We start from the raw sequence: 57,671 nt of genomic DNA on the forward strand, positions 1-57,671 counted from the left end.
AAAGTGTTTGACTTGCTCATTTAGAAGCTAACGTATTAACGTTTGCTTTGTGTTACATTGACGTGATCCATTTGTTCAGTTTTCAAGGAACTTGTTGGCTGCTTTGCCGATCAACTTCAATCAGCAGCGCAGTTTTATATCTTATCAAGTATCTGACTTGATGTCAACACTTTTTTTCGACGCCGTTCGACAAGCTTTAAAAGCTTTCGTCAAAAGCGACATCTAGTAATATACCATGGTACAAATAATATAGCAAGCACTTTTTGAATAAAACATATCGACTTTCTCATAACACTGATTATGTCCATGTTTTTATAACGAACGCCCTTTATCATTGTATAAATATCATCTTGAATTGCAATTGATTTCCTATATAAAAGGATTTAATGTTAGTTCATTACTTTCACGTATCAAGTTCATTCATCAGAAAGGAGCCCGCCTAATGTCAGACAAGAGCTTAGCTCTTCCAAAGCCAAAAACCGCCCCTCAACCTATGGGTGAGGCCAAGCAGCAGGCTACCGTGTACAAAATCTTACTCGCTATCAGTTTTGTGCACTTATTTAATGATTCAATTCAATCCGTGATTCCTGCTATTTTTCCTATATTAAAGGATAATCTTCTTCTTACCTTTACGCAGATTGGCTGGATCTCCTTCGCGATCAACTTTACTTCATCTATTATTCAGCCGGTTATCGGGTATGCCGCCGATCGAAGGCCGACACCGATCCTGCTTCCGATTGGCATGTGCTTCACGTTCGCAGGTGTATTTATTCTGGCCTATGCCCATACCTATATCCTCGTCTTGTTCGCTGTTGTATTGATCGGATTAGGCTCTGCGACCTTCCACCCTGAAGGCATGCGTGTCGCTCATATGGCTGCGGGCATGCGAAAGGGGTTATCCCAATCAATCTTTCAGGTAGGAGGAAATGCCGGTCAGTCACTGGCACCACTTCTGACACGGTACATATTCGTTCCTTTTGGACAGTTCGGTGCGATTGGATTCACCTTCGTTGCTGCGGCAGGCATCATTGTGCAGTCCTATATCGCCCATTGGTACCACAGTATGCTCAAGGCAGGTTACACATTTAAAAAGAGAGCCGCGGGGCGCATGCTTGATCCCGCACGCCGCCAAAGTATACGTAGGGCCACCCTGCTCCTTGTCATCATCGTGTTTGTCCGCTCATGGTATGGTGCAGCAATCAACAGTTATTATGCGTTTTACCTTATGGATGCTTATAAGATCACTATAGATAATGCTCAGATCTACATCTTTCTATTCCTTGCATCAGGAGCGGTCGGCACGTTCTTCGGAGGTCCACTGGCGGATCGCTTCGGTCGACGCAATCTAATCTTGCTCTCTATGATCGGCACGGCACCCATAGCATTGATTCTTCCTTTTGCCTCTCCGTTCTGGGCAGCCGTGTTATTGTTAATCGGCGGATTTGTACTTCTGTCGAGCTTCTCGGTCACAGTCGTATATGCACAAATGCTGTATCCCGGCAATATCGGAACGGTATCGGGACTGATCACTGGTTTCGCCTTTGGCATGGGAGGGATCGGTTCCCTGGTGCTCGGAAATCTCGGGGATGCTTGGGGAATCAGCAATGTCATTATTGCTGTAGGCTTCCTGCCTTTGTTCGGCCTGCTTGCTCTCCTCCTGCCAGGAGATGAGAAGTTGGACGAATGGGCCAAGGATTCCTAAAACAAAAACAGGTCCATTGCAGCATTAAGATACTCATCATCGCAGATACGGTGATGAGTATCTTTTATTTCATTTTTCGAACAAGTTTAATGAACCAGTATAGGAATATCCATGGTAATGCATACTTGGTCAGCCATTCGATGCTCAATCGAATCGTATTAGGTGCCTCCCCCTCCGCTATATTCCCTATCACCGTGACGAGAATAAAGAACAGCAACAAGCCGATACTCCCATAGAACACTTTGTTGGCTTTCATATCTGGCCTCCTTCCCCCTCCGCCTTTTCCATTATCCAATCTATCATATATAAAATGATCACTAATTAAAATAACAGGGAGTACAAACAAAGCAATCAAGAAAAAATTAATATACTTAATAAAAATGAAACCAGAATAAATCACACCTACGACTATCCTTGCGGATTAGGCTTAATTAAAAGAATGATTGAACATAGAGGGACTATTCCGTCCGTTGATCATACATGTCCTCAAAAACGATGATGGTGTTGAAATTCATGCAAATTATTCATTGCATTAAATAACAAAGACCCTGAAAGATCAGGGTCTTTGAGTTCTATTCCAGTCTACCTTCAGCGAACATCATCCAGAAAATATTTAATGATATAAAACTTTAGATTTTGTCTAGAGCACTCAGCAATCGGTATGCAATGATGGATACCTGAGCACGTGTAGATGTCTCTCCCGGTGCGAAGCGGTTGCCGTTTACGCCCTTCACTAATCCTTGGGATACGAAGAAAGATACGGCTGCACGTGCATCCTCCGAGATCAAATTATTGTCCTGGAATGACAACAAGCCTTCTTCGGCAACATCGATATCCATCACCTCTGCCATCATCATGACCATGTCCTCGCGGGTCAGCGGCTTCTTGGCTCCCGCTTCCTTGCTGCGTGTCTCCCAATCGATGCCTGTTTCAAAAATGCGGTCAAGTAGCGTCGCAAATTCGGCACGGGTCACCACATTGTTTGGTGAGAACCGGCCAGCACCTGTTCCATTCGTGACATGCTGTGACGCAGCAACTTCGATTTCATCCTTGGCCCAATGTTTGACGATATCATTGAAGCTTACGTTATTCTCAGCAGCTACATAAGATCCCGGTCCGTTGACACGGAATGTGATCGAGCCTCGTGTAGACGATTTCAGCAATCCTGCGGATTTCAGGTCGCCTGTTTCCGATTGGAGGTAAGCACCCACCTTACGCTTATCCTTCACTTTTGCCGGGTCATAGTTCAATGTCAGCAGCAGCGGATGTTTGAACTTCTCTCCGTGTTTGACTGAAACAACTGATGACACTGCATTTAATGTGCTGCTGGAGCTAGCTTTACTTGCAGCCACGGAAATCACTAAGCTGAATCCACTGCTTGTTGTGAAATCAGCCAAAGCATCGGCAGACACGGTCAAGGTGAAGCCGTTACCCGTAATAACCAGCGGTTTGCCTGACGCTTTCAGTTTTTCAACGGTCGCCTTGTTTAATGTGAATGTGACGTCGCTGTACTTCGTGAAATTCAGCTTCGAAATGTCCAGCTTCACTTCATCGCCCTCACCTGCGATTTCTGCGGTAACCTTCGTTTCTGACAAGGCAGCTGTTGCTGACTCGGAACCATCTGCATTTTTCTTGGTGGTTACTTTGGCGTCACCTATTACTTCAGGAGCTGGAGTGGAAGGGGTTCCGCCTCCCGAGGATGAACCGCCACCACTTCCTCCGCTTGAGCCACCACCCTGATTACCTGGTTCAGGGTTAACAGGATCTGGATTGCCAGATCCCGGTTCACCCGTGAGCTGCAGGGTTACCGAAGCCGTTCCCTGAAGCCCTTGACGGTCTTTGACATTCATCTCAACGGCATAACGGCCTGGAGATAATCCATCTAATGCAATGTTAAATGAACCATCTTGCTCAACCTCGAAACTGCCTTGCTTGGCCACCGATTGGTTCGCTCTTTTAACGACATAACTGGCATTCAGCCATTCGCTAACATCGAATTTAATTCCCCACTCTTCCCACATGGCTGGAGCAGCCGTTACATAGAAATCATCGATTGTACCGGTTAATGCAGGTTTGTTCTTGCTGGACAGTTTGACGTTCTGCTCCGTCTGGATGACAGGAGCTGCTCTCTTCACGAAGAAGGGAATCGCAGCATGGTCCGAGTGCACCTTGTTATTCGTATCCAAGGATAACAGCTGGATGGAATACAGTCCGTCCTGAACCTCTGCAATTTGGCCCGTTTCGTAATCCATATATTTTCCTGTCCAGCCTAACGTATATGGAATATTTGTATTAAAAAGGGCTTCTGCGCCGAATACTTGGCCGATAATACCATCTTCATCTACCCCTGCTTCTGGATTAAGACTGTCATACAAGTCTACAATGACAAGCTTCATCGGGTTGTAGAATTCAAAAGCGAGGTTCAATTCGCCCAATTCACCTGTCTCGGTCAATGGAATATGCGGCAAGTAGGTTTCTGTATCACTATACGCCTTGACATACTTCACGCCCGTAATCTCCAGATTAAAGTATGCTGCGTAAGGAACAGAATAAGATTGACTTCCATTCGTGAAGGTAATATAGCCTTGCTGTTCTGATATACCTTTGATACCTTCAAGTACCTGAAGGGTTACCGTCAGCTCTTCCTGATCTTGAAGTGTAAAGGATGTTTTATCTACTGTGACATGGACGCCCGGCGTGGACTTTGTGTCATTAATGATTACATTAAATGTGCCGCCTGTGCTTCCGATGCGTTCTACCTTTATTTTTTTCTGAACGGTCTTCGCAGATTGTCCAGTGAAATTGCCAAATTTGATGCTGCCAGTAATGTTATCCCGTTGGTTCGCTGATCCATACTCCTGATAAGATGTCTTGTCCAAGACCTTCACCAAAGCCTCTGCCTGGATCGTCTGCAGCGCTTGTACTCGCCCCGCCCCCTGATCCATGACTTCATAAACGTCGGTATTCAGCACTTTGGCGTTATTCATCAAAGCAACTTTTACATCGAATGGAGACCAATCTTTATGCTTCTCCAAAATAAGAGCCGCAAGCCCTGCCACATGTGGAGATGCCATGCTGGTTCCCGTAAGACGATCATAAGACTGGCTGTAATCGGCATTGGGGTCTACCTTTCCATACCTTGGAACGGAGGACAAGATGCTGGTCCCAGGCGCAACGACGTCAGGCTTGATATCCAGCGTCTTCTTAGCCGGTCCGCGTGAACTGGAGCCATACATTTCATCCCCTGCGTTTCGTTCACGTTTAAAGTCGGAGAAGTTCACCTTGAGATCCGGATTGGCAGCCAACTGCGATTGGATATAATCGCCATCTTCCTTGCTCATACTAAAGGTAGGTATGAAAGCAAAGCTGTCCCCAAGCAGAACGTCGATTGGACCCGGGTTCTGGTTGAATACGATAGCTCCCACTGCCCCCGCTGCCTTTGCATTCGCAATTTTATCGACAAAGGCGAGATCGCCACGTTTGATCAATGCGATTTTACCCGTTAGGTCTTTATCCGCGAAATCCTCAGGCTTGCCTAAATCCGCATAGACCAATTCAAAATCTCCGTCCAAAACGACTTCCGGGTCTTCTGCCAAATTCCAAGCCATCAAATCCAGCTCATATGTAGCATTCACTACCGTCACTGGAGCATTATTGATTTTCGATGGACTTTTATCTTCCTCCTTAACAACTTCCGAGGCCTCCTCCTCAAATCCCGGATCATCGATGCTACCTTCTTCTGGCTGATCTGCATTTCCATCTTGCTCTTTATCTGAAGATTCGGTTTCCCCGCCAGGTACCCGTTCTTCCGGATCAACGATTGATGCAATTGCATCATCATGGTCTGGCTGTGCTTCTGTATTTGCCGGTTGTGCTGTGTTTGCTTGAAGGTCCTCTGTGGCAATTTTGTTTACAATCGACTCTCCTGGCGCTTCTGCCGGCGTGAAAAAATGCGAAGTTGCCGTTATTTCATCACTTGGCCCTGTCGAATTCCCCACCGTAATCGCAAAGGCCGCAGCCCCCGGCGATCCGAGCGACCAGCGGTCAGGACCTGAATTGCCGCTAGCGACAACAGGCGTGACACCAGCCAATGCAGCATTATTGAGAGCTACAGAAGTCACATAATCCGGGTCATTACGCGCACTGCCTAGTGAGAGGTTGATGACATCCATTCCATCTTCCACGGAACGATCGATCCCTCCCAGTACCCAGCTGGAATAACCATTCCCATAAGGCCCCAGAACGCGGTATGCGTAAATCTCTGCTTCTGGCGCAATTCCCACTACTCCATATTCGCCAGCATCGCGTGCTCCGATGGTACCCGCTACATGCGTACCGTGATCGGTCCAGTAGGTGCTTCCCTTATCATTGACTTCCGGAGGATCGGAAGGATCATTCTCCCAATCGAGGGGGGTCGTTTCATAAGGATCATCATCATTATCAACGAAGTCATATCCGCCTTTATAAGCATCTATTAAGACAGGATGAGTGTAATCAATCCCCGTATCAATAACACCTACTTTAATACCCTTTCCTGTATATCCAAGCTCCCATACATCTGGTGCACCGATGAACGGCCCTGTATCTTTCATGTAAGGCTTCACCTCATCCTTCGGACCGACGCTTACCTCCACATCGGGATATACGCCCAGTACGCCAGGAATATCCAGCAATGCTTCAACCTGGCTTGCGTCGATTTCCATTGACACCCCATTGAATGCGTAGCGATACTGTTCCGATATTTCATGCGTAATATTCTTCGTATTCAAATCGCGGATAAAAGTCTGCTGTTCCAGCTCTACCTGTGCTTCTGCCTTTGCTTCCGCCGAAGAATTAAAGGATTGACCTTGTAAAAAGGATATACCTTTAGCCAAAGCAACAGGTTCAGCCGACAACTCCACTATGACTCTCGCAGGCCCCGCCGAGGATCTCCTCAGGCTCTGCTCCAACTGGGGAAACTCTGCTAGTTTAGCCCGCTGCTTCAGGATATCCTTAAGCTGCCTTGCCTCATCGGCGCTCAGTGAATTGTCCAGTTCGATCTGTTGCTCTGACGGAGCAGCCCCAGCTGCCGGTACAACTAGTGACAACGTTAATAGAAAACTTAATAGTACGGACCATAACTTTTTACTCAAGGCTTTGCCCCTCCCATAAGGTAGATGTCCCAATCACATTCAGGGTCCGGGATATCTCCATAGTTCCGTGCTGCCAAACTTGGTTATCCACTCCTTTCTGCATCAAAACTGACCCATGGTGAATAATTCTAGAATCCAAAAATAGAATCCTTCGTCTATATATGTATTTTTTTGTTAATTCCAGTCGATTATATAAGAGGTTTTGGCGAATGGTAGATAAGTTGATAGATTTGAAGGAATTTAAGGATATGCATAAGGAGTGAGTGGGGGTATGTGGGAGCGGGGGAAGGATGGTCATTATATTAGTAGTGTTCTTTTCCTTAACATCAAAAAAGAGCTGAACTGCGTCCGTAACGACACAGCTCAGCCCTTTCTTCTATGGTTGAATTGCATGATTTAAGATTTCATTTCTCGTTGTTTCATCATGATCGCTTCGGAACAGTCAGAGGGGTACCCCCAACGATTGTATACCTCATATTACACACTGGCTGGCCTAATAGCCACTGACCTAGCCAGCACTATTCATTCAATAGCCTCACGAACTCTTCCTCGTTGTCCAAAATATCAATGCCTAGCTGCTGGGCTTTGGCCAGCTTGCTGCCGGCTTTTTCCCCTGCGATCAGCAGATCGGTCTTCTTGGATACGCTGCCGGTGACTTTGGCCCCGAGGGCTTCCAGTCGTTCCGTTGCCTCTTCGCGGGTCAGCAGATGGAGCGTGCCTGTCAGCACGACCGTTTTGCCGCTGAAATAAGAATCGCTGCTGACTGGCTTCGGGGCTTCCGGCGCTTTCGCTTGGACGCCCAAAGACAGCATCCTCTCAATGCTCGCTCGCGCAAACGGATCGGCGAAGTATCCGGCGATGCTCTCGGCCACAATGCCGCCTACGTCCGGCAGCTCCACCAGTTCTTCCGGGGTCGCTTCCATCACACGGTGCAGATCACGGTAGTGATCGGCCAACATCTTGGTTGTGGATTTCCCCGTATTCGGGATACCTAAGGCGAAGAGGAATGATGCGAGGTCCCGCTCTTTGCTCTTCTCGATGGCATCCAGCAGATTCTGCGCTTTTCGGTCGCCGAAACGCTCCAGCTTAATCAAGCTGTCAAAGGAGAGCGTGTACAGATCAGCCGGCTCCTTCACGCTCAGCTCCTCATACAGCTGAATGGCGGTTTTGTCGCTGAATGTTTCAATATCCATGGCATCCCTGGAGGCAAAATGCGTAATCCGTGCTACGATCTGCGGCTTGCATCCGGTCTTGTTATTACAGAACAGATGGGCGCCGCGCTGCTCCAGCGGGAATCCGCAGGAAGGACATGCCTCCGGATACAGAATTTCCTCGCCATCCTGCTCCTCCGTTACTTTTCCGAGAATTTCGGGAATGACGTCATTCGAACGGCGAATGAATACCCGGGAGCCGAGGGCGAACTTGAGGTTCTTGCGCTCAATGTCTCCGACATTGTTCAGCGTACAATTCTGTACAGTAACTCCGGCCAGTTCAACAGGCTCTACACGCGCAAGCGGCGTTATTTTTCCGGTCCGGCCCACGTTCCAAGTAACAGCCTCCAGCACAGTCGTGGTCTCTTCCGCTTCGAACTTATAGGCAACTGCCCAGCGCGGGAATTTATCGGTGTATCCAAGCGCTTCGCGGGTGCGGAAATCCGTTACCTTCACAACTGCTCCATCAATAAGATAGTCGAGCTCCGAGCGGCGCTTCTCGATATCGGCCAATTGCTCCATGACATCATCAAACTGCTCAAAGTAGAAAATGTAAGGATTGACCTTAAGCCGGTTCTCACGCAGGAAATCCATCATTTCCTTATGGCTCTCAAAGGTGATTCCATCGGAATAACCTACATTATAGAAGTAAGCATTCAGCTTGCGCTCTGCCGTCACCTTCGGATTAAGATTACGAAGCGCTCCTGCGGCCGCATTACGCGCATTCTTTAGCGGCTCGGCGGCAGTCTGGTTATATTGCTCCAGCACAGACAGGTTCATAATACCTTCACCCTGTACTTCAATTGTCCCTTCCGAGTAGGGAATCGTCATCGGCACCGACTTGATGGTCTTCACCTGAGACAGAATGCCCTCGCCAACTGTACCGTTGCCCCGAGTCGACGCCTGAACCAGCTTACCATCCTGATAGGTCAGATTCAGCGTCAATCCGTCAAACTTCAGTTCCAATGCATAGCAAGGAGTCGGCAGAGGACTGCCGGGATTCTTCGTATTGTAGTCATTGACCAGCCTGACTACGCGATCATGCCAGGTACGGAGCTGCTCGATATTCTGGGCCTTGTCCAAACTCCATAACGGAGCCAAATGGCGGTGCGGGGTAAAACCCTTCAAAATCTCGCCGCCTACCCGCTGGGTCGGAGAATCCGGAAGTGTCACTCCAGTCTCTGTCTCCAACGCTACCAGCTGGTCGTACAGAGCATCATACTCCTTGTCGCTTACAAGCGGCTGATCCAGCGTGTAGTAATGGTAATTGTAATTGTTCAGCTCCGCAACGAGCTTCTCCATCTTATCCTTGAAATCCATGCAAGGGCCATCCTCCTTCAATGATATAAAGGCCATCCTCATTCTCGCTCCCATAACAAGCGTGCGGCCATGGTTAATCCCACTATTATATTATATTGTTGTCAAAACATCCGCTCTTATAAGGCGAGAGGATGCTAGCTCGTTTATTCCACCTTCGTAATCGGCGCAAAACCGGCCAGGAGACGCTTCACGCCTACAGGTGCCGGGAAAGCAATTTGCAGCTCCATGTCGTTTCCGCTGCCTTTTACCGCTACAATCGTACCGGTTCCCCATTTGCCATGGGCGACTTTGTCGCCGGCTTTGAACTCTCCGTCTCCGGAAGCAGCTGGCTTGCGGGAAGGCCCACCGGTGGTCACGGTCACTCGGCTCTTCGGCGCTGATTCTGCAGAAGCCGTTGATCCTCCGAGGGAAAGATCTCTTGCACGCCCGCCGCCAAAGTTGCTGCCTCCGCCTCCGCCGAAGCCGCGTCCTGCATAAGAACCACCCACACTACTTCCACCTCCGCGGCGGTAGCGGTCATGTGCCATCTGAGTATCTTCCTTCAGTTCTTCCGGAATCTCATCCAGGAAGCGCGAAGGCTGGTTCGCTGTCGTGCGGCCAAATAATGTACGCATACGCGCACAGGATAAGAACAGCTGCTTCTCGGCGCGCGTGATACCTACATAAGCAAGTCGGCGCTCTTCCTCCAGTTCTTCATTATCCATGAATGCGCGGCTGTGTGGGAATACCCCTTCCTCCATGCCGATGATGAACACTACCGGGAACTCCAGTCCCTTCGCACTATGCATCGTCATGAGTACCACCGCGTCATCACGGTCTTCCTCGTCGTCGTTCATCGAGTCGATGTCAGCGATCAAGGCAAGATCCGTCAGGAAGGAGACGAGCGACTTATCCTCGTTGTTCTTCTCAAACTCTTGTGTAACCGACAGGAACTCGTCGATATTCTCAAGTCGAGAGCGAGATTCAATCGTATTCTCATTATGCAGCTCGATCCGGTATTCGGACATTTCCAGCATTTTTTCCGTCAGCTCAGTTACCGACAAAAACTCCACCATGCGGCTGAGTGCGGCAATCATATCGTAAAAGCTCACCAGCGCATTGCGCGTACGTCCGGCAAAGCCGAGGTCATCCACGATTTCCAACACCCGGAAAATGGAGATGCCCCGCTCTGCGGCTGCGGCGGCCAGCTTGCCGACGGTGGTGTCACCGATGCTTCTTTTTGGCACATTAATAATGCGGGTTAAACTGATATCATCGTCCGGATTGGAAATCAGGCGAAGATAAGCAAGCATGTCCTTGATCTCTTTGCGATCATAGAACTTGATGCCTCCAACAATCTGGTACGGAATGTCCGATTTAATCAGAATTTCCTCGATTACGCGGGACTGCGCGTTCGTCCGGTACAGGATCGCATGATCCTGATAGCTTTTGCCAGCTTTAACGTTCTTGCTGATCTCCGAGGTAACAAAATACCCTTCATCATGCTCCGAATCCCCGCGGAACACCTTGATCTTCTCGCCCTCACCCTGCTCGGTCCACAGATTCTTCGGCTTGCGGCCGGTATTCAGACCAATCACATTGTTAGCAGCATTCAAGATGTTGGAGGTCGAACGATAATTCTGCTCGAGCAGAATCGTCTTCGCTTCAGGATAATCCTCTTCGAAATTCAGGATATTCGTAATGTCTGCGCCGCGCCAACGGTAGATGGACTGATCGCTGTCGCCCACAACGCAGATGCGGTGATGACTGTCCGCCAGCATGCGGCAGAGCATGTATTGCGCCCGGTTGGTATCCTGATACTCATCCACATGGATGTATTGGAATTTGCGTTGGTAGAAGTCGAGAACCTCGGGTACTTCCTTAAACAGCTGAATCGTGGTCATAATCAGATCGTCGAAATCCAGGGAGTTGTTGCTCTTCAGGCGCTTCTGGTATTCGGTGTATACCTTGGCTACCAGGGATTCAAAATAGTCCCCAGCCTTCTGTTCATACTGCTGCGGGGAGATTAGCTCATTCTTGGCCGCGCTCATTGCGGCTTGAATCGCCTTCGGCTCGAATTTCTTCGGATCGATATTTTGGTGCTTCATCACATTCCGGATCACTGACAGCTGATCTGTTGAATCCAAAATGCTAAAGTTCGACGTAAAGCCAATCCGTTCAATATCTTTGCGCAAAATACGCACACACATCGAGTGGAAGGTCGATACCCAGATGTCCTGGCCTTCCCGGCCGACCAGCTTGGATACCCGCTCCTGCATCTCGCGGGCTGCTTTGTTCGTAAATGTAATGGCCAGAATACTCCACGGTGCTGCCTTACGTGTGGCGATGAGGTATGCGATCCGGTGGGTTAACACCCGCGTTTTGCCTGAACCGGCACCCGCCATAATAAGCAGCGGTCCGTCGGTTGCTTCAACGGCTTGACGCTGCTGGGGATTGAGACGTCTTACGGCCTCTTGTATGTCAATGGAATGCATATTGGTTGCCTCCTAGGGGATGTAGATTGAATACAAGGGGGAACCCTTGTTAGAGATTTAGAGATATTGGAATTAAATGCTAATAGGTTAGATGAAACAAGTAAGAACAATGGTGATACAAATGAATGAAGCAAATAAGTAAAACAAGCGAGTGAAACTAATAAGTAAAACAAGTAAATAAAACAATAAATAATGCTAATGAATGAAGCAAGTGAGTGAAAGCAAGTGAGTGAAAGCAAGAAAAAAAACGGTAAAAGCTTGAGGAGGGGCGATATACATCTATATTATATGTTCAAGCATCAACCCGCCCTACTGCTGAAATGCTCAGCCTTTCACAGCCTTTACCGTCTCCAAGGCCTGCTCCAGTTGATCATAAATAATATTACCGACCACGATCGTATCTGAACTGGCTGCTGCCTCCACCGCCTGCTGGGCGTTCGTAATGCCGCCGCCATAGAATAAACGTGCGTTGTCCAGCGATCTTCGGACGGTTCGCACCGTCTCCATATCTCCAAACACGCCGCTGTATTCCAGATACACAATCGGCAAATTCATGAGCTTGTCCGCGATCTGCGCATAAGCAGCCGCAGCGCTCGCATCGATGGATGTGTCCGCCCCCGTCAACTTGGCAACGGCCGCCTGCTCATTTAATACGATATAGCCTTCGGTTACGACCAGATCCCATGGAATCATATATCCATATCGCTCAATACCCTCATGATGCCTGCCCATAATCCAGGTTGGGTCCTGCGTATTCAGAACCATCGGGACCATGTACAGATCAAATCCGGGTACAACGGCTTCCAGGTCCGACACTTCCTGCACACATGGCAGCTCATAACGTCTAACTCGGGATAGAAGATCCACGGTATTTTCATAAGTGACTCCGGTTGAACCTCCAACCATAATGGCATCGGTTCCTGACATGCATACCGCATCAAGCGCGTCGTCACTGATCTCCTTATCAGGGTCCAGCTTAAACACATGCCTCCAGGATTGTATCATCTCTTTCAAGCGTCATTCCTCCACGTTCACGGGTTACTATCATACTAAAACAAGTCTATGCCAGCACGGGTATCAAGTCAATTTATGTTCGCATAAAATACGAACATTTTTTTGGTAATTGGGTCTCATGACATCAAAAAGCCCGCCATTCTCTTTTGAAAAGGCGGACTTTGGTACAGGACGCTTCCAAGACCAATAAGACAATAAGACAATAAGACAATATAAATAGGTAGTACATAAATTGAAACTATACAAGACACTCTACAAGTCATTCACTTGGTAAGGCTATATCTCAAACTGCTCTTCTCCAGCTCCGGTTCTGTCAGCAAATCTGAGTAAACGCCATACACCCCCCATTTTTCATAGTTGTTGACGGTACGGATGTCATTGATGGTGTGAACATACGTCACGGCACCGGCCTCTCTCAGCTTCGCTACGAAATTCGGGGTGACTTTATATTCCGGCATGGTAACCGCAGCGATATCATGGTTCTTTACAAAAGCCGTGATTTTGTCGGGTGAATCCTGCGTTGCATATAGCGTATATATAATCGACTCAAACGGATAGATGTCCCGGATCATATCAAGCATCGGCTCATTGTATATTTGGACGACGACCCGATCCAGAATCTCCGGATTGCGCTGTTTCGCAGCCTTTACAATCTCGGTGAACAGGTACTCGATATCCAGCTCTTCCTGCTCCTTCGTATCTGTCACGATATAGATATCGGGATGACGCTGCATCATATCCATAATGGCGTCGATGTCCATTGGCTGGTATTGCTCCAAAATCGGCGTGTTTATGAATTCCTCATGGCTCAGCCGTGCTGATTGCTTATCTTCAGGAAGTTTATCTTTCTGGCCAAGCTGCTGTGTCATGCTCTCTGTCCATTCATGCCGCGCAACAACTTTGCGATCCTCGGTCAGCATTAAATCGATCTCAAATACCCGGGTGCCTTGCTCGTAGTTCGCAATCATCGCTTCATATGCATTCGTATAGGGCTGGTCACTGATGCTGCCCATAGCATGAGCAATCAAGCGGTAGGCGGTAAATCCCTCCGGCTGCTTCTCATTCACGTTAAAGGTCAGAAATAAAATCATCATGGCGGTACATAAAAACAGGACTGCTGCGATCCGTTTCATGGTATCCCCACCTTCTGCATCGAGTATCGTTATTGCTAGGTAAATACCCTGTCAGATGACCCGTTAAACCAAAAACCGCCATTTGGCGGCTGCCAAATGACGGTATGTTGGAATATGATTAGTATGCATTCTTGAATCCGTTGCGAATAGTACGCAGGATGATTTTGATATCAAACAGAATGGACCAGTTCTCGATATAGAAAATATCATGCTTGATCCGTTCCTCAATCGAGGTATCGCCGCGCAGTCCATTACTCTGCGCCCAGCCTGTAATACCCGGGCGTACATGGTGCTTCACCATATATTTCGGAATCTCTTCCTTGAACTGCTCCACATAGTAAGGACGCTCCGGCCTAGGACCCACCACGCTCATATGACCGAGCAAGACATTGAAGAACTGCGGCAGCTCATCCAGACTCGTCTGGCGGAGAAAAGAGCCGAACCTGGTACGGCGCGGATCATTCTCAACAGTCCACCCCGTATCGGAGGCCCCTTCCGGCAGCGGCTTCATGGAGCGGAATTTATACATATAAAAGTTTCTGCGATTTAGTCCAACCCGCTCCTGCTTAAAAATAACAGGCCCACGCGAAGTGAATTTGATCCCCAGGTAAATGCCGATCATCACCGGCAAGGTGAGAATGATGGCCACGGATGCAAAAACGATATCAAATGCACGCTTAAACCAGCGATTTGCTGCCAAATCGAGCGGAATATCGCGAACGTTGATCATTGGCATGCCTGCGAAATTATCAAACACCGGCCGAGCCGGTAGATAATCGAAAAAGTCAGGAATGATGAGCGTGCGCACTCCTGCTTTTTCACAAGCAGCAATGATATGCGGATATTTATGATGGGCATCGAGTGGGAGCGCTAGCACGACCTCATCGATAAGCTTATTATTCAACACCTTTTCCAGATCACTGACCGAACCCAAAATAGGTTTCAGATACTTGGCTTCGTTCTCGTCCCACTGCTGGTAATCATCCAGAAAACCGATAACTTCGTAGCCAAGCTCAGGATATTGCTTAAGATTCTTGAAGAATCTCTTGCCCAGCGTACCAGCGCCCACGATAAGTACGAATTGACGATTATAGCCTTTTTCCCGAAAGTGCTTCAGCGATTTCTTCAGAAAGTAACGATACAAGATGATGAAGGCCACGTTCAGAATCATATAGATGGCGAGATACCAACGAGAGATGTTCACTTCTTTTACAAAGAACATGATGCTCAGGAGAATGAACATTCCGATAAAATGCATCTGGAAAATCTTCATGAACTCATCGGCAAAGCGCTTTTTCCGCTTGGGCGAATATATGGAAATCATGATGCCAACCACAACGGCAACCGCACCGTACACCAAGCTCCAAAGTGCATAGGACTCAATGGGCAACGGCTTTTCATACGGAAACCAACCGCTCGCAAATTTCACCCACCAAGCGATTAGAAAGGAAAGCTGGATAAAAGCAAAATCGGTTATCATATACAATTTGGTCAGGAAACCCTGATTCTGGCGGATCATGATTTCACCTCTACTCCACCCGCTGATTGGGTTATGGTTGCGGGGCGAATCGGCTTCAGCCGGTTGGTCAGGAGGGACAGCATCATTTTCAACCCAACGCCGGCATACACGGCTCCATTAACGAATAGGTTGTACTTCTGCCGGTAATGCTTCCGATGAAACAGAATCATTGCCCGATGGAACTCGTAAATGATCTTGAACGGCCTGCGCCGGGCGCTGCCGCCTTTATAATGGATAATCGTCGTCCGGGGATAGTAGTGAATTCCCCAGCCTGCCTTCTTAATTCGATAGCACCAGTCGATATCTTCACCATACATAAAGAACGACTCATCCAGCCCGCCAACCTGCTCGATCGTATCACGGCGTACCAGCATGAATGCTCCTACCAGGCAATCCACCGGATACTCCACATCCGGATCCAGATAACCCAGCTGATACTGGTTGAACTTCGGTTTAGTCGGAAACAGTTTGCTGAGCCCAAACGCATAGTAAAAGGATGCGGAGGGAGTGGGAAAACCTCTTTTGCAAGCTTTATCCAGCGAACCGTCCGGAAGAACGATTTTACAGCCTGAAGCACCGATGATCGGATTATCATCCATAAAGGTTACCATCGTCTCAATCGTATCCTGTCGAATCACCGTGTCGGAATTAAGGAGCAGCATATAGCGCCCTTCCGCAACTTCCATCCCTTGATTGTTTGCCTTGGCGAAGCCGGTGTTAATCGTATTCTCGATTAACTTGACCTGCGGGAATAACTCCCGGATCGTCTGGACCGACTCGTCCTTCGAGTTGTTATCTATCACAATGACTTCATATGTATATTCTGTCTCCGATGCAAACACAGATCGCAAACAGTCCACCGTCAGCTGACAGGTGTTATAGTTCACAATAAGAATGCTTAAATCCATTGCATAACGTCTCCTGACAAATATAGTAATCTATCGACATTATAGCACAGAGATTGGTTGTATGTCGGAATTATAAGGAAATCCTGCTAGTCTCATATAAAGCCGATCAGGATAAAAAATTTAAAAAGCAGGTTCTCAGCATGGGATTGACGGTACAGCTTGCTGCGACTGATATATCGGATACGTTCGCTCAAACTGCGACGCGATGAGAGAAACAGATCCAGCTGCTCCCTTTTTTCACTACTTAATCGAGCTCCATAGATTTCCCGAAACTCTTGTGCTTGCTTTCGCAGTAAGTCCGTTCCGGTATGCCTCTTAAAGCTCGCCCATTTACTCTTCAATTTACCAAACAGCGTATTACTTCCACCCACTACATTATGGCTATGCTGTCGGTATAACATCGAAGGCAAATGGTCATAGATAACCGTCCCAAATGCGGACACCAGTAGGTAGAACCACCAATCGTGCATTAGTATATTGCTACTATTAGGCTTTCTGCTATTCACAAATAAATTACGGGCCGTTGCATTCATCATAATGGTCGCCCCAATGGCGATGTTCTCATAGAGTGCGTTATAGAAGGAAGGCTGCCGAGCAGGAGGCTTCGGCCATACACCCAGACGGTTCAAATGTTCATCCGTTAGGTGAGCAGGCGTAAACAGCATTGCAGGTACTTCCGTATAGATAGCCGACTTTAACCGAGCAACGCCTGACTCTACCTTATGTTCCAGCCACACATCATCTTGGTCACAGAAGCAAATGTATTCCGCTGCCGGGTCTGAATGCTGTAGTAATTCGAAGAAACTCGCCACTACGCCTACATTATTCCCAATCATTACGGTAATCCGATCAGGATATGCAGCCTCTAATCTCTTCAGAAGCTCGGGTGTTTCATCCGAAGAACCGTCATCTCGTATGAGCATTGATATTGGAGGATACTGTTGCTGAAGAATACTATGAATCTGTTCCTCGACATAAGCTGCTCCGTTATATGATGATAGTAGTACTTGTACTTTTACCATACATCTATGTACCTCCAAAAACACTCTGATGGTGACTAAACAAAAGACCTGATCTGTAGATCAGGTCTTTTCAGTCGCCGTACTCTCATATTAAGTATAAATCAGGGCGCTCCTTGATATCTACCATAAACTGCATCAATCCAACTTTCCAGTGAGGTAAATCTTGCATCCCGTTAATCCGAATCGCAAGATGATCCATTACTGAATAGGCTGGTCGTGGAGCAGGTCTTGGAAATTGCTCGGTCGTGCATGGCTCCAGTTTCGCAGTCATACTTAGTCCAAGTTGCTCACTTGCTTGTTCAAAGATAACCTTGGTAAACTCATACCATGTGCAAGATCCACTATTAGAAGCATGATATATTCCGTATTTCTCAGTCGGTAATAATTGCAGTAAGAAACGGGTCAAGTCAACCGTATAGGTCGGAGATCCCTTCTGATCATTGACAACCTGCAGCACAGGTTTATCTTGTCCAAGTTGCATCATTGTTTTCACGAAATTTCTACCGTTAAGCCCGAATATCCAGGAAGTTCTTACAATAAACCACTGGGAGCAGAAATCGCGGACCATCTGCTCCCCCGCAAGCTTGGATTGGCCATATACCGTCTGCGGATCGGCTGAATCATATTCCGAGTACGGCCGCTCTGCATTACCCCTGAATACATAATCCGTGCTGATGTGTACCAGTTTGGCACCTACTCTCTCTGCCGCAAGCGCAACATTTCGTGTTCCTACCGCATTTACGAGATAGGCACCATCGACATCGGATTCAGCAGTATCCACAGCGGTGTATCCAGCACAATGAATAATGGCCTCAGGTTGACTCTTCGATAGGACAGAGAAGCATTGTTCCAAATTCGTGATATCCAGTTCAGCTCGGCCGAATCCCTGTACATCATGACCTACTTGCTGTAAGCCTTGGACAACATCCTGCCCGAGCTGACCATATGCCCCGGTTACCAGAACTCTCATGCCTTATCACCCAGCCGGCCACTGTACTGCTTCGCCATATACTCCCGATAAGCGCCAGACTGGATACGAGTCCACCATTCCTTATTGTTCAGATACCATTGGATCGTTTCCTTGATTCCTGTTTCAAAGTTATGCTTCGGCTTCCATCCAAGCTCGCCCATAATCTTTGTCGGATCAATGCCATAGCGCCGATCATGGCCAAGTCTGTCCTCCACATAGCGAATCAGAGTCTCTGGCTTGCCCAGTTCCTTCAATATAGTTTGAACAATATGAATATTCGTACGCTCATTGTTCCCACCAATATTATAAACTTCGCCAATGCGTCCTTGTCGGATAACAAGATCAATGGCGCTGCAATGATCCTCGACATATAGCCAGTCTCGAATATTCAATCCATCACCATAGATGGGGAGGGGCTCGTCACTTAATGCGCGGGATATCATGAGAGGAATGAGCTTTTCGGGGAATTGATAAGGCCCATAGTTATTAGAGCAACGGGTAATATTCACCGGTAGTCCGAACGTCTCGTGATAAGCTCTGACAAGCAGATCGCCCCCCGCCTTACTGGCCGAATACGGGCTGTTTGGTGCAAGTGACGTCGTCTCGGAGAAAAGTCCTGTCTCCCCCAGAGACCCGTAAACTTCATCAGTAGAAACCTGTACAAACTTCGTTACACCGTATTTCTTCGCAGCATCGAGCAAAACCTGCGTACCCAAAACGTTTGCATTAACAAATACTTCTGGTTCCAGGATGCTCCGATCCACGTGGGATTCAGCTGCGAAGTTGACGACAACATTGATGCCACCGCGGAAAATTTCGTCCACTTTGACTTTGTCTGCAATATCTCCGTGAACAAAGGTATAATTGGGTTCGTTCTCTACTGATTTCAGATTTTCTAAATTCCCTGCATACGTCAAAGCATCCAGATTGACAATCTCATCCTCTGGATATTGCTTCATCATATATAAAATAAAGTTACTGCCAATAAAACCGGCACCGCCGGTAATCAGGATCTTCATAGGTATCTCCCTTACTCAAAATTCATCTCTGCATCTTTCAGCAGCGGATGCCGCTGGTCTTTATCCGATAGAATCGGCTGAGATGTCGGCCAATCGATGCCAAGGGCCGGATCATTCCATAATATGCCGCGGTCATGTTCGGGGGAATAATACTCATCGACTTTGTAAAGGACTTGAGTATTCGGTGCTAAAGTGCAATAACCATGTGCAAAACCTCTTGGCACTAATAATTGGCGTTTATTTTGTTCACTCAAAAGAACCCCAAGCCATTGACCAAAGGTTGGAGAGCTTCTTCTAATATCTAAAATCACATCATAAATTTCTCCAGAAAGAACCCAAACCAACTTCGTTTGAGCTTTAGGATTGAGTTGATAATGCATACCGCGCAGTATACCTATCTCAGAAGATAAAGAATGGTTATCTTGAACAAAAGTACCGCTGCCTATTTCCCTTAAGTAATCCTCTCTATAGCGTTCAATAAAAAAGCCCCGGTGATCCCCATGTACTACTGGTTCCATTAGGTAGGCCCCTTCGAGTTTTAGAGGAGTTAGTTTCATTGTTTTTATTCCTCCCATAAAGTTAATTAATGGTGGGCATACCCAAACTTAGTTACCTTTCCAGTATATGCATTAAAGCCAAGAACTTGATATGAGAAGCTATTTTTCTTCAAGAATAAACTTAGTTAATGCAAATGTAACTGGAATAGAAATAATGATCACAATTAAAGGCGCTAGTTTTATGTGAATACCGAAATAATTAACCGATATCTTCAAAACTATCCAATTAAGGATGAATTGCACGACATAAACCAAAGGATATTTCAAAAACTTCAATATGGATATTCTTGATCTAAACACAAAGGATGTATTAAAGAAAAATGAAATAATAATACCTGATATATACGAAACAGCATAAGCTATCTGGTACGAAAAAAAACCTAAAAACACCAAATACAGGGCATAGGTAATCCCTGTATTTAGCAAACCAATAAATGCAAATCTAATAAATTGCTTTTTTAATATAAATCTCATTATGCCTCATCATATTCAAGTTGACTTTTAACTTTTTCAACTATATCCCCCAAGCTCTCTAAACTGTCGAGCTCCCTTTGTTCTAGGTGAATATTAAATTCATCTTCTAGAAATACGCTAAGTGCTATTTTCGTAAGAGAATCCCATTCATCAATATCATTAAGCTTAGAATCTAATGTAATTGTGCCCGCTTCTAGCGTAAGAATTTCTTCAAACTCTTTTACAAATTCTCCAATTTTCATATTAATTCCTCCAATGATTCTGTTAGTGTATTTATTGCATATTCAATACTACACTTCCTACGCCCCATGAATAGCCGACTCCAAAACCAACTAATAATACCTTATCTCCATTCTTTATTTTACCTGATTTATAGTCTCTAATTAAAGCTATCGGGATAGAAGAAGACACTGTGTTTCCGCAATCAGAAAATTCTATTGAAAATTTATCATTAGGAATTTTCATTTTCCTTCTAAGCGATTCAAGCATATACTGATTAGCTTGATGAAAGACGAAATAATCAAAGTCTTCAATTGTTTCATTGGTTTTCTTTAAAAGACCATTAACTGCATTGGGGACCTGTTTCATTGCAAAATTAAATATTTCTGAACCATTCATATACAAGTTACTCCGTGATCGAATATTTCCGAATTCATCCTCTTCTTCAATTGATGACTCAGATGTAATCCGCTCTCTTAATCCTCCCCCATAAACTATTAAGTTGTTAGCACCTTTCCCATCCGTGCCAAATGTAAAAGGACCAATTTGACCATTTTGCGGATTTTTCGAAGCCGAGATAATCGTTGCTGAAGCTGCATCTCCAAACAATAATTTCACACTGCGATCCTTTGGGTTAATGTATTTACTGTAAGTATCTGAAGTTAGAAACAATACATTTTGGGCCGATCCCGATTCAATCAATCCCTTCGCTAAAGACAATCCATAGACATATCCTGAACAACCAAGATTTATGTCCAAAGCACCACATGTTGTTGAAAGCCCCAAACGATCTTGTATCAAACAAGCCGTTGTAGGCAGATAATAATCTGGGGACTGTGTGCAATAAATTATAAAGTCAATTTCGGTAGGATCTACATTGCTTGAAGCAAAAAGTTTAGTGGCGGCAGCAACCGCTAAATCAGAAGCAAATTCATCAGCACTGGCAATATTTTTTACTTCAATACCTATTTTTTTTGTCATTCTGTCTTCTGGATCATTATATTCTTTATTATTTGGGAAGTAGTATTCGATTGCACGAATATAACTATTAATCATTTGGTCCATCCCCTAATATTAATTTCTTCTCATTGACGATGGTACTTTTGAAACTATCTTAGCAGGGTTTCCTGCAACAATCACATAGTCAGGCACATCTTTTTTTATAACGGAACCAGCCGCAACTATGCTACCTTTTCCAATCCTTACACCTGGCAATATGATTGAACCAACTCCAACAGATACATAATCCTCTATCGTTGCTCCACTTACTTTATCATCATAACCATTCAGTCCGAACAAATTGTCATTTGCCATAGTTACACCTACACTAATAAATACATTGTTACCTATAGAAACCCTTCCAGTTATATGGGAGTTATCCATAATTCTGGTATTATTTCCTATAGTCACTTCAGTATTTATATTGACCCCACGACTTATTAATACTTCTTCACCAATATTAACATTAGGCATAATAGATGAATTATCCCCTATTAGAGATCCCTTACCAATTATTACATCCTCATAAATTATCACATTGCTGCATATAGAGACTCCCTCATGGATAATAGTTTCTTTAATTTTTGATAGTTCTTTCTTCATAACAGAAGTTGGAGTTGCACTTCTGCCAATTACAGAGTGTTCTCCAATAATAACATTATCCTGTATCCTAGCATATTTATAAACTATTGAATAATCCCTTAATTCAACATTGGAACCTATGTGATCTGAATATACTATAGATGAATCAGCCTTCACTTTCCTGCCTCCTCTACAAAACAACCTCATCTATGACATACGGTGGTCTCTTCCTACTCTCATCAAGTATTCTCCAGAGATATTCACCAATAATACCAAGCATCACCATGATTAATCCTAATAGAAATGTTATCAACGCTATAATTGTAGTCCATCCTTGGAGTGGGATATAACCAAAAGTCGAGTTTATAATGACAAAAATACCGTATAAGAAACTTGCTACTGCTGTGAACATACCTATCATTGACATAAAACGGATAGGACTATATGAGAAACTAACAAACGAATCTACAAAAAGTTTTACTTTTTTACTAAGTGTCCACTTAGACTTTCCATGTTCTCTTTTTTGTCTCACATAACCGACGGTGTTCTGAGAATACCCCAGCCAAAAAATTAAGCTCATAATGTTAGTGTTTTTCTCTTTAATCCTATTTAACTCACTTACAACCTGTTTATCAACTAATACAAAATCAAACCCCCCTCTTGGATACCCTTTTAAAGCAAAGCGATCCATCAAAAAATAATAGGAGTTTGAAAATAGCTTTTGGGAAAATGATTCTTCTCTGTCGGAACGGCAAGCCATTACTACTTTATTCCCTTGTTCCCATTTGTTTATCATTTCAACAAACAACTCAGGTGGGTCTTGTAAATCAGCAGAAATAATACCCACACAGTTTCCGCTTGCATATTCTAGCCCCGCTTGTACAGCAGCCATAGAACCAAAATTCTTACTTAATTTAATGACCTTAATTCTCGAGTCTGTCAGTCTAGCCTCTAACAATAATTGGAGCGATTTATCTTTAGAACCATCATCGACAAAAACAAATTCCAACTCATATTCAGGTAGAATCTCCTGAAGCCTTGTTAGACGAGGAATAGTATGTGGTATATTTTCTTCATTGTAATAAATTGGTACAATAATACTAAAGAGCTTCTTTGTATTCATTTAAAGCCTCCGTCACTCTTGCTGCATCTTCCAAACTCATAACAGGACTTATAGGCAAACTAAGCACCTCATTGTGTATCTTTTCCGAGACTGGATAATGTCTATCATTCCATTCGCTATAAGCTTGTTGCTTATGGGGGGGGATCGGATAATGAATTAATGTCTGAATACCCATTTTCAATAAATAATCCTGTAATCTTTCTCTTGAAGCTGTTCTAATAACATATACATGCCAGACATGAGATTCGGGGCTAGAATTCAAGACTTTCGGTAAAAAAATATCCTTGTTATTAATATGTGAAGAGTAATAATCAGCAATAATCCTACGTTTGCGATTTTCGTCCTCTAGATGCTTTAACTTCACTAATAGTATTGCAGCTTGAATCTCATCTAGTCGACTATTGGTCCCCCGATAAATATTTTCATATTTTTTATGCGAGCCGTAATTTCGTAAAGCTCTCAACTTTTTGTAAACTTCTTCATCATTTACTGTGACAGCCCCAGCATCCCCAAGTGCACCTAAATTTTTGCCGGGATAGAAACTAAATGCTGCCGCATGACTCAAGTTGCCCACTCGTTGTCCCATATATTTCGCGCCATGTGCTTGGGCACAATCTTCAAATACCTTTAAATTATATTTCTCAGCAATCTCTTTAATGGGATTCATATCACAGGATTGCCCGTATAAATGCACCACCATTATAGCTTTAGTCCGGCTAGTAATCTTCTCTTCAATCTTTGCAGGGTCGATATTATAGGTCGCTAAATCGGGCTCAACAAGAATCGGGGTAGCCCCAACAGCTGAGATAGACAATATTGTCGCAATGTATGTATTCGACGGAACAATTACTTGATCCCCTTTTCCTATACCGTAAGCTTGTAAAATTAGAATAAGGGCATCAAGGCCATTAGCTACACCTACACAATGTTTAGTGCCGCAGAATGCCGCAAACTGCTCTTCAAATTCCTCTACCTCTTTACCTAGAATATACCAACCCGAATCTAAAAATCGATCAATGCTCTCTGATATCTCCTCACGATATTGTAAATTGATTTTCTTCAAATCTAGAAAGGGAATCATAGCCCAAGCCCCTCCCTATAAATACTGACAAAAGAATCATAGTCACGGATATAGTCCTCAGAATCATAAAAGTGTGAGGCAAGCACTAACAAAACACAATCCGGAGAGAAGTTGTACATTTCATGCCAATCATTAGGCTCCAAGAGAAGTGCCTTATTTGGATCATCTAAAATTACTTCGGTCTTCCTGCTTAAATCATCCAATAAAATAGTGCAACTTCCAGATACAGCAATCAAGACTTGTCGTGTCTTATAGTGAGCATGCATACCACGACTTACACCTTCTTCGGTTCCATAGATATAATATACTCTCTTAATCTCAAAAGGGATTGTAATATTCTCTTCAAGCACTGTTAATAAACCACGTTCGTCCCCTAACTGCTTAAGTGGTATTATCCTACTTTGACTATTACATTGTAACTTCATTAAATCACCTTCATCTTTAATAGTCTTGTAAATTATGAGAAACCATAAGATTTATATATAGACGAATTTTTATTCAATCAGAGCAAGTAAATACTTTCCATAGTCATTATTGTTCATTTGGTTACCAATCTTAATTAATTCATTTTTTGAAATATACCCCATCAAATAAGCTATTTCCTCTAGACAAGCTACTTTAAGTCCCTGTCGTTTCTCAATAGTTTCAATATAGTGAGACGCTTGAAGTAAAGACTCATGAGTTCCGGTATCGAGCCACGCAAAACCCCTTCCTAGTATTTCAACTGTGAGTTTTTTGTTTTTTAGATAAATATTGTTGATATCGGTAATTTCAAGTTCCCCTCGTTCAGAGGGTTTAATTGTTTTGGCTATATTAATAACTTCATTATCATAAAAATAAAGGCCTGTTACTGCAAATGGTGACTTGGGACTCTTTGGCTTTTCTTCAATTGAAAGAACTCGTTGCTGTGTATCAAATTCAACAACCCCAAATCTGTTTGGATCTTTCACCCTATATCCGAATATCGTTGCTCCATTGGAACGGCTAGCTGCTCTTATCAGCATCTCAGTAAAGCCTTGACCATAGAAGATATTATCACCTAATATTAATGCAACTCGGTCTGCCCCAATAAACTCCTCTCCAATTATAAAAGCTTGCGCCAAGCCATCAGGTTTGGGTTGAACCGCATATGAAATTGAAATTCCAAGTTTCGAGCCATCACCCAGTAATTGTTCAAACCTCGGGGTATCTTCAGGTGTAGATATAATCAAGATTTCCCTTATTCCTGAAAGCATAAGGACGGACATGGGATAATATATCATCGGTTTATCATATACAGGTAATAATTGTTTAGAAACAACCTTAGTTAGAGGGTATAACCTTGTACCGCTTCCTCCTGCTAGTATTATTCCTTTCATTACTGGCACCTCCTATCCTTAATCTTGTGGTTCAAGTAATTTTTCTGAAATCATTTAACTAGTAGAAGTCAAGTAATTCTACTTAATATAAAATCCAATCCATAGAATAAGTATAATTTAGTTTTTTATCAGTCCAATTTTACAAAGAAGTATCTTGAATTCTCACTAATAAAGGGGGTTGCTCCTGTGATTGAAATTAACTCTCTTTCTATCCCAGAAGAGTCTTCATATCCGTTCCTGTCTAAAAGTATACCTTTAAATCCTAAGAGTGAAATATTATCGACCAATTCTTTTATTGGCTTTGAAGATATCTCTCTTATGGTAATATCTGCGGTACTTCCTCTCAATGCACCGTAACTCCACTTCACAGAAGCGGTAGTATGCATGTAAGCCTTTAAGGGTTCGTAGCCCCCCATGTTATTTATGTTAGGACTTTCTGGAAATGGCGCGTATGGCAATTGAAATACGCTGCCACTCTTAACCGACCTTTCTATTCTTGCGAAATACAAATGATCATTAATATATTCTGCTTTTAAAGAATCATACTGAGGTACAAATGATTTGCTTGTTTGATCTAACAAACCTAAAACTACTAAAATACAAATCAATAAGGATAATACCGCCCTATAAGGAATTTTTACTTTACTCTTCATAATTTGTAATATGGATATAAACGCAAAAAATGATAGAAATGCAATTATAGGTAACACTCGATTATAGCCTCTAATAGAAGGGGTGACTGCGAAAGCAAATATAGAACCCATCCCACCAATTGTAGAAAGCAATAAAACTGAGATGTTAAATATACTAAAATCTTGAATTGTCCTTAGAGTATGATTTTTTAAATTATTTCTCACAAAAAGAAAGAGTATTAAAACAATAAAACCTAAACTTCCAAGGATGCCTAACGAGACCGTATGATTCTCATTCACTAATGGGGCTGTATTAAAATATGAATGTGCTACCTCGTTTAGCTTATTAATTCTATGCCCCAGAATAGGGAGGAACAATTGTATTATTTTCAAGCCATATATTTCAGCATCTACTGGAGACCGATTTGCTGCTTCAAGATTAGTCGGATGTGTTAATTTAAAATACAAGGTAGGAAAATAGTTAATAATCAATATCCCAACTGTAAAGCATATTAATAGAATTGAATTGTAAAATGATTTAAAAGTCTTTTTATTTATAACTGTATATATCCCAGCAACAAACCATAAAAAGATAGTAAAGAAAGCATAGTATACACCTGTTGATGCTATAATGGCGGAAGAAATCAGTCCCAATATCGTTATCTTCTTTTTTTCTTTGTCGAATTTAAATATTGAGTAATTATATTTATCGTCAACAATAAATTTAGCAATTAAAATTACTAATGGTATTCCATAATAGCATGTCAAAAATAAGTGCCCACCGCTTCCTCTAAAATAATGGTACGGAAGAAACGTAAATAGTAGACTTCCTGCAACTGAGAGCATTGGGGATGTTTGCAATTCTCGGAATACAAAGTAACTAAACAAAAATGCTAAGTAGAAAGTCAACAAGTAAAAGACATTAGATACTACGGCGTAGTCATTTGAAAAAAATGATATTATTTTTATAATAACAAAATTTAAATTATCTCCACCAAGCGGGTAGTCATTCATGTTTAATTCATAAGGAGCTCCTAACGAAGGGTTTTCTATATACCATCCATAATCTACAACTGTTTTTACTATAGCGTTCGTAGAAAGAGAATCTCCAACAAAATTAAAAGGAATTCCTAAATCTGCCCGCCATAATTCCAAGGATACAATCAGGACTACTGAAACTAAGAAGAGCCCGATAATGCATCCCAGAATACTCCCTTTTAATTCCTTGTTCTTTAATTTGATTAATATATCTGACAATACTATTCACCCCATGTATTACTATGATGCACCTATGTTCTCTATTGCAGTATTAAGTTTTTTCATTACAGTTTCCCATATATACTCTCTCTCAACATATTCATGTCCATTATGACCTAGCTTTGACTGAAAATCCCTGTTTAACAAAAGGTTGAGACATTGAACAAACTCATCATAAGCTTCATAGTAAAGACCGCCATTACTTCTTATACAATGACCTTTTAGTACTTCTGAATGTGCATTCACTAAAATGGGCCTATTCAAATAAAACGCCTCAAGTACGACCATTGACAAACTTTCATATTTTGAAGGCATTACTAGGACTTCAGCATTCTTCATTATGGAGAATTTCTCACTATCAGAGACGAAGCCTAGATTAATAATATCTTCATGATTAGGAATATCCATTACAGCCTTTCCAACGAGTACTAGTTTTAATTCCGATTTTTTTTCCTTCTTATATTTAATAAAATACTCAAACATCTCTTTACAACCTTTGGACTCATCAATCCTCCCGACATAGACAATATATGCTGAGCTTATATTGTATGTATCAAATAGCTTATCTAATGGTAATAGCGAATTAAAGTTGTGAGAATCTATACCAATACCAAGAACCCCTGATGGTATATACTGGTTTTCAAATTTATTCTGAACAAACTCCATTTCTTCCACTGTCAAATAGAAAAGATATCTGGGGAGATGAAAAAGAGAAGTATAGATTGAAAGATATATAGGAGGCTCATCATGAGCGGTTGGAATTAGTATGCTTTTTTCAGGGACAAGCTGTAGGCCAAAGTAAGTCGTGAAATAAGTATACGTAAAAAATATAAATGCCTCATATTCTTCTCTATTCAGGTTAATGTATCTCAATAAAGAAAAAGAGACTGGACCTTGCAGACGCATCCATTCAAGTTCATCGTAAACTGTCTTATCCCCATTATAGTAGACAAATTCTGATTGTTTATTAAAACTCTTTATGTTCCGAGACTCATCAGTTCCAAAACGCCTAACCGTAACCCCATTGATTTCTTCTACGTCACTAGAATAATGATTATCCCAAGTAACATAATCAATCGCTTTTGTGGTTAGAATGTCTACGTCATATTTTTTTTTTAATTGTTCAGCAAATAACCGACAGCTATATTCAGATCCGCCATTGACCTCAAGCCCATACCGCTGCACAACTAAAGCTATTTTCTTTTTCACCACTTATCCCACCACTTATATAATTGAATTTTGTTTCAAGAGCTCTTCAAATTTTTTTACTGCAGCTTGTTTCGAGAATCGCTTTAATTGCTTAATCTGATTTTCCTTTAACTTACTTTGTAATTTTGGATCTCTAAGTAGCACTTCGATCAATTCTGCTGTAGATTTGTAATCTTTACTCAGAGTCAAGATACCACCGTTTCCAAGTGTATCCGAAATTGCGCTACTTTTATAGGCGACAACTGGCAAACCAAAGTGCATGGCCTCTATTAATGGTACGCAAAAACCTTCATGCTCACTCATACAAAGGAAAATATCGGAACCAGCATAATAAGCTAGTATTTTATCAAATGGTATATGTCCTGTTATAATGATACGCTCCTCTAGTGACAGATACTTAATCAAAGTTTGCAGTTCACTAAAGTATCTTTCCATTCCACCAGAAGAACCGACTAGGTACAATTTCGATTTTGGATTTATAAATTTATAATAGTAATAGAACACCTTTATTACATCTTCCTGTTTTTTGTTAGGCGCAATCCTACCCACAAAAAGGAATTTAGTAGTATCACTTTCGTCCCTAAGAGATTGCAGTGTTTTTCTATCAGGCTCAATATTATAATCCTCATAGTTAATAATAATGGGGCTAGTAAAAGTATTATTATATTTTAACTCGACAAGCTCCAGTCTGTTATATTCAGAATCAGCGATGGATAAATCCATATGATTGGCTAAGTAAGCGAGCTGTTCCCTTCCTTCAGAGCACAGTCTCCGCATAGCCCCACTATATCCCGTAAAAAACCCTGGCGGTGTAACGTTATGGTAGATTAATATTTTGGTTTTTGTATAAGATGGTATCGTATACGCCAGATCACTACCGGTGGACAAATGATATATTATTGGCTGGTTCTTTGGACAATCATCGGCATGAGAGGCGTACTTCGCCATTTTAGGGTGAATATTCTGGGCATATATGTTTGACTTGATGCCCAGTCCTTTAAGCAATTTCATTATATTAACAGCAGAATTACTGACTGCATCACCGTAACTTAACGTAGGAAGCAACTGGTTTATAATCATTCATGCACTCCTGAAAAGCAATTTGTAAGAAATTTATAATATTCATCAATTACATTATCCCAATCAAACTTACTTTTGACATAGTTATAACCATTTATACCGAGAGAATTACTAAAACTAGGGCGGTTAAACATCAAATTAATGCAAGCTTCAAATTCGGCATAGTTTGAAAAATATAACCCGCCATTTGATTCAATACAGAAATTCTTTGTTACAGAGCATTTCTCATAAACCAGCACTGGTCGCTTACTATACCAACTCTCCATAATAACAATCGAAAAACTTTCGTTCGGGGAAGGGTTGCATAAAAGTTGCGCCGCCCCAAAAGCATCATATTTATCCTGCTCAGGTATAAATCCTAGATCTTTTACATGGTCTTTAATAGTTGAGGGAATATCTATCGTACCTCCGCCTATCATTACTAAATCCATTACTTTGCCTTTCTTATGTAGATATTGAGCCAAGTAATCTAAAAGAACATGTACATTTTTCCCCTGGTCTTTTCTGCCTGCATATAATATAAATGGATTTTTCATATTATATTTTTCCCTGAATCTCTCTGGAACAGATGCGAAGGGATTGATACCAAGTCCTAATACTTTTTGTCTAACTCCCTGTAAACTATAATTTTCATTAGCCCACTCTGATTCAGCAGATGAAAAAAAGATAATACCTTTTATTTTTTGGTAGATGTCCTTAAAGCTTTGGAAATAAGCGTAACTTTCATCATGGAATGCTGGTAATAAAACTGCTTTATCCATGACTTGTTGGATCCCAAAGTAAGTTGTTCCAAACATATACGGTATGAACACGAAGCCTTCATAGTTGTCTTTATGTTCTTTTAAATAATGTTCGAGGTCGGTACTGTTAACCATTTCTTTCAGGAAAATGTGTTCTTCTTCTGAAGAGATTATCAGTCCCTTCATGAGCTTCGCATTAACAATATCAAATTTTTCAGTATCTCTTTTTCTGACTTTAAACCTGCGCACGCTTACTCCATTTAAAACTTCCACACCAGGTTTATAGTAGTTTTCATTCCAATTACTATTAAACTGCTTAACACAGGTGGTCAATACTTCAATTTGAATACCTCTTGCGGATAATCTTTCAGCTATATCTCTACAAGCAGCCTCAGAACCACCAGGTATATTCAACCCGTACCAAGGGATAACGAATGCAATTGTTTTCATATTACTTATCCCCATGTTTTGCCGGAGCACTAGTGTCACTTTTATTTATCTTATTAAGACTTATATCTTCAATTAATTTCAGCTGATTGATAAGCTCATTACATGCCCTAACAACATTAGCATTGAATTCTGTCTGTTTTTCCACTATGGGGTTAATATACCATCCCAACACTTTCCTTATACACTTCTTAAAGAACACTATTAGCCCGCCGATTCCACGTCTGTGTGAAGTAATTGGTGTGATAGCACTGTAATTCCAGGTTCTGTTTAAAAGCAACTGGTGCTCTTCCAACACGGAAAGATTAATAGTCGCTTTATGGGAGGCTATTCCTTCTAGTAAATCATTGTCATAAGTTCTTTTATTTAAGCCTTCTTTTATCTGACGCATAATATCTTTTACATCAATATTATTATCATCAATTTCGATTTCCATGATGAGTCCCCTTCCCTTTCTGCTTATTAACTGTTATCTGGATTCTAACCTGCTTTTATCTATAAATATTGAATTTATGCCCGTGAAAGCATACTCATCGTAGCCCTGACTTTTCATATATGCTACTATCTCGTTATTCTTTGTGGAGTAAGCTAACTTAGTATCGTATTCAATCATTTCGACAATGATTAGAAATGGTCTATACTTTTCAAAATTTATTGACTGAAGGACTTCCATGTCTTTCCCTTCAAGATCAATCGATAGTATCGTTGGTGTAGCTCCCAAGTAATTTTCAACAATATAACTATAACTTACCGTTTTTAATGTCTTCTTATCAATAACTTTCAACTCTGGATTAATTCTGCACATTTCCTCAGCAGACTCGGCGCTAATTGTACTAAGACCATCCACATTCAAAATATAAAAGTCTACTTGTTTACCCGTCTCAATATCTACGCAATTATTCAAGATAATATCTCTGTTTCTGTAAAAGGTGAGATCAGATATTAACGCAGGATTGGCTTCAACAATTACACCTTTGGCACCCTTCGAATAGAAGAAGTACGTGTTACTTAAATTTTTCGCATGATTAGCACCCAAATCAATGTAAGTAATTTTATCATACGGTATTCTGTTAACTCGTATTATATAGTCTAATATTGCGTCTTCGCCTGACTGTGCATATGATTTCATATAATAAGTCGGTTGATTATCCTGTAACACATTATAATCTTCAAGTTTACCTAGTACTGCCTTGATGTTTTCCATTTCATTTTGAAGTAGCTGATTCTCATGCGCAAACTGCCTCTCAGACTCCACTCGCGCTTTATCACTGTTATTAATAAACTCCATCAACTGGTTAATTTTATTATCTTGATCATTAACCGTTTGAGCCAATTGATGAATTGATTGTTGCTGCATTTGTTTATCTTTCTCTAAATATGAGGTAGCGGTCCTTAAATCGCGAGAGTTATTTAAAAGTTCATTTAATAATTCATTTGCCTTACCCATTGCTGGTGTAATTGCCGAGTTAAATGAGGTTTGTTGACTAAATAGGAGTTGAGTGTACTCCTTCAATACCCCTACTATTTTTTGTTTTACAAACTTCTGATCTTGGTCATCTTCTTTTAGTGTCAGAACCATTGATTGGAGCATCATGTCGATATACTGTGCAATCTCTCCGATACGATGATCCTCACTTTTACTGGAAACATCTCGTTTATCCATCATTATTCCACCTTTAAATAGACGGTTTGGGAACCTCCCATTTATGATCCACCGAGAATACTCCTACAGATTTATCACTTGTGACAACCGTGAACTCCATATAATATTTGATAAAATCTAACGCTCGATGATTTCGATCAACAACTGCCACATTCAGCTTATACTTACCCGATAACAATGTGCATTTTTCACTAACAAAGGTAATGGTCCCCGTTTTATTTAACTTTCCGATTTTTAACTTATCAATCTCGGTATTATTACCATAAATCATTACATTTTCAACTGTGTAAAATCCCATTCCAAAGATATATTCGGTCTGCGGGCTATTGATCTTATAATCAATTTCTATTTTAAAAGGTTCCCCAGCCATGAGAACATTAGTGGTTTCACCTTCTTTGTTTACTATTCTAGCTTCTGTAATTTCTACTTCTTTTGAACCCCATCTGACTTCCTCTGGGTAATCCAACTGTTGAACATTTTTCTCATCCTTTAAAGCTTGGTACTCTTCCTTAAGCTCAACAATCTTTCCTTGACCCTCTTCTTCAAACTCAAGTTGCCTTTGCTCAACAAACCTTTTATTCATATGCTGCTGGTATAAGTTTACTACTCGATCGGGCTCACCTTGTTCGACAATGACACCTCGATCTAACCAAATAACCCGATCACATATTTTCTCTACGGTACCTAAATCATGAGTAACGATAACAATTGTAGCTCCGCTATGTTTAAAACTTTCTATTTTATCAAAGCATTTCTTTTGGAAGTTCTCATCTCCTACGGATAAAATCTCGTCAATTAATAAGATTTCCGGTTCTACATTAATAGCAACAGAAAAGGCCAGTCTCATATACATCCCTGATGAGTAAGTTCTGACTGGATTGTCAATAAAGTCACCTAATTCTGAAAACCGTATAATGTCCTCAAGCTTGTCATCAATCTCTCTTCTAGAAAGGCCGAAAATAGAAGCATTCGTATATATATTTTCTCTCCCCGTAAAATCCGGATGAAAGCCCGCACCAAGTTCAATAAGGCTAGAAACTCTTCCTCTTACCTCAATGTCACCTTGATCTGGATAAAGAATTTTTGTGATAAGCTTAAGAAGAGTACTCTTACCACACCCATTATGTCCAATTAGAGCAACAGTTTCTCCCCTTGCAATATCCAGACTCACATTGTTAACAGCATGAAATTTACTGTAGTCGTTGCTGCGTAACCTTAATAACCTTTCTTTAAGTGTTAGTGGCTTATCATGATATATCTTAAAGGCTTTGCTCACTTCTTTGATTGATATAGCAACTGGTGTTTCCATTTACAGCTCCTCCGCAAATGTCTTTTCGCATTTCTGGAATGTAACAAGACCAATAACCATGAGGACTAAACCTACTATTAGCGAATACGATAATGATTCCCAATCTGGTACAGATCCGTATAGCAGCACATCCCGGAAGGCATTAATAATAGGGACCATAGGATTGTATGCAATTGCATCGGCAACTTCTTGTGGAAATATGTCAATTGGAAATACAATCGGAGTAAGATAAAACCAAATCATGGTTAGTATTCCGACAATATGTTCTAAATCACGAAATCGTACATACAAAGATGAACATATGAGAGCTAGACTCAATATGAATATAAATTCAACTAATAAAATAACAGGAAGCCAAATAACGTTTAATGTTAATGATACACCAGTAATTAATAGAGCAGGAAAGACAATTATTAATCCAAAAACATAGTTCATCAAATTTGTTCCTACCACAGATAACGGAAGGATAATTCGGGGGAAATATATTTTTTTAACTAGATTTGCATTTCCTACAATACTTGTCGTCGCGATTTGAACAGAACTCGTAAAAAATATCCAAGGCAATAGAGCTACAAAAAGAAACATTGGATAATTTTCTTGATTATTTTTCATAATAAGAGGAAATACAATTGAATATATAGTTAGCTGTAGTAGCGGATTCACAAACGTCCACAAAAAGCCAAGAAAGGAACCCTTGTACCGCGACCGAAGTTCCTTTCGGACAGTACTAATAAGCATTTGGCGATATGAAATTATTTCTTTAATAGTATTTACCATACTCAAACCACCCATCAGTCTAAAGTCGGTCTGTTAACCAGTCATGGTAGATATCATATAGACTCTGTCTGATTGGTATCTCCGGTTTCCATCCGGTTTTTAGTTTTATTTTATCGTTTGATCCATAGTATTCTGGGATGTTGTTAGGTCTGAACTTCCTCGGATCTTTTATAACCTCTACCTTCCGATCAACAAATGACAAGAACATTTCTAAAATATCATGAATAGCGATACAGGTTCCGGAACAGACATTATATACTTGGCCAGGCTCTCCATGTTCATATAAAAGCCGATAGGCTTGAACGATATCTCTTACATCCGTAAAATCACGTTTGCTGCTAAGATCACCTACATACATAACTGGCTCTGCTTTTCCTAAAGCTATCTCGGCGACCTGTTTTGCAAAGTCGCTAGTAACGAACCCTTCCAGTTGACCAGGGCCAATATGATTAAATGAACGCGCGTGAATGATTTTTAAATCATAGGCCTGACTATACATTAAAGAGAGGCTGCCAACTGTATATTTCGATAATCCATAGGGATTAGATGGACTTGCTACATTTTCCTCACGAATAGGAGAAGACGCCCCTAATCCATATTCTTCGGAGGAGCCAATGGTAAGGAGCGTTGCATTCTGTTTGATATAAGAGTGTCTTAAACCTTCCAGCAGGCCAATAGTATCCATTAAGTTAGAATTAAATGTTTCATCGACTGCATCCCATGATTTCCTCACTGAACTTTGGCCTGATAAATGGAAGATAACTTCAGGTTGTATGTCATTTAGCTTTTCCGCTACCTCTGCGGGATTATCATAGGATAATTTCACTACTTTTATGCCGGAAACGGAGTTAATGGAGCCATTCCTGGCTCCACCCCATACTTCATAACCATTATCAATCAAATTTTTACTGAGATATCGACCCGCAAACCCAGTAACGCCTGTTATTAATGCCCTCGTCAATTTGTATCACCCATCTCATTTTTTAAGCTTGGCTAGATCACTATCCACCATCATGGTCACAAGTTCTTTAAATCCTACCTCTAGTTCCCAGCCCAGTTTTTCTTTAGCCTTAGTACAATCTCCGAGTAGCAGATCAACTTCTGCCGGTCTTACAAACTTTGGGTCAACTACAACATAATCACGCCAGTTGAGGCCCACATGTTCGAACGCAATTTGAACTAGCTCTTCTACTGTATGAGTTTCTCCTGTAGAAATTACATAGTCGTCTGGTTGATCTTGCTGAAGCATCAGCCACATTGCTTTAACATAGTCACCTGCGAATCCCCAATCACGCTTGGCATCCAGATTACCCATACGAAGCTCTTTTTGCATACCCAGTTTGATTCTCGCTACTGCATCTGTAACCTTCCGTGTAACAAATTCAACACCACGACGGGGCGACTCGTGGTTAAAGAGAATACCAGAACATGCATACATATCAAAACTTTCGCGGTAATTAACCGTAATCCAGTGACCGTACACTTTAGCAACACCGTAAGGGCTCCGCGGGTAGAACGGTGTTGTCTCCTTTTGCGGTGTCTCTACAACTTTACCAAACATTTCACTGCTTGAAGCTTGATAAAACCTTGCCTCTGGCTTTACAATTCGTACGGCTTCCAACATATTGGTTACTCCCATACCTGTTGCTTGTCCTGTGAGGACGGGTTGATCCCAAGAGGTTGCAACAAAGGATTGTGCTGCTAAGTTATACACTTCATCTGGGTTAGATTTTTTCAATGCATTAATAAGAGAGCCTTGATCTAACAAATCACCTTCGATAAATTCGATTTCATTCTTGATATGTTCAATGTTTTCGAGAATTGGTACACTTGTTCTTCTACGTAAACCATAAACTTTATATCCCTTTGAAAGCAGTAGTTCAGCCAAATATGATCCGTCTTGTCCAGTAATTCCTGTTATAAGTGCTTGCTTTGTCATACCTATATATCCCCTTCTTAAGTAAAATCAAATTTATTATAAATAATGTTCCAATTTTTGCATGCGAAGTTCTTTAAGAAGCAACTTCACTTCTTGTGCCTTTTCTTTAGTACAAATTAAGGTTACATCCTCGGTATCTACGATTATCAAGTCTTCTATTCCCAATGTAGCAACTAGTTTGCCATTACTCTCTATAATACAACGTTTGGTATCGAGATTAAGAATGTTCCCTTTAATGACATTACCATTTTCATCCAAATCATTTATTCTTTCTAATGCAGTCCAGCTTCCTACATCATTCCACCCTAGTACACATGGAATAACATATATGTTGTTTACCTTCTCCATAATTCCATAATCAATGGATTGATCCGGCATCTTAACAAACTCCGATTTAATAATTTCCTCTCTATCAATCAATTCAAAGGCAGCTTTCATCGTTTCTAAAATATCATGCATATCCGGCATCAATTCTTGTATGTAGTTTCTTATTGTTTTTATTTTCCAAACGAATATTCCGCTATTCCAGTAGAAGTTCCCTGCATTTACGTAAGATTGGGCAGTTTCAGCATCTGGTTTCTCTACAAATTTATTAACTTTATGAACAGGCAAGCCATTAACCTCTGTGTACTGGTTTGTGCTTTCGATATATCCATAACCTGTCTCCGGATAAGTGGGTTCAACTCCTAAAGTTACTAAGTTGTTGTTTTGCTGTGCAACTTCAGCAGCAGTTTTTAAAATAGTGACAAATCCTTCTTCATTCTCGATGATATGGTCAGAGGGAATAACAACCATGGTACTATCCGGGTATCGTTCTTCGATAACAATAGAAGCCAAGCCAATACAAGGCGCAGTGTTACGTCCAACCGGCTCAATTATAATATTTTCTGGTGGCAGATGAGGAATTTGGGCTTTTAACAACTCAGCATAAAGTTCATTGGTTACTATAAATATTCGACTAATATCGGTAAGCTTCTCAAGTCTGGAAATCGATTGCTGAATCATTGATTTATTGCCCGAAATATTTAAAAATTGTTTAGGTAGATTTGTCCGGCTTTTCGGCCAGAATCGTTCCCCTTTACCTCCTGCCATAATTACACAAGTGATGTTCATTTCATCCTCCAAAATTCCATAAAGAAATATAGTCTAGCCGTTTCTTAATTAATCTTCCGACCGCTTCTGGAGAAAAGTCTTTCTTGATGCTATATTCACCTTCAGAAGCAATTGCATCATAAAACTCTCTGTCCTCAAACAGTCTTTTCATGTACCAAGCAGCATGTTCATGATCAGGCTCAGCCCAATGTTGATAAGATTTATAAGGTCCATAATCATTGTTGAGTGGTACCAATTTATAGTCGACCAGGCAAGAATTGCGACTATTCATAAAGTCTACGTTTGAAGACCAATTGGTCCCAATTACAGGTTTGCCTAAATACATTGCTTCTGCTAATCCTAGACCAAAACCTTCGCTTCTATGAAGCGAGATGAAGCTGTCAGTAACAGCTAATAGAGCATTAATATCATTTCTCGACAATGTCTCGCAAATCAAATAAATATTTGGGTAATCCCCTATTAATTGCCTCAGTTCTACTAGTTCCTCTAAATGTGGGTCTGCACTGTTAGCTTTTATAACAAGACCAATTCTATCATCATCAGGATTAAAGGCTTTTTTGAAAGCATATATAGAAGCTTGTGGATTCTTCCTAGCTTGGAAACTCTTAAGATCATACATTGTTAAAAACAAAAAAGACTTTTCTGGCAATCCGAATTCAGCTCTTGTTCTTGGTCTATCAATTCTAACATTAATACTGTGAGGGATTTTTACTACAGGAATAGGGCTTTTCATGGAAATCGATTCAGCCACAAATGTCGAAGGGACCCAAATTTCATCCACTAGGTTAAAACTCTCTTTCCACTCATCCGGAAAATCAGGAAGTTCCCAGTGCCAGTAACCAATGTTATATCGGTTGTTAAATAGCGAGTTACCATACTCCGCATAAACCTCAATCATTTGCTCCGCATTTATATGAAATATATTGATATCATACTTCGGTTGAAGTATCTCTTTCTGAATCCAAGTGCTATCATTCATCCGAGCTGGATTCGTCCCTGTATAATTAATAATCCCAAAAGGTACATCCGTTGTATCTATACTGCTAGCCGCGATTCTGCATGATTCTCCAATTCCCATTTCTGCTCTAGAATACCCAATTAAATTTATTCCTCTTACTCCACTCTTTTTCTGCACTTTTTTAGTTTTATTTTTAATTGGAAATAAATATTTCAGCATTTTATACTTCATCTTCTGACGAAAAGCATAGGGAACCACTTTTACTAAAATAGGCTTTAATTTTATTACTGATTTGTATAGATGTTTAGATAGTAACGATTTTAAACTCCCCATACTCTTCCACCCGATCATCCTTGAATTTCTAACTTCTATACAAGTTAATTCGACAACATGCAACTAATCTTAGTAGCCCACCTTCAATCACTGTGCTAAAATATTGTCGTATCTACAAGAAAAGGAGCTAATTATGTTGTCGAATCCAGTATACGGTAAAAAGGCTGTTGAGTCGAGGCAAAGCGAGAGGAGATCAGCTTTATTTTGGGTATTGGTCTCAGGAATTGTTCTCTTCCTAGCTTGGACACCCTTCCAGACAGCTTTATTTAATGGACAAACCCTTGAATTTGAGAAACCGATATTCTGGGCTGCTAGCTTAGCATGTCTATTAATGTTTCTCTGGATAGCTCAGTACTTTAAAAGTTTTCAATTAAAAGATCAACGAGACTGGCTTGCTGTGGGTGTGCTGTTACTCCCCTTAACTTACATACTTTCACTCATTAGCGCAGCTTCTCATGTTCTGGCCATGAATATGGTTATCATTAATTGTATCTACGCCATAATGTTCATTATCGGATTATACGTTTTGCGCGATAAATTGGGGAATACAATCATCCAAATCACAATTATGGCTGTGGCTTATCTAATCGTTGGATTCGGTTTGCTCCATTGGTTTGGTCAAGGAAAAGCTGCTGGAGCCATAGCAAGATTGTTTTCCAACACGGTTTTAAACGGGACGTATACTGATGTCGTAATGGTTGACTCCAACGGTTTGCGTTTGACTTCCGTATTCCAGTACGCTAATACATATGCAGCGTTCCTCATGGCTTTCTTGTTCGCTGCCGTCTTTTTTGTAACAACATCGCGAAAATGGTATGGGCAGGCATTCCATGGTTTCATGCTGGTGCCTATTATAGTATCTCTTCTACTAACATTGTCCCGTGGCGGATTGGTCCTGCTGCCAGTCGTATTCATATTGCTGCTCTTGTTTCTAAAACCCGCCAAGCAAATACTGTGGATTCTATATTGCGGAATAGCAGGCGTGGCCTCGCTGATCATTTCCAAGCCAGTAACAGAGCTCGGCCTACAGTTAAATGAGACGTTCAGTGGAAGTACTGCCTTGAAAGGTTGGGGCATCTTGTTGGGTGTATCCGCTGTGGTGGGATTCCTGGGATGGATAATTCAAAGCTTTATTGCTCCAAAATTGGAACAGGGATTAAACAATTGGTCCGCTAAAAAAACATCCGCTCTATGGATTCCACTTGGATCCGTTGCAGTTGGGGGACTATTGATTTTCCTCTTCATCGGAACGGGATTGAAGAATATTTTGCCTCAAAACCTTAGTGTCCGACTGGAGAATATTAATTTTAATCAGCATAGTGTGTTAGAACGTCTAACATTCTATAAGGATGCCATGAAGGTTCTTGCTGACTATCCGATAATCGGAGCTGGTGGTGGCGCTTGGGCGTCACTGTACGAGCAGTATCAGAACAATCCGTATACGAGCCGTCAGGCACATAACTTTTTTGTGCAGTATTTAATTGAGGTTGGCATTGTCGGATTCGTTATTTTCATGGCGTTTATTTTGTATATTTTCTACAAGTATATTCGGGGTTATCTCAACAACAATGAGGATGACAGGAATAGCCATTTTCTTTATTTAATTATCACTCTTTCGATATTAATCCATAGTATTCTGGACTTTAACATGAGTTACGTGTTTATGGGAATTCTAGTATTCCTGGGACTTGGCGGAATGGCAGCTGTCATGGATAATAAGCCCGTTAAGAGTTGGAGCCCTAATGTTAAAACCGCTAGAAGCATATATAGCGCTGTTGTGGGAGTTGGTGCTATTCTTGTACTCATCACTTCGATTCGTTATGTTCAAGCCGCAGATTATGGGTTGGAGGCGCGCCGAATCGTACAGATTAGCCAGTCCTTCGAAGAGATAAAAGCACCTTTAGACAAAGACCTTAGTATTAGACCGAGCCATCCCAATTCAGTTCTGTTATTAAACTCATTGTATCAATCTGTTTACCAGCAGACGCAGGATGAGAGCTTCTTTCAGCTATCCACCAATCTCTTAAATAAAGCTCTTAAGGATGAGCCTCATAATAAATCTATGCTGAACCAATTGGTACAGAGTTATGAAATGCACCAACAGCCTGAACAAGCTTACGAAGTCCTCATTAGTAATGCCTATAAATTCAATTGGGATATTCAATGGTACGAACAAATCATTAATAAAGGTTATGATCTTGGCATGAAGGCACTAGGTGCAGGTGGCACAGATGCGAAGGATAAGTACTTCAGACAAGCAACTGAAGCATTTGCCGAAGTTCAAACAGGCATCCAGCATCTAAGCACATTGCCTGAGGAGCAACTCCAAGGTAACCCATTCGATAACACACCCGACATGATCCTGAATGCAGGTAAAATGTACTTCATGTTAAATCAACCAGAACGAGCTGCAGAAGCTCTTAAACTTGGTTTACAAGAGGATCTCACACAGACAACCCAACAAGAGACGGTTCGTTGGTATCTGGCCGCATTACAGAAACAAGGCTTAAGCGACGACGCGCTTATGGAGAAATTATCTCAAGTTGATCCAAGCGCTAAGCAGAATGTTCAACAGCTCGCCGATCTTCAATTCTAATATCAAAATGGGACAGTTCACGGTAGAAACCTCTACCCAACTGTCCCTTCTTTTATAAAAACGCGAATTTATCTCTATCGAACCTTCACCAAAACCTCGTTTATATAAGCAAGCAAATCATCTCTCAGCTCTTCCCGCTGCAATGCATAATGAATGCTGGTTTCAATAAAGCCTAACTTCTCGCCGACATCGTGACGCATTCCTTCAAAATGATATGCATAGATAGGATAGCGATGGGCCAGGACAGCAAGTGCATCCGTTAGTTGGATTTCTCCATTCTTGCCTACCTCCTGATTTTCCAGCAAGTCGAAAATATCTGACGGTAAAATGTATCGGCCCATAATCGCGAGATTGGAGGGTGCCTCGGTACGAGATGGTTTCTCTACCAATCTTGATGTTTCGTAGATTCTGTCCGATTTGCGTACTCCATCTACAATTCCATAACGATTCACTTCGTCCCAGGATACGGGTTGAACGCCTACAACAGCCGATTGATATGTATCATATACCTTCATCATCTGCTTCAGACACGGAGTCTCCGACTCTACAATATCATCACCCAAAAGCACAGCAAACGGTTCATCTCCTATGAACTTCCGAGCACACCAAATAGCATGGCCCAGCCCTTTGGGCTCTTTCTGCCGGATATAGTGAATATCCGCCATGTTGGATGGCTTGCGTACTTCTTCGAGGAGTGTCCATTTCCCTTTCTCCGCCAGATTATGTTCCAACTCAAAAGAAGAATCAAAATGATCCTCGATGGCCCTCTTTCCTTTACCTGTTACAATGATAATGTCCTCGATCCCTGAAGCCACTGCCTCTTCAATGATATATTGAATGGTGGGCTTGTCTACAATCGGGAGCATTTCCTTAGGCATGGCTTTGGTTGCAGGTAAGAACCGGGTGCCTAGGCCTGCCGCAGGGATAATCGCTTTGCGTATTTGCATAAAGGCTATCTCCTTTTCAAAAATGAAACTCTATGTATCTGGAATAAAGCACTATGTATCTGGATGTATTAGAGCTATTATATCGAAATTTGTGTTTTTTTGTTATTATTTTCATAAATATTTTGTTATAAGAGGAACATACCCTTATCTTGTATCTCTAACGCTAAACCAACTATATTAAAAATGTTCAATTATCTCTGCTCGACTTATTTTCTTTTCAATCGTATTACCCATATAGTTTAGAATCACAACAACGAACAGTTTTAAAACACAAAAAAACATACCAGGCCTTAATGGCCTGGCATGCTCTATTTATCTCAACACGTTATATGACTATACAGTCTTACTTCACCAACTGCCCGCGCGTAACGCCAAGCTGGTTAGTCGCCTTCAGCTTCTTCCATACCTGGGTACCGCTGATCTCCCCGCGTAGGGCGCGCTTGTAGAGATCGATGACCTCGTGGACTTGTTCCGGCGTTTCTTCGAGGAACTCGACGCGGTAGTTGGATACGCCAAGCTCCATGAAATTGGCCAGATACTCGGCTCCGGATTGTTCGATGGCATTGTACACCGTGTTGCGGCAGCCTTCGTCCACTCGTACCGGATGGGACATGCCGATCCGGTCCTGCAGAGAGGCACGGTGCTCTTCGCACGGACGTCCACAGTTCGTGTAGTCCGTTCCTTCGCTCAGGAAGGTACAGTAGACACAGTGCTCGGTATGGAACATCGGCAGATGCTGATGGATGACGATCTCCATCTTGGACGTGTCCGCCTTGCCAAGAAGATCCACCATCTGCTGGATGTTCAGGTCATAGGAAGGTGTGACGATATCGCAGCCGACTTCGGTGAACAAGTCAACCGCTTTGTGGTTGGCGATGTTCAAGGAGAAGTCGCCGATCAGCCGGGGATGCTTCGCCTCCGGATTTTCCAAGCGGTGGCGCAGGTAAAAATACAGCGCACCGGTATTGCGCACCAGCACGGCGTCCGGCTGGAGGCGCAGGATGTTGTTGTGGTAGCCGTTCTCGCCCGGCATGTGAATGCGAGGCGTTGCCAGCGCAATCTGTTTGCCGGCTGCACGTACGGCTTCCACTGCTGCCGGGAACTGCTTGATGAACTCGAAGTCGGCGTAGATCATCTCAACGCCGGCCTCAAGCGCAGCCTCCACCTGCGGGAGGCTGCGGCACAGCGCGGTGAGCTTCGCCTCACCGCGGGCCACAGGCGCTGCGGGCACAGCCGCATCGCCATACACCTCTACCGCCCGTTTCACATACACGGGCGGCTTCGGCCGCTCGCCAGCGAGCAGCTCCACCGCACGGCGGCGGATGCTGTTGAGCTCGCGAATGGGCACAATGACGTCGCCATACAGGTCGACGTCAAGTGCCTCAAGCTGGAACACCGTTCCGCCCAGGCGGCCAAGCTGCTCTTCCAGGATCTCCTGGCTGAGCGGCCGCTTCTGGGCAATCTCCAGTTCCAGCTCCGAATCCACCTGGACCGTCGTGCCCTTCTGCACATCGGTCCACCAGGTCGACAGCGGCTGTCCGGGACGGCCGCTCACGCGAACATGTACCGGGAATACCCGGTACGGCTTCTCCGTCTCGTACGTCTGACGGAGTCGCTTGTCCAGCGCCGGATCATTCGTCTTCCAGATCCGATCGCCGACGTGCAGCTTGCGCAGGTCCACATCGCTCCGGCCCGGAACGATATCGATGATCCAGCCTTCCTGAGCTTCACCTTCCAGCTTGACACCTTTGCGGCGTACGTCGTAGACGCGTCCGCCTTCTTCTTTTTTCGTTGGATCTCCAGCATCAAACACGATGCCGTCGCCGCGCTTCAGCGGCGCATCTAGCTTACACACAACACCGTCGCGCAGAATCTGTTCTACCCGGCCAAGATACACGCCGCGGCTTTTCGGGAATGTGCCTTCAACCAGCTTTTTATTATTCGTACCATCCAGGAAGCCATGCGTAAAGCCGCGGGAGAAGCTCTGCTGTAGTTCGCGAACCTCTTCCTTGCTCGGTCTCGCATCTTCCCCGTCAAAGTATCGGTCGATCGCCTTCCGGTACTTGCTCACAACGTTAGCCACGTATTCCGGGCTCTTCAAACGTCCCTCAATCTTGAATGAGGTCACGCCCGCTTCGATCAGCTCCGGCATCAGGTCAATCGCCGCCAGATCTTTTGGAGAGAGCAGGTAGGCTACGTCTCCCATCGGTTTTTGCTCGCCATCCACGATCAGATCGTAAGGCAGACGGCAGGCCTGCGCGCACTCACCGCGGTTAGCGGAGCGGCCGCCCCACATCTCGGATGTCAGACACTGACCCGAGTATGATACGCATAGCGCACCATGCACGAATACTTCCATCGGCAGCTTCGCCTGTTCCCCGATCTTCTGGATTTGCTTCAGATTGTTCTCGCGTCCAAGTACGACACGCTCCATATTAAACGGCTTCGTGAACTCAACAGCCTCCGGCGACGTAATCGTCATTTGCGTAGAGCCATGGATCGGGAAGTCCGGTGAGATTTCGCGAATCATTTTGACCAGACCCAGGTCCTGCACGATTACCGCGTCCACGCCAGCATCCACACACGCATCAATCAGTTCCTTGGCATCCTCCAGCTCGTTCTCGAACACAAGAATATTAAAGGTCAAGAATCCCTTAACCCCGTAACTGTGCAAGAATGCCATAATTTCGGACAGCTCATCCATCCGGAAATTGTTCGCCCGTGCGCGCGCATTAAATTTCTCAACCCCAAAAAAGATCGCGTCCGCCCCGTTTGCCACGGCAGCCCGCATGCAATCCCAATCTCCTGCCGGCGCCAGCAATTCCACGTCTTCTCTTCGTAGTGCTTTCGTGTCCATCTATTTCCTCCCAGGCCGGTTCTAGCCGGCGTGCTGTGTATTCATATTCTTCCATTGAAACCTGCAAGCCATACTCTATTTTCATAGAACAAGGCCACCGACATCTATATCATATGGTGTAAACACTTTGAAAGTTTTTCAACTTATCTAGTTTACCAAAAGTCGGGCTTCTCTTCTACCTGCTAACTTGATTTCCACCGTTTTAATAGTATTGCCATAATCCACATAGCGTTATTAGGTTTAATGATTATGTACCATCCCCGGCACTAGCTCAACTATAAAAAAAGAAAAACCAAAACAAGCCTTCCCATCGGAAGACTTGTTCCTTCTCGCCTATTGCCCTGTGACGGTGCATGCATATCCCCTTACTCCACACCCTCCAGCACAAAATCCATGCTGGCCAGACGCTTGCCGTTCACAATAATATGCAAACGGTGATCGCCTGAGTAGAAGCGGCGGGTGGAGATCGGCTTAAAAGACTGCTTCTTTTCGACTTTCCAGCTTCCTGGCGCGTAGATCTTGTCCGAGCATTTATAGCGTTTTGGCGCCAGCTTGCCGCTTGCCTTCATATAGTCGATTTCGTAATCGATGCGGAGCGCCATCTTTTGTCCGGTTTCGTTCACCAACTGAAAAGCAAACTCCAGATCATCACCCATCGCAATGACCGAACGCTTCAAGCGCAGCTCGCGCACTTCGAGGCCTTCGAGCTCCTCAAGTTCCTCATAGCCAAAAATGGCCAGTGCTCGGATATCCCCTTTTCGCAGCAGCGAGCGCAGCCCATGCCGGACAATCCAATCGGTCAGCGGATGCCCGCCATACCATTGGGACGCAATCTTCAGCACAAGCTCCGGGTGATCCTTCGAGATATCGTTCAAGTGATTGGCGACGCTTTTTCTAACGTATAAGGAAGAGTCCTCCTTCAACTGCTCCAGAATCGGCAGAGCCGGACGCGGGTCCTTGATGAGGGCGGGAAGCTGTGGTGCCCAGGGCAACCGCGGCCGCAAGCCTTCGCTCGCCAAGCGGCGCAGATGCTCGTCATCCGACTTCGCCCAAGTCATCATCTGGCCCAGCATACCTTCCTGATCCCGCATGATAAAAGGCCGGACCGCAAACTCGGCCGTGGAATAATGCGTAAACACAGCCAGTGCCTCCATGGATGTCTCCAGATCCTCCATCCCGTTTACTTCAACATAGTCGGGAAAGAATATATATTCCACGCCCCTAAAATGCGGTGCCACCTGCTGCAGAATCTGCACAGCTTCGGAATAAGAAGCAGGCAGCATGTCTGTTAGCGCCAGCGTAATATGCCGGATGCGCTGTTTGAATTCCTCATGCTCCCAGGTATCGTTATATATCAGCTCCAAAAAGCGGTTCATATCGAATGCAGAATAGGCTTCTTTCAAGTGATCGGCCACTTCTTGGAGTAGTGTATTCGTATATAGATCCTTCAGTGTTTCTCTCATTTCAGATCTCCTCAATAAATAATTTCACCATATCTTATCAACAACTTTATGAATCCTGAAACCCCTTATTACATCAAGGATCAGGCGGTTCCCTGCCAACCCGAACAAAGCCTGCTCTTCTCACCAACTTAGGCCCTCTCCTCTTCCCAATCTTTTTCAAGTGATGTAGGATGAAGTTGCACGCCTTTCGCTTTAGTGCGGTAATCGGGTTATATCCCAATTACTAATTTGGGGGGCGTTTTGCTATATCAAAATGTATTTACATAGATTATATCCTTATTAAAAAGACAAGAGGCGAGCACGGAGGACTACAACAAATCGTACACCAGGAGATGAAGAACACATGGAAAGTTGGAAAAAGAATTTATGGATCTTGTGGTTCGGCTCATTTATCGTTTCATCAAGCTTCTCGATGGTCATACCCTTTCTCCCGCTTTTTCTGATTGAACTCGGCGTTACCGAACATACGGAAATGTGGTCAGGACTGCTATTCAGCTCCTCTTTTTTGGCCGGGGCTTTGTCCTCTCCCTTCTGGGGAGCCGTCGGTGATAAATACGGACGAAAGCCCATGATTATTCGTGCGGGTCTGGTGCTCTTTGTTATCTATGTACTCATGGCTTTCGTAACGAATGAATATCAGGTTCTCATTCTTCGTGTGCTGCAAGGACTACTCTCCGGCTTTATTCCAGGCGCTATCGCGATTGTAGGCACTAACACACCCGAGAACAAAGTCGGCTACGCCCTCTCCATGATATCCACAGCAACCGCTACCGGCGGCATTATGGGTCCGATGATCGGAGGAACCCTGGCCTCCCTGTTCAGCAACCGAATGGCATTCGGACTGGCAGGTACGCTCTGTCTGGTTGCCACGCTGCTCATCATATTCTGGGTCAAGGAAGAGAAATTTGTTCCCGGCAAAGAGCGCGTCTCCGTTGTCAACACATTCAAGGTGGCCGGGCATAATAAAGCGCTGCTGACCGTGCTCATGCTCACTGTGCTGACACAGTTCTCTGTTATGACGATCGAACCCGTATTGCCATTGTATATCGCCCAAATCAACGGTTCTTCCACGCATACCTCAATGATTGCCGGCTTTGTCTTCTCCATTGTCGGAATCGCCAGCATTCTGTTTGCCGCCCGTTGGGGGCGTTTGGCTGATAAAATCGGGTTCCAAAAGGTACTGCTGATCGGTCTGCTAGCCAGCGGAATCGGTTCGCTCGCCCAAATTCTGTTTAGCAACATCTGGGCATTCTCGGCCATCCGCTTTGCTTACGGTGCTTTCTTCTGTGCCGTATTCCCGGCTCTAAACGGCCTTGTCGTCCAAAATACAGCAAGTGAATTTCGCGGCCGGGCATTTAGCCTCAACCAAACAGCTAACCAAATCGGCGGCATGGCCGGACCTCTCGCTGGCGGCTTGATCAGCGGTATGTTTAACATCCATTCGGTATTCTTAATGACCGGTGTCTTGATGCTAATTACGACCGCCATCACTTACTGGACCATGCGATCTTCGCGCCAACAAACTGTGGAAGGATAAAGAGTCTCTTCCTTCATAATGCCTTGATTACGCACGCGTTAAGAATGAAGATCACGCGTGCGTAACTAGTTATGGTTCACATCGGCCTGCTACTTCGCCACACTCACTTCATTCCTACATACGTCAGTCCAATTTATCCATCCTAGTTACAAGACACACGCTATGTACTATTCCTTATTTATTTCTTCCCCGCCACGCTACACCTTCCAATGATCTCATATACCTAACTCCTAACTCTAAGGTTACCCCGTGTCAGACGACCTTGAACATGCAGCGAGGCACCGCGTGCTGGAAGTTTCATTCCGTTCAACTCTTGCTGCAATAAACATCACTTTTCCAAGCCTTCGCTACCCGACCTTTTGCTTAATTTCAGTCTTCCACTTTAAGGCCTTGCTATTCCCCCCAGCCATCACACATGCATATGACGGTCCGCCTCATCCCACGGCACCGAATAACCACTTCCCTTGGCACAAAAGATAGAAGAAGAGCTGTATTCAGGGTCTGCATTCTTGTCATATCTCTTGCGTTCGATGACCTCTTCCTCGTTATGGCACCAGTCATAGCCGCCGTAAACAAGGGATATCGTCCCTCTACCTTTTGTATATGATGCTAATTCCATACTGTAGTTCATCATGGTCGATACGGGAGCGGATCCTGTGACTGTTACCTGATCTCCCGCTGTTTCTGGGGGTTCAAAGCTCGCCTTGGCTTGCATCAGATCCGACATCAATCGTCCAATATACTCCGCAGACACCTTTATCTTGAAGTGATAATATGGCTCAAGCAGCCGATTCGTTGTCTTCTCCAGGCCCTGACGCAGAGCGCGATAAGTAGCTTCCCGAAAATCACCGCCATGCGTATGCTTGTTGTGCGCCCTGCCCTTCAGCAAGGTGATCTTGAGATCCGTGACCGGGGAACCTGTCAGCAGCCCATGATGATCCCTCTCGCCAACATGCTGAGCAACCAGATGCTGATAATTCACCGGCAGCATATCGGGATGACAAGCATTCTCAAACACGATGCCGCTGTTCCGCTCTCCGGGCGCAAGCCGAAGGTGTACTTCCGCATAATGCTTCAACGGTTCAAAATGTCCGCAGCCCACCACCGCCTCCGTGATGGTCTCTTTATATAGAATCTCCGGTTCACCGAAGGTAATCTGGTAGCCGAACCGCTCGAATACGATGCGTTCTAACACTTCAAGCTGAATGAGCCCCATCACATGAATATGAATCGCTTGGGCCGATTCATCCCAATGAACGGACAGGGAAGGATCCTCTGCATCCAGCAGACGAAAACCCCGCAGCATATCCTTCGGATGAATCGAGGAATCGAATTGGACCTTCGACTTCAGTGTCGGTACAAGCTCATATACCGTTCGGTCGCTCAAGTTCCCAAGTCCGTCTCCTGCTGCAGCAGCGGTAAGGCCCGTAACCGCAAATAAGTCACCCGCTTGTACCTGGTCGGCAGCGATTAGCCGCCCTCCATTGATCAAGCGGATATGTGTCACCTTCTCCGTGATCGTCTCCCCTCCCGTAGAATACATAATCTCATCACGCACCCGCAGCATTCCGCCCAAAGCTTTTATATAGGTCATCCTAGCCCCCTGATCATCATGGCGGATCTTGTATACCCTCCCGGCAAATGCCGCTTGGGGGTCATAATCCGTCTTAATCAGCAGATCCAGCTGGTGCAAGAAATGGATCACGCCCACATTCTGCAGGGCAGATCCGCTGAAACAGGGAAATAGCTGCTCTCGCTTGATCATATCGCTCATCACCTTAAGCCACCGGGATGGTTCATATCCCTGTTTTATATAAGCCTCAAGCAGCTGTTCATCCCGTTCCGCGACAGCTTCAATAAGCGGGGCCTGCCATACTCCTTCATGCAGCATATCTTCTTCCGTAATCATGCAAGCATCCTCGGTGAGCTCACTACGGATCTCCGCCAACACACGGGCGGCATCCGCTCCTACCCTGTCGATTTTATTGATAAACAGGAATGTGGGCACGTTATGCTTGCGCAATAATTGCCATACCGTCTCCGTGTGCCCCTCCACACCTTCCACAGCGCTAATAACAACCACGGCGGCATCCATGACCGCAATTGCCCGCTCCATCTCCGGTGAGAAGTCGACATGACCCGGTGTATCCATAACATAATAGGTGGAATCGTTAAACAGCATGGTCGCCTGATCGGCAAATACGGTGATGCCCCGTTCCTTTTCGATATCATGACGATCCATATAAGCATTCTGATGATCCACACGACCGCGTTCCTGAATGGTGTTCGTTATATATAACAACTGTTCCGCCAGCGTGGTTTTGCCTGCATCCACGTGGGCGAATATGCCTATCGTTTTTTTCATCCGATTCTTCCCTCATCTATCAACCGATTTCAGATATGATTTCCTAACGCTTATCCATAATTTTATCACATCAGGCCATGTTTACGCACATATGTTCTAGTGAGTTCAATTATGTCCACTCGCGATATAAATCAAAACAGCTGCCCCACTACCCCCCTAAGAGTGCAGCTGGACAGCTATATACATGACAGAAATTCACAAGATATATGATCTAAAATGCTTTCCTAACCAATCCTGACGATCTTATTTTATCAGTTCAAATGAGGACAATGTGCGCTCCAGTGCCGCTTTCTGCGCTTCTGTAGCATTCGCGTCATTCAACGTTGTTGTAATCGTATAAACGATATCTCCACTCTCAAAGACAATCTCCTCTGTCGTAAAGCCCACGCCACTCTTGACCTGATGCACCTTGAATGTAGTGGCAGGAACACCGGCGAATGTCTTCTGCTCCACGCCAAGCAGTTTCATTTTGCTTCCTGAAGCCGATCCGGCCTCCTGATAGTAGCGTTTCAGGCTGCTGACAATGTATTCTGCGGTAATGTCCCGATCTAACTTAATTTCGAAACCGCCTCCAGCAAAACCATATTCCACTTGGGATTGCTCGAATTGATCTCTCACCGGTTCCCAATACCTTGGAATATCAATATGATAGCGGTAGGTTTCCGAGTTCTTGCTTCTCATCTTGGTCTTATCCATTAAATAGCTTTCATCGCCAATACGGCCGAAGTTTTCGGGTACCACATCATAATCGATTTCGACGGATGCCAGTACCTTCTTCCAGTCGGATGCCGTCTTCTTCTGCCCATCCGGTACGGCGTACTCCAGATAATAACGATAGCCGTTCTTCTGGATCATCACTTCATATTCCGTTATCCATCGATCGCCGAAGTTGTACCGTACTTCCTGAATCTGTCCTTTAACACCCGATATCACCACTGGCTTAAGTCCAACATATTCGTATGAATCTTGTACAAAGGATTCCGACAGCCATTCTTTAAGGCGCTGTCCCCAAGCTTCAAGCGTACCCTCGGCTCCCGGCGGAGCTGATGTCACCAAGACGGACAGATAGCCTTCCCCTTCTTTGCCGTATAACATATCCTTGTTGTTGATCTCCCAGCCTGCGGGTATGCCAAACCAGATTCCATACTCTTCGTTCCCTGCTTCGCGCAGTCCGGCCACGATCGAGGATACGTCTTTGATTGATTTGTCTCCTGCCGGATAGCTCGTGCGGAAGGAGCCCAGCAGCCCTGCGTGTTTATCCATATCCTTGTAGTGAACCGCTTCCTCATCGGCAAAATACAGCTCATACACGCGTTCATTGGCATAATACTGCCGGCTTTCCCATAAGACGCCATCCACATCGCGTGAGATCACTCTGGCATACGGTACAGCACCTCGTGATACGGTCTCCTGATGGAGCACTACGTCTCCCGAGTCACTCACTTCAGTCAGAAGACGTTCGAGCAGATCATCCGGGGTTAGCTTGGCCTTCTGGGATGAGGCGTGAACCTCCAGATAATAGCGTCCTGTAGCATCGTTAAATGCAGATCCGCTCTCATCGTCTGTTCCTCTTCCAACGATCATCCAGGAAGGATAATTCAAGCTCCACTCATAATAGCTGTTCCCGATCCGCGTCTTTCCGTTCGTATTGTTGATTTTGTCCTGATCATGCTTCTCTTCCTTATCAGTGACGATGAGGCTGATCGACAGCTTGCCCTGAGTTGAGCTTACCTTTGCTCCGATACCCGCAGCGACCGGTCGCAGCGGTACCATCAGCGTTCCTGATATCATCATTGGTTCAACCGGCAACTGTACCTTTTTACCATCAATCCATGCTGTCTTGCTGTCGATAACGAGCACAATCGTATGGGCTCCTTGCAGCAACCGGACCCGATTCTCACCCTCCAGCTTGATTTCACTGCCAAACGCTTTCTTGAACACACCCAGCGGAGCCATAAGTACGCCCTGCTTCAACTGCGGCTTAGTAATTGTATACGAGGTACCATTAACCGACGCTGTGCTGCTGCCACTTTGGACCGTAAGCACACGTTTTTCCGGCACCATGTCGTCTCCCCATACAGGAAACGATAATGTCGTAAATAACATCAAAGCCGATATCGCTCCGGCCGTCATCCGGCGCAAACGCCGGCTTGGTTTTGTTCCTTTTCTCTTATTCATCGATCTCAGCCTCCCCAACGCTTGACGAAGCAGCTCCGTAACCGTCCTGGCTGAGCGTCAGTTTCACATTCACGATATCTCCATCCCGCTGCATCAGCAGCTGAACCTGCTGGCCTGGCTTGAATGGCTTTAATCGTTCATTGATATCTACGACGGAATAGATGCGTTTGCCATTAATTGCGTATAATACATCATCTTCTTGTATTCCGGCTTTTTGGGCTTGTGCAGACAGCACCTTGGTTACGGTTAACGGGTCGTCAGAAGGGAGTCCCACAATCGCAGACCAGCTTTCTTCCAGCTCCAATCCGAGAGCTGCTCTTCGAACCTCGCCATATTTCATGAGATGGTCCACAACGTAATGTACGGTTTCCGCGGGAATCGAGAAGCCCATATTCTCAATGCCAACCGCAGCAAATTTCTTGCTGTTAATTCCAATGACCTCGCCCTTCATATTCACGAGCGGGCCTCCGCTGTTCCCCGGGTTAATGGCCGTATCGGTCTGAATGAGGCGGTATGAGCCGTCCACGCTCCGATTTAGGCCGCTAACGACTCCAACAGATGCCGAATTTCGCAATGAGAAGGAGATTGGCGTGCCGATAGCAACCACGGTCTCACCCACTAGCGCATGCTGCGCCGTTTCGGCAAATTGGGCCGGCTTCAGGGACTTAGCGTTAATTTTTACCAAAGCGATATCACTCTTGGGGTCACTGAAGACCTTCTTAGCTTTGTAAGATTTACCGTCCGAGGTCACGACTGTGATTCCGGTAAGACCATCTACCACATGCGCATTTGTCACGATCCAGCCATCAGACTTCCAGATCACCCCGGTACCATGTGCCAGGTTGTATCGATCATCCACTTCGCCGCTTTCTGCAGACTTTCCGATGATGCCCACAACAGACGGAGACATCCGGCTGATTACCTTCGGCACCAAATTTTGTTCGTATGTACTCTGACTCTTCGCGCTTGCTGCATGAACAACATCTGTATACATCATCCCACTGCTGCTCCCGGCCAGAATGATGGCTCCCAGCAGTACAGGCGCTGTTCGTTTAGCCCATTTTTTCTTCTTCAATTCTTAAGTTCCTCCCCCGGTTCCATCCTCTATCCAGCTTGTACTCCTCAATTTATCATGTTTTTCCATTTGCAACCATTGCTTCAAGACCTATTTCTTAGATATGTTCTTGCGACTGTAAACTCTTCCCTAATAACAAAAAGACGCCTTCATACTGCCATAGCAGACGGGCGTCTTGTTTGTATGTATTCCATTCGTCTTATAAGTCGCATTGAATAAGGTGCCAAAGCCAACCTAATTGTTAATCCATCCTGTAATCATCGCATAGTCAGAGTACAAGAAGACTAACAAGCTGACGATACCGAAAGCGATTGCGAATTTATTTTTTTGGCGGGCCATCAACAAACGAACCACACCTACAAAGATCAGAATCGTAAACAAAATCATGAAAATATCAAATGTCTTAAATGTCGCCGTCGCATCCGATGCAGCTGCAAGGATCATGAATCGTACCTCCTCGTGGGTTTCTTCTCGGTCAAATTTACATATCTTCTTCTATGTTATCCATGTGCCCGTCCAGATGCAAGCCCTCCGTTACGAAAAATGAAAAAAAGTCATAAATATTTCTCAATTTTAACCAAATTGTCAGACATTAGCATGATTTTCATCACGGCAACAGTCAAAATCATGCTTATAACAAGGAGTCAATCAAGGTAAACCATCGCCTCTTCAGGAAAAGAATCGCAAGATCGTAACACTGGTTATACTTCATGCTAATTCCACTACTTCTCCATCTTCTCCGTGGTCGGATTCTGTCCAGAAGGCGCTGTTTCCTCCTCTAAATCCTCGCTTGGCCAAGCCACGGACGGGTCCGTAATCGTTATTCGATCCTCGGGATACTTCTTAACATCCAGAGCAACTTCATTGGACGGTTCACTATGTACATTCCACTCATTCACCGTAATCACATGGATCGAATACCTCCCGGAATGTCCGGACAGCATGTTGTGATTCGGAATAAGATAGGAACGGTCCTTTACCGGCTCATCATTCAAACTGGACAGCATTCCATCTGGTCTGACGTAGTATATATGATATTCCATTCCTTCCTGTGAGTCTGACCAAGTTAAGCGAATGGATTCATCTTCCTCATTTAGGATAGCCTTTAGACCCGTTACTTTATTCGGACTGCTCGAAACTTCGTTGGAATAGCCGCTCTTGCCCAAGCTATTAATAGCCTCAACCACATAGAACGTAGGCTCATGATAACGCATTTCCCGGACAGTATAAGCACCCGTACTCACTTTCGACGCCATAGGCAGCAGCTTATACTTCCCTCCGGGCTGCTCACTGGAGTAGACATTATAAGTTTCTCCTGGTTTTGGAGTCCAACCCAACTGAACATGCCCCTTCAAATAATAAAGCTTCAGATCTTTTGGAGCTGTTGGTAGACTGGTCATTGAATCCGACGATGCCACTTGCGACTCTGTCCCCGAACGAGAAGGATTCGATCCTGCTGGAGGGTTTGATAAAGTGGATTCCTGAGCTACAACCGTCCCATGAACTACCGGGGAAGGACTGTTAATCTGTGGTTTTGTCTCGTCATTGGATTCCTTGGAGATAGAACTCTCCTTCTCCGATGACACACCTGCATCGGCTTGAACACCAGAAGACGAGTATATGTACAGAGTACTTGCCGCCAGAGCAACCAGAATTAAACTTGTGATCCTCTTCATACCATCCCTCCGTTACTAGCTTCACCAAGATCATACCATATCCTGGAATACGAAGATATTGGAGAAAAATATGAAAATGGAGCAACCCATAATGCTTCGCTAAACCCAACGTGTACAAAGAAAAAAGCCCCGGTGTTTCCACCGGGGCTTGGCTTTATCACTGCGCTTTCTTTCGCGCAAACTAATACGAACAAAGATAAGCGTTTAAAACCTATTGTATTAGCTGGTGAAGATTGTCCGCGAGCCAGTGCATCTGATTAACGATATGGACACTCTTCCAAGCAATCAATAATGTCCTGACAGCTGTTAACGAGCTGCCTTCATCTTATGCAGCTCCTCGGTCCGCTTCGTATCACGTTCCAGAATCGGCTTCAAATAACGGCCGGTATAGGATTCCGGTACCTTTACCAATTCCTCGGGCGTTCCGGTGGCAATAATCGTACCGCCGCCGCTTCCGCCCTCGGGACCCAAATCAATGAGATAATCGGCTGTCTTGATAACATCCAGATTATGCTCGATCACGAGAACCGATTCGCCGGATTCCACCAGACGATGGAGCACGACTAACAGACGATCGATATCGTCCACATGCAGGCCGGTGGTCGGTTCATCCAGGATATACATCGTTTTGCCCGTGCTGCGGCGGTACAGCTCCGAAGCCAGCTTCACACGCTGCGCTTCACCACCGGACAGCGTAGTGGCAGGCTGGCCTAATGTGATATAACCCAGGCCCACGTCCATCAGCGTCTGCATCTTGCGGTGAATCTTCGGAATGTTCTGGAAGAATTCCGTTGCATTCTCAACCGTCATCTCCAGCACATCGGCAATGCTCTTGCCTTTATATTTGACTTCCAGCGTTTCGCGGTTATATCGTTTGCCCTTACATACTTCGCAAGGCACATAGATATCCGGCAGGAAGTGCATCTCAATCTTGATAATACCATCACCACGGCAAGCCTCACACCGGCCGCCCTTCACGTTGAAGCTGAAGCGGCCTTTCTTGTAGCCGCGAATCTTTGCTTCATTCGTTTGGGAGTATATATCCCGGATATCATCGAAAACACCTGTGTAGGTTGCCGGGTTGGAACGAGGCGTACGGCCGATCGGAGACTGGTCAATGTCAATGACCTTCTCGATATGCTCCAAGCCTTTCATTTCTCGATATTGTCCCGGTCTGACCTTTGCTTTGTTCAAGTCACGGGCAAGTGTCTTATAGAGAATCTCATTAACCAGCGTTGATTTACCGGATCCCGATACTCCGGTCACCGCCGTAAATACGCCGATCGGAATCTTCACGTTAATATTCTTGAGATTATTCTCCTTCGCACCCTTGATCTCCAGCCAGCGTCCATCCGTCTTGCGCCGCTTACTGGTAACCGGAATAAACTTGCGTCCACTCAGATACTGGCCTGTCAAGGAGTTAGGGTCCTCCATAATCTCTTTCGGCGTTCCCTCGGCAATGACCTGGCCGCCGTGAATACCTGCACCTGGACCGATATCAATGATATAATCCGCAGCCATCATCGTATCTTCGTCATGTTCAACCACAATCAAGGTATTGCCCAGATTACGCATATGTTCCAGCGTAGAGATCAAGCGGTCATTATCCCGCTGATGCAGCCCGATACTAGGCTCGTCCAGAATATACAGCACACCCATCAGGCTGGAGCCGATCTGCGTAGCTAATCGAATCCGCTGCGCTT

At 44.0% G+C, this 57,671-nt stretch carries 44 protein-coding genes (1 of these 44 running past the window's edge); 3 read left to right on the forward strand and 41 right to left on the reverse strand.

The genetic code is table 11. From position 1 onward, the window contains the following. Nucleotides 1-442 precede the first annotated feature (442 nt). Nucleotides 443-1,702, forward strand: a complete 1,260-nt coding sequence (locus ABEQ74_RS28470) for an MFS transporter (RefSeq protein WP_430125558.1) — start codon at nt 443-445, stop codon at nt 1,700-1,702. A gap of 64 nt (nt 1,703-1,766) precedes the next feature. Here ABEQ74_RS28470 and ABEQ74_RS28475 read toward each other — a convergent pair whose 3' ends face one another. The 32 genes from ABEQ74_RS28475 to ABEQ74_RS28630 all read right to left on the reverse strand — a co-directional run bounded on the left by ABEQ74_RS28475 (nt 1,767) and on the right by ABEQ74_RS28630 (nt 39,274). Then, complete coding sequence (locus tag ABEQ74_RS28475; protein WP_430125559.1) at nt 1,767-1,958, reverse strand: hypothetical protein; 192 nt, start codon at nt 1,956-1,958, stop codon at nt 1,767-1,769. A 373-nt stretch (nt 1,959-2,331) separates the two neighbouring features. Next, nucleotides 2,332-6,834 carry a S8 family serine peptidase gene (locus ABEQ74_RS28480; RefSeq protein WP_430125560.1) on the reverse strand — a complete coding sequence of 1,501 codons (4,503 nt, stop codon included), beginning with the start codon at nt 6,832-6,834 and terminating at the stop codon, nt 2,332-2,334. Between the two features lie 518 nt (nt 6,835-7,352). Next, nucleotides 7,353-9,365 carry an NAD-dependent DNA ligase LigA gene (gene ligA, locus ABEQ74_RS28485; protein WP_430125561.1) on the reverse strand — a complete coding sequence of 671 codons (2,013 nt, stop codon included), beginning with the start codon at nt 9,363-9,365 and terminating at the stop codon, nt 7,353-7,355. A gap of 143 nt (nt 9,366-9,508) precedes the next feature. Beyond that, a complete protein-coding gene (pcrA, locus tag ABEQ74_RS28490; RefSeq protein WP_430125562.1) occupies nt 9,509-11,839 on the reverse strand; it encodes a DNA helicase PcrA in 2,331 nt (776 codons plus the stop codon). A gap of 324 nt (nt 11,840-12,163) precedes the next feature. Then, nucleotides 12,164-12,853, reverse strand: coding sequence for a heptaprenylglyceryl phosphate synthase (locus ABEQ74_RS28495; protein ID WP_430125563.1), 690 nt, complete (start codon nt 12,851-12,853; stop codon nt 12,164-12,166). Nucleotides 12,854-13,116: 263 nt separating this feature from the next. Continuing rightward, entirely contained in the window at nt 13,117-13,986 is an 870-nt protein-coding gene (locus ABEQ74_RS28500) for a phosphatidylinositol-specific phospholipase C/glycerophosphodiester phosphodiesterase family protein (RefSeq protein WP_430125564.1), read from the reverse strand. Nucleotides 13,987-14,104: 118 nt separating this feature from the next. Further along, on the reverse strand, nt 14,105-15,505 hold the full coding sequence (locus ABEQ74_RS28505; protein WP_430125565.1) for an undecaprenyl-phosphate glucose phosphotransferase: 1,401 nt from the start codon (nt 15,503-15,505) through the stop codon (nt 14,105-14,107). Further along, nucleotides 15,502-16,413 (reverse strand): glycosyltransferase family 2 protein, encoded by a 912-nt coding sequence (locus tag ABEQ74_RS28510; RefSeq protein WP_430125566.1) that lies wholly within the window; start codon nt 16,411-16,413, stop codon nt 15,502-15,504. The genes ABEQ74_RS28505 and ABEQ74_RS28510 overlap by 4 nt, the downstream gene beginning before the upstream one ends. A gap of 92 nt (nt 16,414-16,505) precedes the next feature. Further along, nucleotides 16,506-17,435, reverse strand: coding sequence for a glycosyltransferase family 2 protein (locus tag ABEQ74_RS28515; RefSeq protein WP_430125567.1), 930 nt, complete (start codon nt 17,433-17,435; stop codon nt 16,506-16,508). 85 nt (nt 17,436-17,520) lie between these two features. Beyond that, the gene (gene rfbD / locus ABEQ74_RS28520; RefSeq protein WP_430125568.1) at nt 17,521-18,405 is read right to left on the reverse strand and encodes a dTDP-4-dehydrorhamnose reductase; all 885 of its coding nucleotides are present in this window, start codon (nt 18,403-18,405) and stop codon (nt 17,521-17,523) included. Beyond that, complete coding sequence (gene rfbB / locus ABEQ74_RS28525; RefSeq protein ID WP_430125569.1) at nt 18,402-19,424, reverse strand: dTDP-glucose 4,6-dehydratase; 1,023 nt, start codon at nt 19,422-19,424, stop codon at nt 18,402-18,404. The genes rfbD and rfbB overlap by 4 nt, the downstream gene beginning before the upstream one ends. Before the next feature lie 11 nt (nt 19,425-19,435). Next, nucleotides 19,436-19,981, reverse strand: a complete 546-nt coding sequence (rfbC, locus tag ABEQ74_RS28530) for a dTDP-4-dehydrorhamnose 3,5-epimerase (protein ID WP_430125570.1) — start codon at nt 19,979-19,981, stop codon at nt 19,436-19,438. Nucleotides 19,982-20,080: 99 nt separating this feature from the next. Then, nucleotides 20,081-20,455 (reverse strand): GtrA family protein, encoded by a 375-nt coding sequence (locus tag ABEQ74_RS28535; RefSeq protein ID WP_430125571.1) that lies wholly within the window; start codon nt 20,453-20,455, stop codon nt 20,081-20,083. After that, the gene (locus ABEQ74_RS28540; RefSeq protein ID WP_430125572.1) at nt 20,455-20,697 is read right to left on the reverse strand and encodes an acyl carrier protein; all 243 of its coding nucleotides are present in this window, start codon (nt 20,695-20,697) and stop codon (nt 20,455-20,457) included. Before ABEQ74_RS28540 ends, ABEQ74_RS28535 begins: the two co-directional genes overlap by 1 nt. A 31-nt stretch (nt 20,698-20,728) precedes the next feature. Then, nucleotides 20,729-21,730, reverse strand: coding sequence for a 3-oxoacyl-ACP synthase III family protein (locus ABEQ74_RS28545; protein ID WP_430125573.1), 1,002 nt, complete (start codon nt 21,728-21,730; stop codon nt 20,729-20,731). 18 nt (nt 21,731-21,748) lie between these two features. After that, entirely contained in the window at nt 21,749-22,432 is a 684-nt protein-coding gene (locus ABEQ74_RS28550; RefSeq protein WP_430125574.1) for a DapH/DapD/GlmU-related protein, read from the reverse strand. A 13-nt stretch (nt 22,433-22,445) separates the two neighbouring features. Continuing rightward, a complete protein-coding gene (locus ABEQ74_RS28555; RefSeq protein ID WP_430125575.1) occupies nt 22,446-23,378 on the reverse strand; it encodes a glycosyltransferase family 2 protein in 933 nt (310 codons plus the stop codon). Beyond that, nucleotides 23,356-24,459 carry a DegT/DnrJ/EryC1/StrS family aminotransferase gene (locus ABEQ74_RS28560; RefSeq protein ID WP_430125576.1) on the reverse strand — a complete coding sequence of 368 codons (1,104 nt, stop codon included), beginning with the start codon at nt 24,457-24,459 and terminating at the stop codon, nt 23,356-23,358. The genes ABEQ74_RS28555 and ABEQ74_RS28560 overlap by 23 nt, the downstream gene beginning before the upstream one ends. Then, a complete protein-coding gene (locus ABEQ74_RS28565; RefSeq protein ID WP_430125577.1) occupies nt 24,456-24,884 on the reverse strand; it encodes a sugar 3,4-ketoisomerase in 429 nt (142 codons plus the stop codon). Before ABEQ74_RS28565 ends, ABEQ74_RS28560 begins: the two co-directional genes overlap by 4 nt. A 69-nt stretch (nt 24,885-24,953) precedes the next feature. Next, nucleotides 24,954-25,817, reverse strand: coding sequence for a glucose-1-phosphate thymidylyltransferase RfbA (rfbA, locus tag ABEQ74_RS28570; protein WP_430125578.1), 864 nt, complete (start codon nt 25,815-25,817; stop codon nt 24,954-24,956). A 128-nt stretch (nt 25,818-25,945) separates the two neighbouring features. Beyond that, nucleotides 25,946-27,706 carry a hypothetical protein gene (locus ABEQ74_RS28575; protein ID WP_430125579.1) on the reverse strand — a complete coding sequence of 587 codons (1,761 nt, stop codon included), beginning with the start codon at nt 27,704-27,706 and terminating at the stop codon, nt 25,946-25,948. Nucleotides 27,707-27,727: 21 nt separating this feature from the next. Further along, nucleotides 27,728-28,915, reverse strand: coding sequence for a glycosyltransferase family 4 protein (locus ABEQ74_RS28580; protein ID WP_430125580.1), 1,188 nt, complete (start codon nt 28,913-28,915; stop codon nt 27,728-27,730). A 15-nt stretch (nt 28,916-28,930) separates the two neighbouring features. Then, nucleotides 28,931-29,995, reverse strand: a complete 1,065-nt coding sequence (locus tag ABEQ74_RS28585) for a glycosyltransferase family 4 protein (RefSeq protein ID WP_430125581.1) — start codon at nt 29,993-29,995, stop codon at nt 28,931-28,933. Beyond that, nucleotides 29,992-31,185 carry a glycosyltransferase family 4 protein gene (locus ABEQ74_RS28590; RefSeq protein WP_430125582.1) on the reverse strand — a complete coding sequence of 398 codons (1,194 nt, stop codon included), beginning with the start codon at nt 31,183-31,185 and terminating at the stop codon, nt 29,992-29,994. Before ABEQ74_RS28590 ends, ABEQ74_RS28585 begins: the two co-directional genes overlap by 4 nt. 1 nt (nt 31,186) lies before the next feature. Further along, nucleotides 31,187-31,618: a hypothetical protein gene (locus ABEQ74_RS28595; protein ID WP_430125583.1), complete on the reverse strand. Its 432-nt coding sequence runs from the start codon at nt 31,616-31,618 to the stop codon at nt 31,187-31,189. Between the two features lie 33 nt (nt 31,619-31,651). After that, the gene (locus ABEQ74_RS28600) at nt 31,652-32,845 is read right to left on the reverse strand and encodes an FkbM family methyltransferase (RefSeq protein WP_430125584.1); all 1,194 of its coding nucleotides are present in this window, start codon (nt 32,843-32,845) and stop codon (nt 31,652-31,654) included. Between the two features lie 13 nt (nt 32,846-32,858). After that, a complete protein-coding gene (locus tag ABEQ74_RS28605; RefSeq protein ID WP_430125585.1) occupies nt 32,859-34,154 on the reverse strand; it encodes an ABC transporter ATP-binding protein in 1,296 nt (431 codons plus the stop codon). Further along, nucleotides 34,155-34,931, reverse strand: coding sequence for an ABC transporter permease (locus tag ABEQ74_RS28610; protein WP_430125586.1), 777 nt, complete (start codon nt 34,929-34,931; stop codon nt 34,155-34,157). It abuts the gene before it with no gap. 19 nt (nt 34,932-34,950) lie between these two features. Continuing rightward, nucleotides 34,951-35,892 (reverse strand): GDP-mannose 4,6-dehydratase, encoded by a 942-nt coding sequence (locus ABEQ74_RS28615; RefSeq protein WP_430125587.1) that lies wholly within the window; start codon nt 35,890-35,892, stop codon nt 34,951-34,953. A gap of 15 nt (nt 35,893-35,907) precedes the next feature. Continuing rightward, a complete protein-coding gene (gene gmd, locus ABEQ74_RS28620) occupies nt 35,908-36,870 on the reverse strand; it encodes a GDP-mannose 4,6-dehydratase (protein ID WP_430125588.1) in 963 nt (320 codons plus the stop codon). 36 nt (nt 36,871-36,906) lie between these two features. Then, entirely contained in the window at nt 36,907-37,983 is a 1,077-nt protein-coding gene (locus ABEQ74_RS28625) for a mannose-1-phosphate guanylyltransferase (protein ID WP_430125589.1), read from the reverse strand. Nucleotide 37,984: 1 nt separating this feature from the next. Beyond that, complete coding sequence (locus tag ABEQ74_RS28630; protein ID WP_430125590.1) at nt 37,985-39,274, reverse strand: glycosyltransferase family 4 protein; 1,290 nt, start codon at nt 39,272-39,274, stop codon at nt 37,985-37,987. Nucleotides 39,275-39,410: 136 nt separating this feature from the next. On the opposite strand from ABEQ74_RS28630, the gene ABEQ74_RS28635 reads away from it, so the two are divergent. Further along, nucleotides 39,411-41,870 (forward strand): O-antigen ligase family protein, encoded by a 2,460-nt coding sequence (locus tag ABEQ74_RS28635; RefSeq protein ID WP_430125643.1) that lies wholly within the window; start codon nt 39,411-39,413, stop codon nt 41,868-41,870. A gap of 74 nt (nt 41,871-41,944) precedes the next feature. Here the strand turns inward: ABEQ74_RS28635 and galU are convergent, their stop codons facing one another. The 3 genes from galU to ABEQ74_RS28650 form a co-directional block, all read right to left on the reverse strand. Continuing rightward, entirely contained in the window at nt 41,945-42,817 is an 873-nt protein-coding gene (galU, locus tag ABEQ74_RS28640) for a UTP--glucose-1-phosphate uridylyltransferase GalU (RefSeq protein ID WP_430125591.1), read from the reverse strand. Nucleotides 42,818-43,160: 343 nt separating this feature from the next. Then, a complete protein-coding gene (locus ABEQ74_RS28645; RefSeq protein ID WP_430125592.1) occupies nt 43,161-45,674 on the reverse strand; it encodes a DUF3656 domain-containing U32 family peptidase in 2,514 nt (837 codons plus the stop codon). 365 nt (nt 45,675-46,039) lie between these two features. After that, nucleotides 46,040-47,137, reverse strand: coding sequence for a DNA alkylation repair protein (locus tag ABEQ74_RS28650; protein WP_430125593.1), 1,098 nt, complete (start codon nt 47,135-47,137; stop codon nt 46,040-46,042). Nucleotides 47,138-47,480: 343 nt separating this feature from the next. On the opposite strand from ABEQ74_RS28650, the gene ABEQ74_RS28655 reads away from it, so the two are divergent. Continuing rightward, nucleotides 47,481-48,674 (forward strand): MFS transporter, encoded by a 1,194-nt coding sequence (locus ABEQ74_RS28655; protein ID WP_430125594.1) that lies wholly within the window; start codon nt 47,481-47,483, stop codon nt 48,672-48,674. Between the two features lie 409 nt (nt 48,675-49,083). Here the strand turns inward: ABEQ74_RS28655 and ABEQ74_RS28660 are convergent, their stop codons facing one another. From ABEQ74_RS28660 to uvrA, 6 genes are all read right to left on the reverse strand, one after another. After that, on the reverse strand, nt 49,084-51,039 hold the full coding sequence (locus ABEQ74_RS28660; protein WP_430125595.1) for a GTP-binding protein: 1,956 nt from the start codon (nt 51,037-51,039) through the stop codon (nt 49,084-49,086). 243 nt (nt 51,040-51,282) lie between these two features. Then, entirely contained in the window at nt 51,283-53,217 is a 1,935-nt protein-coding gene (locus tag ABEQ74_RS28665) for a copper amine oxidase N-terminal domain-containing protein (RefSeq protein WP_430125596.1), read from the reverse strand. Further along, on the reverse strand, nt 53,210-54,235 hold the full coding sequence (locus ABEQ74_RS28670) for a S1C family serine protease (protein ID WP_430125644.1): 1,026 nt from the start codon (nt 54,233-54,235) through the stop codon (nt 53,210-53,212). The genes ABEQ74_RS28665 and ABEQ74_RS28670 overlap by 8 nt, the downstream gene beginning before the upstream one ends. 291 nt (nt 54,236-54,526) lie before the next feature. Next, nucleotides 54,527-54,736: a hypothetical protein gene (locus ABEQ74_RS28675; protein WP_053491219.1), complete on the reverse strand. Its 210-nt coding sequence runs from the start codon at nt 54,734-54,736 to the stop codon at nt 54,527-54,529. Between the two features lie 278 nt (nt 54,737-55,014). Further along, nucleotides 55,015-55,968, reverse strand: a complete 954-nt coding sequence (locus ABEQ74_RS28680) for a hypothetical protein (protein ID WP_430125597.1) — start codon at nt 55,966-55,968, stop codon at nt 55,015-55,017. Between the two features lie 306 nt (nt 55,969-56,274). Then, nucleotides 56,275-57,671 carry the final stretch of an excinuclease ABC subunit UvrA gene (uvrA, locus tag ABEQ74_RS28685; protein WP_430125598.1) on the reverse strand. The gene runs 1,471 nt beyond the window's last position, so the window shows 1,397 of its 2,868 coding nt (coding positions 1,472-2,868); its start codon lies beyond the right edge, outside the window; it ends in the stop codon at nt 56,275-56,277.

The sequence above is a fragment of the Paenibacillus solani genome (assembly GCF_050475945.1).
In the GTDB taxonomy this organism is placed as follows: Bacteria; Bacillota; Bacilli; order Paenibacillales; family Paenibacillaceae; genus Paenibacillus_AQ; species Paenibacillus_AQ solani_A.

What these genes read in the sequence shown, in the direction of transcription:
- ABEQ74_RS28565 (WP_430125577.1), bottom strand. Translation starts at nt 24,884, where the DNA reads ATGAAGTTACAATGTAATAGTCAAAGTAGGATAATACCACTTAAGCAG.
- ABEQ74_RS28675 (WP_053491219.1), bottom strand. Translation starts at nt 54,736, where the DNA reads ATGATCCTTGCAGCTGCATCGGATGCGACGGCGACATTTAAGACATTT.
- ABEQ74_RS28600 (WP_430125584.1), bottom strand. Translation starts at nt 32,845, where the DNA reads ATGGATAAACGAGATGTTTCCAGTAAAAGTGAGGATCATCGTATCGGA.
- ABEQ74_RS28590 (WP_430125582.1), bottom strand. Translation starts at nt 31,185, where the DNA reads ATGAAAACAATTGCATTCGTTATCCCTTGGTACGGGTTGAATATACCT.
- ABEQ74_RS28680 (WP_430125597.1), bottom strand. Translation starts at nt 55,968, where the DNA reads ATGAAGAGGATCACAAGTTTAATTCTGGTTGCTCTGGCGGCAAGTACT.
- ABEQ74_RS28470 (WP_430125558.1), top strand. Translation starts at nt 443, where the DNA reads ATGTCAGACAAGAGCTTAGCTCTTCCAAAGCCAAAAACCGCCCCTCAA.
- galU (WP_430125591.1), bottom strand. Translation starts at nt 42,817, where the DNA reads ATGCAAATACGCAAAGCGATTATCCCTGCGGCAGGCCTAGGCACCCGG.
- ABEQ74_RS28505 (WP_430125565.1), bottom strand. Translation starts at nt 15,505, where the DNA reads ATGATCCGCCAGAATCAGGGTTTCCTGACCAAATTGTATATGATAACC.
- rfbC (WP_430125570.1), bottom strand. Translation starts at nt 19,981, where the DNA reads ATGAAACTAACTCCTCTAAAACTCGAAGGGGCCTACCTAATGGAACCA.
- rfbA (WP_430125578.1), bottom strand. Translation starts at nt 25,817, where the DNA reads ATGAAAGGAATAATACTAGCAGGAGGAAGCGGTACAAGGTTATACCCT.
- ABEQ74_RS28610 (WP_430125586.1), bottom strand. Translation starts at nt 34,931, where the DNA reads ATGGTAAATACTATTAAAGAAATAATTTCATATCGCCAAATGCTTATT.
- ABEQ74_RS28475 (WP_430125559.1), bottom strand. Translation starts at nt 1,958, where the DNA reads ATGAAAGCCAACAAAGTGTTCTATGGGAGTATCGGCTTGTTGCTGTTC.
- ABEQ74_RS28605 (WP_430125585.1), bottom strand. Translation starts at nt 34,154, where the DNA reads ATGGAAACACCAGTTGCTATATCAATCAAAGAAGTGAGCAAAGCCTTT.
- pcrA (WP_430125562.1), bottom strand. Translation starts at nt 11,839, where the DNA reads ATGCATTCCATTGACATACAAGAGGCCGTAAGACGTCTCAATCCCCAG.
- ligA (WP_430125561.1), bottom strand. Translation starts at nt 9,365, where the DNA reads ATGGATTTCAAGGATAAGATGGAGAAGCTCGTTGCGGAGCTGAACAAT.
- ABEQ74_RS28595 (WP_430125583.1), bottom strand. Translation starts at nt 31,618, where the DNA reads ATGGAAATCGAAATTGATGATAATAATATTGATGTAAAAGATATTATG.
- gmd (WP_430125588.1), bottom strand. Translation starts at nt 36,870, where the DNA reads ATGACAAAGCAAGCACTTATAACAGGAATTACTGGACAAGACGGATCA.
- ABEQ74_RS28645 (WP_430125592.1), bottom strand. Translation starts at nt 45,674, where the DNA reads ATGGACACGAAAGCACTACGAAGAGAAGACGTGGAATTGCTGGCGCCG.
- ABEQ74_RS28510 (WP_430125566.1), bottom strand. Translation starts at nt 16,413, where the DNA reads ATGGATTTAAGCATTCTTATTGTGAACTATAACACCTGTCAGCTGACG.
- ABEQ74_RS28515 (WP_430125567.1), bottom strand. Translation starts at nt 17,435, where the DNA reads ATGGTAAAAGTACAAGTACTACTATCATCATATAACGGAGCAGCTTAT.
- ABEQ74_RS28625 (WP_430125589.1), bottom strand. Translation starts at nt 37,983, where the DNA reads ATGAACATCACTTGTGTAATTATGGCAGGAGGTAAAGGGGAACGATTC.
- rfbD (WP_430125568.1), bottom strand. Translation starts at nt 18,405, where the DNA reads ATGAGAGTTCTGGTAACCGGGGCATATGGTCAGCTCGGGCAGGATGTT.
- ABEQ74_RS28560 (WP_430125576.1), bottom strand. Translation starts at nt 24,459, where the DNA reads ATGATTCCCTTTCTAGATTTGAAGAAAATCAATTTACAATATCGTGAG.
- ABEQ74_RS28665 (WP_430125596.1), bottom strand. Translation starts at nt 53,217, where the DNA reads ATGAATAAGAGAAAAGGAACAAAACCAAGCCGGCGTTTGCGCCGGATG.
- ABEQ74_RS28535 (WP_430125571.1), bottom strand. Translation starts at nt 20,455, where the DNA reads ATGAGATTTATATTAAAAAAGCAATTTATTAGATTTGCATTTATTGGT.
- ABEQ74_RS28650 (WP_430125593.1), bottom strand. Translation starts at nt 47,137, where the DNA reads ATGAGAGAAACACTGAAGGATCTATATACGAATACACTACTCCAAGAA.
- ABEQ74_RS28500 (WP_430125564.1), bottom strand. Translation starts at nt 13,986, where the DNA reads ATGAAACGGATCGCAGCAGTCCTGTTTTTATGTACCGCCATGATGATT.
- ABEQ74_RS28655 (WP_430125594.1), top strand. Translation starts at nt 47,481, where the DNA reads ATGGAAAGTTGGAAAAAGAATTTATGGATCTTGTGGTTCGGCTCATTT.
- ABEQ74_RS28660 (WP_430125595.1), bottom strand. Translation starts at nt 51,039, where the DNA reads ATGAAAAAAACGATAGGCATATTCGCCCACGTGGATGCAGGCAAAACC.
- ABEQ74_RS28555 (WP_430125575.1), bottom strand. Translation starts at nt 23,378, where the DNA reads ATGAATACAAAGAAGCTCTTTAGTATTATTGTACCAATTTATTACAAT.
- ABEQ74_RS28585 (WP_430125581.1), bottom strand. Translation starts at nt 29,995, where the DNA reads ATGATTATAAACCAGTTGCTTCCTACGTTAAGTTACGGTGATGCAGTC.
- ABEQ74_RS28630 (WP_430125590.1), bottom strand. Translation starts at nt 39,274, where the DNA reads ATGGGGAGTTTAAAATCGTTACTATCTAAACATCTATACAAATCAGTA.
- ABEQ74_RS28540 (WP_430125572.1), bottom strand. Translation starts at nt 20,697, where the DNA reads ATGAAAATTGGAGAATTTGTAAAAGAGTTTGAAGAAATTCTTACGCTA.
- rfbB (WP_430125569.1), bottom strand. Translation starts at nt 19,424, where the DNA reads ATGAAGATCCTGATTACCGGCGGTGCCGGTTTTATTGGCAGTAACTTT.
- ABEQ74_RS28545 (WP_430125573.1), bottom strand. Translation starts at nt 21,730, where the DNA reads ATGATTAATAGTTATATTCGTGCAATCGAATACTACTTCCCAAATAAT.